This is a genomic window from Rhodocista pekingensis, from assembly GCF_042665545.1.
In the GTDB taxonomy this organism is placed as follows: Bacteria; Pseudomonadota; Alphaproteobacteria; order Azospirillales; family Azospirillaceae; genus Rhodocista; species Rhodocista pekingensis.
This window is the reverse complement of sequence record NZ_JBHTCM010000010.1, coordinates 111,667-167,238: the sequence shown is the minus strand read 5'-3', so window position 1 is coordinate 167,238 and position 55,572 is coordinate 111,667. Positions and strand designations below refer to the sequence as shown.

Below are 55,572 nucleotides of genomic sequence, written 5' to 3'. Positions count from 1 at the left end.
GCCGTGTCTACTACGAGGACACGGACGCCGGCGGCATCGTCTACCATGCAACCTATCTTCGCTACTGCGAAAGAGCCCGTACCGAGATGATGCGCCTGCTGGGCGTGCCGCATGCGGCCATGGTCGCGGAGTCCGGTGTTGCGTTCGCGGTACGGCGCTGCGAAATCGACTATCTGCGCCCGGCGCGGCTGGACGATGCGCTTGAAGTGCATACGGAGATTTCCGATATCGGCGGCGCGACACTGGACGCGGTGCAGATCATCCGCCGCACTTTCGCCACCGGCGCGGATTACGCGGACGGCAGTGCGGGACCCGCGGCGGACGGTGACGTGCTTGTCCATGTGCGCCTGCGGCTGGCCTGCATTAACCAGAATGGAAGGCCCGCCCGGTTACCCAATGCCGTGCGGACGGCACTGAAGACCCTGTTCGCGAGGCCCGCCCCTTGAGGCAAAGTCAGGACTGATCCCCCATGCCGCCCATCGAGTTGCAAGCCGCCGCCATGGCCGGCGCCGTGGCCCCTGCCCATGAGCTGTCGATCCTCGGCCTGTTCCTGGCCGCCGACTGGATCGTGAAGATCGTGATGCTGGCGCTGGTCGGCGCCTCCGTCTGGTGCTGGGCCATCATCTTCGACAAGGCCGTGAAGCTGCGCCGCATGAAGGCCGCGGCGACCGAGTTCGAGGAGCAGTTCTGGTCCGGCGGCTCGCTCGACCAGCTCTACGACGAGGTCGGGGCCAACCCCGGCGACCCGCTGTCGGCGACCTTCGCCGCCGGCATGCGGGAATGGCGCCATGCCTCCGAGCGCGGGCTGCTGGCGACCGGCGCCATGCGCGCCAACCTCGCCCAGCGCATCGAGCGGGTCATGTCCGTGACCATCGGGCGCGAGATGGCGGGGGCAGAGCGCTACATGACGGTGCTGGCCTCGGTCGGCTCGACCGCGCCCTTCATCGGCCTGTTCGGCACGGTCTGGGGCATCATGAACGCCTTCACCTCGATCGCGGCGCAGCAGAACACCTCGCTCGCCGTGGTCGCCCCCGGCATCGCCGAGGCGCTGTTCGCCACGGCGCTGGGCCTTGTCGCGGCCATCCCCGCCGTCATCGCCTACAACAAGTTCTCGACGGATATCGGCCGCTTCGGCGACCGTCTCGACTCATTTACGACAGAATTTTCCGCGATCCTGCAACGCCATCTGGAAGAGCGGGGTTGACGAAATGGGGGCGTCCCTTTCCGGCAAGCAGCCCGGACGCGGCGGCAGGCGCCGTACCTACCGTCCCTTGGCAGAGATCAACGTGACGCCCTTCGTGGACGTCATGCTGGTTCTTCTGATCGTCTTCATGGTCGCCGCCCCGCTGCTGACCGCGGGCATTCCCGTGAACCTGCCGAAGGGCGCCGCGCAGGCGCTGGAGACGCAGGAGGACCCGCTCTGGCTGACGGTCACGTCGGACGGCCGCATCTCGCTCAAGGACAAGGCGGTGTTCGACAATGACGACTACACGCTGGAGGAGCTTCAGCCCCGCCTGATCGCGGTCGCGGAAAAGACCCCGGACCGCAAGGTCCTGGTCCGCGGCGACCGCAAGGCGCAGTACGCCCTCATCATCGACGTGCTGAGCGAGGCCCGGCGCGCCGGGCTGACCGAGGCGAAGCTTGTCATCGAGTCGGATGGGCGTAGCCGCTGATCCGCGCCTGCACGGTCATTCCGGGGTGAAACCGACACCATCATGCGTAGGGCCCTTGTCCTCTCGGGTGTGCTGCACGTCGCGCTCTTCCTGATCGCGCTGTTCGGCCTGCCCGCCCTGAAGAGCCAGGACGTCCTGATGCTTCAGGAGATTCCGGTGGACGTGGTCGAGGTCGGGCCCATGACCATCGCCCGCCTGCAACAGGACGCGCCCAAGCCGCGCGCCCAGCCGAAACCGCAACCGCCCAAGCCCGAACCGCCGAAGCCCGAGCCTCCGAAGCAGGAGCCGCCGCCGCCCCCCAAGGCCCAGGCGCTGCCGCCGCCGCCCGTGCCGGAGCCGACGCCGAAGCCCGAACCGCCCAAGCCCCCGGCCAAGCCCGAGCCCGCGCCGCCGAAACCCGAGCCCGAGCCCGAGCCCGAGCCGAAACCGGAACCGAAACCGGAGCCGAAGAAAGAGGAACCGAAGAAGCCGGAGCCTCCCAAGCCGGAACCGAAGAAGGAACAGCCGAAGCCGGAGCCCAAGAAGGAAGAGCCCAAGCCGAAGCCGGAACCCAAGAAGGAAGAGCCGAAGCCCAAGCCTGAGCCGAAGAAGGAAGAACCGAAGCCCAGGCCGGAGCGGACCATGTCCGATCTGCTGAACAGCCTGGAGAAGGAGAAGCCCGCCCCTCCGGCCAAGGAGAAGCCGCAGGAGCGCCCCGTGGAGTCCGGCAGCCCGCCTGCCGCCGCCGGGGAGCGCCTGAGCATCAGCGAGGAGGACGCCCTGCGCCGGCAGATCGGCCAGTGCTGGAACGTCCCCGCCGGTGCGCGCGGGGTGGAGAGCATGCAGGCCGAGATCCGGGTGCTGTTCGATCCGAACATGCGCGTCACCGGCGTGCAGTTCATCCGCGGCAACGGCAGCCTGAGCGATCCGCACTTCCGTGCGTTCGTGGAAAGCGCCCTGCGCGCGCCGCAGCTTCCGGCCTGCGCTACTCTGAACCTTCCGCGGGACAAGTACGGTAACCGCGGCAGCATCGTGATGAATTTCAGCCCGAGGGACATGTTCTGATGATCCGCACCTTCCTCACGATCGGTCGCCGTCTCGCGGCGGCCCTGCTGGTCGCGTTAGCCGCTGCCCTGCCGGCCGGCGCCGCGTCGGCGCAGGAACTCCGGCTCGACATCACCAAGGGCGTCAGCGAGCCGATGCCGATCGCGATCACGACGTTCCTCGGGGGCACCCCGCAGGAGCAGACGGTCGCGCGCCAGATCAGCTCGGTGATCACGGCCAATCTGGAGCGGTCGGGCCTGTTCCAGCCGCTCGACCCGGCCCGATTCATCCAGACGCCGGAGCAGCTCGCCTCCGCGCCGCCGCGGTTTGCCGACTGGCGTCTCATCGGGGCCCAGGCGCTGGTCGCCGGCGGCGTGCAGGCCCAGCCGGACGGTCGGCTGCGAGTGCAGTTCCGTCTGTTCGACGTGGTCTACGGCAAGCAGCTCACCGGGCTGGCCTACTTCACCCAGGCGGAAGGGTGGCGCCGAGTCGCGCACATCATCTCCGATGCCATCTACAAGCGGCTGACGGGCGAGGAGGGCTACTTCGATACCCGCGTCGTCTACATCGCCGAGTCCGGCCCTGCGAACCAGCGCGTGAAGCGGCTCGCCATCATGGATCAGGACGGGGAGAACAACCGCTTCCTGACCGACGGCCGCGTCCTGGTGCTGACGCCGCGCTTCTCCCCGACCGCCCAGGAAATCACATACCTGAGTTACTTCAACAACAAGCCTCGGGTGTACCTGTTCAACATCGACACCGGCCGGCAGGAGCTGCTGGGTGATTTTCCGGGCATGACCTTCGCCCCCCGGTTCTCGCCCGACGGCAACCAGGTCATCATGAGTCTCGCGCAGTCCGGGAACACGGACATCTATACGCTCGACCTCCGGACGCGGCGCCAGACCCGGCTGACCGACCATCCCGGCATCGACACGGCTCCGTCCTACTCACCGGACGGCAAGCAGATCGTGTTCGAGTCCGACCGTGGTGGTACGCAGCAGCTGTATACGATGAATGCCGACGGTTCGAACGTGAAGCGGATTACTTTCGGCCAGGGCCGATATGCTACGCCGGTCTGGTCGCCCCGCGGCGACCTGATCGCCTTCACGCGGCTCAACGGAGGTCGCTTCTATATCGGCGTAATCCGTCCGGACGGAACCGGCGAGCGCCTCCTGACCGAAGCGTTCCATGTCGAGGGGCCGACCTGGGCCCCGAACGGCCGCGTCCTCATGTACTTCAAGGAGAAGCCGGTGGGGGCGGGCGCCCGGCAGCGCCAGAGCCGTCTGTTCACGATCGATCTGACGGGCGTGAACGAACGGCAGATGGTGACTGCCACCGATGCGTCGGACCCGGCTTGGTCGCCCTTGATTCCCTGAGGTGGTCACATTATTTTCGCATCGCAAGAACGGCGCTAAGACTTAACAGTCTAAAGATCGGAAGACATCGGCGACTGGATGTTAGTTAGCGTCGCTCGTGGGGCAACATCCGATCATAAAGCAACAGTGTCGAAGTTAGGGGGTCTCTCAAATGCGCTTCAAGTTCCTGAGCCTGTTCGCAGCGCTCATGCTGGTTTCCGCCTGCCAGTCCGCGCCGGAAACCACCGCCACCACCACGACGGGCGGCACCACGACTGCGGCTCCGGCTACGCCGACCGGCCCGGTCCCGGGTTCTGCTGAGGATTTCGCCAACGTCGGTGACCGCGTCTTCTTCGGCTTCGATCGCTTCGATCTGACGCCGGAGGCGACCGCCACCCTCGACCGTCAGGCCGCTTGGCTGAAGCAGTACCCGAACGTCACCGTGACCGTCGAAGGTCACGCCGACGAGCGCGGTACCCGCGAGTACAACCTGGCCCTCGGCGAGCGCCGCGCCACCGCGGTGAAGAACTACCTGACCGCGCTGGGCGTCGACACCGCTCGCGTCCAGACGATCAGCTACGGCAAGGAGCGCCCGGCCGTTCTCGGTTCCGACGAGTCCGCCTGGGCCCAGAACCGTCGTGGCGTGACGGTGATCAACTGATCTCGGTCGGTTGATCCCGCGGACCGCCAAGGTCCAAGCCTACGGAGCGCCGCCCGGGAAACCGGGCGGCGTTTCTGCGTTCGGGCGGGCCCGTGCCGTCCGCTCTTCCTGCCCGGCGCCGGAGACGCTACCTTGCCGGTCGCGTTCCAGTCCGGACCCGTCCACCGCCAGCCCTGCGCGAGACCATGATCCGTTCCGAGCCATCCCTGCGTCGTCGCCCGCTTCTGCCGACCGTCCTGCTGCTGACGGCGTCGCTGCTGGGAACGGCCGCCCCGGCCGCCGCCCAGAGCGGTGACCTGCGGGAGCTGATCAACCGGGTCAACCGGCTGGAGACGGAGCTTCAGACGCTGTCCCGCGATGTCTACCGTGGCGGCGGGCGCCCGTCGGCACCGGCGTCCGGCGGGATGGAGACGGCCCCGCCCAGCGTCGCCGCCAGCCTGGAGGCGCGGCTGACGCGGATGGAGAACGACATGCTGACCCTGAACGGCCGCTATGAGGAGGCGGCGTTCCAGATCGGCCAGCTCCGCGACCAGCTCTCCAAGCTTTCGGCCGACATCGATTTCCGCCTGTCGCGGCTGGAGCAGGGGGCCGGCGGCGGCCTGCCGCCCGCGGGTCCGGCGCCGCTGGCGGGTCCCGCCGCCGAGCCCTCGCCGGCCCCGTCCTCCCCGGCATCATCTTCTCCGGTCCGCTCCGAAGCCCCGTCGGCGTCCGAGCCGGCGACGGGCAACCTGCCTACGGGCAGCGCGCAGGAGCAGTACGACTACGCCTTCAACCTGACCCGTCAGGGCGACTATGCCGGCGCCGAGCGGGCCTTCACCCAGTTCCTCGCGCAGCACCCGACGCACCAGCTCGCGCCGAATGCGCAGTACTGGCTGGGTGAGACGCTCTATGTCCGCAACAAGTACAAGGAATCGGCCCGCGCCTTCGCCGAGGGCTACAAGAAGTACCCGAAGAGCAACAAGGCCCCCGACAGCCTGCTGAAGCTGGCCATGGCGCTCGGCAACCTGAACCAGCGCGAGGATGCCTGCATCGCCCTCGACCAGCTCCGCACCGACTTCAAGGACGCGCCGGGTACCATCCAGCGCCGGGCCGAGCAGGAACGAAACCGCCTGCGGTGCGGCTGACGGAGCCACAGCAGGGCGCGCCGGTCGCCGCCGACGAGTTCGCCGCCCGCATGGCGGCCCTGGGGCCGTTCGAGGCCCGGCCGGCCCTGGCCGTCGCCGTCTCCGGCGGTCGTGACAGTCTGGCGCTCGTGCTGCTGGCCGACGCCTGGGCGCGGGCGCGGGGCGGCCGCGTTCTTGCCCTCACCGTGGACCATGCCCTGCGGCCGGAATCGGCCGCCGAGGCCGCGCAGGTCGGCGCCTGGATGGCGGCCCGCGGCATCCGCCACGCCGTCCTGCGCTGGGAGGGGCAGAAGCCGTCCGGCGGGGTGCAGCAGGCGGCGCGGTCGGCGCGCTACGCCCTGCTGGAGGCGCGCTGCCGGGCGGAGGGGGTGCTGCACCTGCTGCTGGGCCACCAGCGCGAGGATCAGGCGGAGACGGTGCTGCTGCGGGCCGGACGGTCCAGCGGCCCCGACGGGCTGGCCGGCATGGCCGCCGTGCGCGAGCTGCCCGGGCTGCGGCTGCTGCGGCCCCTGCTGGACCTGCCGCGGGCGCGGCTGGCGGCCACCTGTGCCGCTTACGGCCAGCCCTGGCTGGACGATCCCTCCAACCTGTCCGACCGCTTCGCCCGCGGCCGGCTGCGCCAGGCCGGTGCCGGCGGGACGGAGGAGCCCTGGCAGCGGGCGCTGGCGGCGGGACAGATCCGCGCAGCGCTCGACGATGCCGCCGCCGCGGTGCTGGCCGGGCAGGCCGTGCTCTATCCTGAAGGATGGGGTGAGGTTGCCGCGGCGGCCCTCCGTGACCCGCCGGAGGCGGTCGCCCGGCGGGTTCTGCTGCGCCTCTTGCAGGCCGTGGGCGGGGCCGCCCTGCCGCCCCGCGGCGAGCGGCTGGACCGGCTGCTGGCCGTGCTCCGCCGGGGCGACCCGGCGGGTTCCGGGATCGGCGGTGACAAAGATGGGGCCGGGCGGTTCCGGGGCGCCACGCTGCACGGCTGTCTCGTGGTTCCGACCCGCGCCGGCTGGCGCATCCTGCGCGAGCCGCGGGCCGTGGCCGGACCAATGGAGGTGCCGCCTGGCGGGAGTGTCCTCTGGGACGGGCGCTTCCGGATCGCCTGGAACGGCGCAGAATCCGTGACCGTCGCGGCGCTTGGCGGGGAGACGGCGGCGTTGCCCCGCGGCGAAGCCCCCGGAGTGCCTGCCCCCGGACTGCCCGGCCTTGTCCGCCGGACCCTGCCGGCGCTGCGGCGGGACGGGCGGGTGCTCTGCGTACCCCATCTGTGGGGTATCGGTCCGGACGCCGATTCCGTACCCTGTCGGGTGCGTTTCCTGCCCCCCGAAGCAGCGTCGGGACCACGCTTCTCTGTTGTCTGGGCGGACACGAGGATTATCTAATGGGAAGCTCCCCCTGCATCGCAGGGTCTGTCGCGCACCGGTGCCCAGCTCACCCGGTTCAGCGGTGCGTCGGCCCGCGGGGCGGTCTTTGAAAGGTTACGACGTGAACAACTTCGGCAAGAACCTGGCGCTCTGGATCATCATCGGCCTCCTGCTGGTGGCCCTGTTCAACCTGTTCCAGACGTCGTCCACCCGCATGGCGCCGAACAGCATCGCCTTCAGCCAGCTTCTGGATGAGGTGGAGCGCGGCTCCGTTTCGGACGTCACCATCAAGGGCAACCAGGTGACGGGCCATCTCAGCAACGGCCAGCCGTTCTCGACCTACGTGCCGCCCGATGCCAATCTGGTCCAGCGTCTGGCCGACCGCGACGTCCGCATCACCGCCGTGCCGGACGACAGCAACGTCCCCAGCCTGTTCAGCATCCTGCTGAGCTGGTTCCCGATGCTCCTGCTGATCGGCGTCTGGATCTTCTTCATGCGCCAGATGCAGGGCGGCGGCGGCAAGGCCATGGGCTTCGGCAAGTCCCGCGCCCGCCTGCTGACGGAGAAGGTCGGCCGCGTCACCTTCGATGACGTTGCCGGCATCGACGAGGCCAAGCAGGAGCTGGAGGAGGTCGTCGAGTTCCTGAAGGACCCGCAGAAGTTCCAGCGTCTGGGCGGCAAGATCCCGAAGGGTGTGCTGCTGGTCGGTCCGCCGGGCACCGGCAAGACCCTGACCGCGCGCGCCGTGGCGGGTGAGGCCAACGTGCCCTTCTTCACCATCTCCGGGTCCGACTTCGTGGAGATGTTCGTCGGCGTCGGCGCCTCCCGCGTCCGCGACATGTTCGAGCAGGGCAAGAAGAACGCCCCCTGCATCATCTTCATCGACGAGATCGACGCCGTCGGCCGCCACCGTGGCGCCGGCCTGGGCGGCGGCAACGACGAGCGCGAGCAGACCCTCAACCAGCTCCTGGTGGAGATGGACGGCTTCGAGGCCAATGAGGGCGTGATCCTGATCGCCGCCACCAACCGGCCGGACGTGCTGGACCCGGCGCTCCTGCGTCCGGGCCGCTTCGACCGTCAGGTCGTCGTGCCGAACCCCGACGTGCTGGGCCGCGAGAAGATCCTGAAGGTCCACATGCGCAAGGTGCCGCTGTCGCCGGACGTGGACGCCCGGATCATCGCCCGCGGCACCCCGGGCTTCTCCGGTGCGGACCTTGCCAATCTGGTGAACGAGGCGGCCCTGCTGGCGGCCCGCGCGGGCAAGCGCGTGGTCGGCATGGCCGAGTTCGAGGCCGCCAAGGACAAGGTCATGATGGGGGCGGAGCGCCGCTCCATGGTCATGACCGAGCGGGAGAAGAAGCTTACCGCCTACCATGAGGCGGGCCACGCCCTGGTCGGCCTCTACATGCCGGAGAGCGACCCCCTGCACAAGGTGACCATCATCCCCCGCGGTCGCGCCCTGGGCGTGACCATGAACCTGCCGGAACGGGACAAGTACACCTACTCCAAGATCGAGCTGGAGAGCCGTCTCGCCATGATGTTCGGCGGGCGCGTGGCGGAAGAGCTGATCTTCGGGCCGGAATACGTGACCACGGGTGCCGGCAACGACATCCAGCAGGCCACCAACATGGCCCGCCGCATGGTCACCGAGTTCGGCATGTCCGACAGGCTGGGGCGCGTGCGCTACAGCGCCAATGAGCAGGAGGTGTTCCTGGGCCACAGCGTGACCCAGCAGCAGAACATGTCCGAGGCGACGGCCCAGCTCATCGACGAGGAGGTCCGGCGCATCATCGAGACGGCGGAGGGCCATGCCCGCCGCATCCTGACCGAGCGCCATGACGAGCTGGAGCGGGTCACCCAGGCGCTGCTGGAGTACGAGACCCTGTCCGGCGACGAGGTGCGCGCCCTGATCCGCGGCGAGAACATCGTGCGGCCGGAGCCGCCGGTGACCCCGCCGCAGGCCAAGCCCGAGCCGCCCAAGGGCGGTGGGCGCCGCGCCTCCGTCCCGACCACCGGCAAGGATACCGGGGGTCTGGAGCCGGAGCCGCAGCCCGGCGTCTGAGCCGGACCGGAGCACAGGTGAGTGACTGAAGGGCTCCCGGAGCGATCCGGGGGCCCTTCTTCTTTGTGCGGTTTCTTCGGGCGCGGTGGGGCATCGGCCGGCGATGATGCTTCCGGTGAACCGTTGTCCCGCGCTACCTTGCCCGACCGTTCCGCAGCCGCGAGCCGCCATGACCTCCGCCGTGCCGATCACCGTCCCGGGTGCCGTGCCGACCCTTGCCCTGCTTCCTCCGCCGGCCCGTCCGGCCGACCTCTATCTCCGCCCCACGGCCTTCCTCTCCGGGGCGGAGGCGGACCGCGCCGTCGCGGCGGGGCAGGCGCTGCGGCTGGCCGGCAGCGGCTTCGCCTTCGCCCTGCTGGAGGTGGCGGTGCGGACCCCGGCCGGCAGTGTCCGCGCCATCGCCCCGGCCGATGCCGTGCGCGGCTGGATGGCGGGGCTGGAACAGCCGGCGGCGCGGCGTGCCGCCGTGCTGCTGGCGGCGCTCACCACGCCGCCCCTGACCGTGGGCGAGCCGGCCTGGGCCGGACTGGGGCTGGGCCGGCCGCTGATCCAGGGCATCGTCAACGTCACCCCGGACAGCTTCTCCGACGGGGGCGATCATGCCGATCCCGCCGCCGCGGTCGCGCACGGCCGGGCGCTGCTGGAGGCGGGGGCGGACATCCTGGACGTGGGCGGCGAGTCGACCCGGCCGGGGGCGCAGCCGGTGGAACCGGCCGAGGAGGCGGCCCGCGTCGTCCCCGTGATCCGGGCGCTGGCGGAGGCCGGGGCCGTCGTCTCCGTGGACACCCGCCGGGCGTCGGTGATGCGGGCGGCGCTGGAGGCGGGGGCGCGGATCGTCAACGATGTCACGGCCCTGGCCGGCGATCCGGACAGCCTGTCCGTCGCCGCGGCCGCGGGCTGCCCTGTCGTGCTGATGCACATGCAGGGCGAGCCGGGCACCATGCAGCAGGACCCGCAGTACCGCGACGTGGTGCTGGACGTCTTCGACGGGCTGGAGGAGCGGCTGCTGGCGGCGGAGGCGGCGGGCATCCCCCGCCACCGTGTCGCCGTGGACCCCGGCATCGGCTTCGGCAAGACGGTGGAGCACAATCTCGCCCTGCTGCGGCAGGTGGGGATCTTCCACGCGCTGGGCTGCCCGGTGCTGGTCGGGCTCAGCCGCAAGCGCTTCATCGCCAGCCTGTCGCGTGGGGAGGCGCCGAAGCAGCGCCTCCCCGGGTCCTTGGCCGCCGGTCTGGCTACCCTCTCTCAGGGGGTGCAGATCCTGCGCGTCCATGACGTGGCGGAAACCTGGCAGGCCCGGGCGGTCTGGGGGAGCATCGGGCTGTAACCCGGTGCCGGGCATGGCCGGGCCGGCCCGATCTGCTATAAGGCGGGCCGGTTCCTGACAGGCAGGGGGGAGACGGGGGAATGACGCGCAGGCTGTTCGGCACGGACGGAATCCGCGGCACGGCCAACACGGACCCGATGACGGCGGAGATGGCGCTGAAGGTCGCCATGGCCACGGCGGCGCAGTTCCGCCGCGGCAGCCACCGCCATGTCGTGGTGATCGCCAAGGATACGCGGCTGTCGGGCTACATGCTGGAACCGGCGCTGACGGCGGGTTTCGTCTCCATGGGCATGGACGTGGTGCTGGTCGGGCCGCTGCCGACCCCGGCGGTGGCGATGCTGACGCGCTCGCTCCGGGCCGATCTGGGCGTCATGGTCTCCGCCTCGCACAACCCCTTCCACGACAACGGGATCAAGCTGTTCGGCCCGGACGGCTACAAGCTGTCGGACGAGATGGAGGCGGTGATCGAGGCCCGGATCGCCGCGGACGGGGCCGCCGACGGTCCCGCGGCGGACCTTGCCGGTCCGCGCGACCTGGGCCGCGCCTCCCGCCTGGAGGATGCGCCGGGCCGCTACATCGAGCAGGTGAAGGCCAGCTTCCCCCGCGGGCTGCGGCTGGACGGGCTGAAGATCGTCGTGGACTGCGCCAACGGTGCCGCCTACCGGGTGGCGCCGAAGGTGCTGTGGGAGCTGGGGGCGGAGGTGGTGCCGCTGGCCGTGGGGCCGGACGGCTTCAACATCAACCGCGACTGCGGCGCCACGGCACCGGCGGCGATGCGCGCCGCGGTGGTGGCGCACAAGGCCCATCTGGGCATCGCCCTGGACGGCGACGCCGACCGGCTGATCCTGGCGGACGAGAGCGGCACGCAGATCGACGGCGACCAGATCATGGCCCTGATCGGCCGGAGCTGGGCCGAGGACGGCCGGCTGAAAGGTGGCGGCGTCGTCGCCACCGTCATGTCCAACCTCGGCCTGGAGCTGTTCCTGCGCGACCGCGGCCTGACCCTGGCGCGCACGCCGGTGGGCGACCGCTACGTCGTCGAGCACATGCGCGAGCACGGCTTCAACGTGGGCGGCGAGCAGTCCGGCCACATCGTCCTGTCCGACTTCGCCACCACGGGCGACGGGCTGCTGGCGGCGTTGCAGGTCCTGGCGGAGATCCAGCGGACGGGCCGCCCCGCGTCGGAGGTGCTGCGGGTCTTCCAGCCGCTGCCGCAGCTCCTGCGCAACGTGCGCTTCGATCCCGCGGGCGGCGTCCGCCCGCTGGAGGAGGCCGGCGTCCAGGCCGCCATCCGGGCGGGGGAAGGGCGGCTGGGCGCCCGCGGCCGGGTGCTGATCCGCAAGTCGGGCACCGAACCCCTGATCCGCGTCATGGCGGAGGGGGAGGACGAAGGGCTGGTGACCGCCGTCGTGACGGACATCGTCGCCGCCGTGGAGGCGGCCACCGTATCCCAGCCCCAGCCCGCGGAATAGCGTTCCCGCGTTGACCCGGCCCGCCGTTGCGGTAAGGCTTCGCACCGGGCCGGGCGCGCGATCCTGCCGCCCGGCGACCCAGCCATTCTGACAACGGATCGGGCATGAACGGACGCATCCTCATCGTCGCCGGCTCGGATTCGGGCGGCGGCGCCGGCATCCAGGCGGACATCAAGGCGGTCACGGCCCTGGACGGCTATGCCATGACCGCCATCACCGCGCTCACCGCGCAGGACACCCGCGGCGTGCATGGCGTGCATGCGGTGCCGATCCCCTTCATCCGGCAGCAGATCCGGGTGGTGCTGGACGATCTCGGCGCCGACGCGGTGAAGACGGGCATGCTCGCCACGGCGGAGATCATCGACGCCGTGGCGGACGAGATCGCGCCCCTGGCCGGCCGCGTCCCTGTCGTGATCGACCCGGTGATGGTGTCCAAGGGCGGGCAGCGCCTGCTGGACGAAGGCGCCACGGCGGCGCTGGTCGCCCGCCTGCTGCCGCTGGCCGACCTGCTGACGCCCAACGTGCCGGAGGCGGAGGCCCTGACCGGGCTGGAGATCCGGGATCTGGACGGCCAGCGCGAGGCCGCGGCCCGGCTGCTCGCCATGGGGGCCCGGGCCGTGCTGATGAAGGGCGGCCACCTGCCGGGGCCGGAGGTGACGGACCTGCTGGTGACCCCGGCCGGGGAAACCTACTTCACCGGCGAGCGGGTGGACACGCCGCACACCCACGGCACCGGCTGCACGCTCGCCTCCGCCATCGCCACCGGGCTGGGGCAGGGGCTGCCGCTGGCCCAGGCGGTCGCCCGCGCCTCGGCCTATGTCGATCTGGCGATCCAGACGGCCCCCGGCTACGGCCACGGCCACGGGCCGCTGAACCACAGCCATACCGTCAGGCCCTTCCCATGACCACGTCCGGCCCCGCCGGGGATGCCGGCATCGTCTATGCCGTGGAGGCGGATCTGGCGCCGACCGAGTTCGTGGACGTGCTGCGCCGCTCCGGTCTGGCCGAGCGGCGGCCGGTGGACGATCCGGCGCGCATCGCCGCGATGCTGCGCCATGCCGGCCTGACCGTGACGGCGCGGGCGCCGGACGGGCGGCTGGTCGGCGTCGCCCGCTCCGTCACCGACTTCTCCTTCTGCTGCTACCTGTCCGATCTGGCGGTGGACCGGGACTGGCAGGGTCACGGCATCGGCCGCGCGCTGATGCGGCGGACCCGCGACGAGGCGGTCCGCCTGCTGGATCCCGCCGCGGGCGGCCCGCCGCTGCGTTGCCTGCTGCTGGCCGCACCCAAGGCGCGCAGCTACTACCCGCATCTGGGGCTGGCGGCGCTGGACAACGCCTTCGACTTCACCGACCTCTGAAGGACCGGCCATGCGCCTGAACAGCTACACCGTCGATGCTTTCGCCACCGGGGTGTTCGCCGGCAATCCGGCGGCCGTGGTGCCGCTCCGGGAGTGGCTGCCGGACGCGACGATGCAGGCCATCGCCGCCGAGAACAACCTCTCCGAAACCGCGTTCTGCGTGCCGGAGGGGGAGGGGACCTGGGCCATCCGCTGGTTCACGCCGGGCACGGAGGTGGATCTCTGCGGCCATGCCACCCTCGCCACCGCCTACGTGCTGTCCCGCTTCGTCGATCCCGGGCGGGAGCGCTTCGCCTTCCGCACGCGCAAGGCGGGGGACCTGTCCGTCAGCCGCGACGGCGAGGTCTTCACCCTGGACTTCCCGGCCCGGCCGCCCGTGCCGGTCGAGGCCCCGGCGGACCTGCTGGAGGGGCTGGGCGGTCCGCCGCCGGCCGCCATCCTGACCGCCCGGGACTTCCTGGTGGTCTATCCGACGGCGGAGCAGGTCCGCGCCCTGAGCCCGCGCATGGACCGGCTGGCGGCCCTGGACCGCATGACCATCGTCACCGCGCCCGGCGACGCACCGGGCATCGACTTCGTCTCCCGCTTCTTCGCGCCGGCCAAGGGCGTGCCGGAGGACCCGGTCACCGGTTCCGCCCACTGCACCCTGATCCCCTACTGGGCCGGCCGGCTGGGCCGCACCCGGCTGGAGGCGGAGCAGGTGTCCCGCCGCGGCGGCCGGCTGCACTGTGCGCTGGAGGGCGACCGGGTGCGGATCGGCGGCCGTGCCGCGCTCTATCTGGAAGGGATGATCCACATCTGAACCACGGAACGACGCGCCCGGCATCCGGTCTTTTCCGGATGCCGTCCCGCCAGACAAACAGGTTTACCCTGGGGGCGTAATCCAGCAAGATAGGCCCGAACGATCACAACTGCCGGACACGGGCCTGCGGACGATACCGCGGGCGCGATCCGGTTTTAGCTGAACGTGGCGGACCGTGTTGGACCAGGCGTTGAACAAGGCGCAGCTCGTCGGCCGGGTACGCCATTCCTTCGAGCTGCACAGCTTCCATGGCGACCAGTGGCTGGTCGTCAAGGATGCCGCCGACCTGCGCCAGATCGAGCCGGCGGCCGCCCTGCTGGTGCAGCGCAACGAGGTGGAGGGCGTGCGCGTCGTCCGCCGCACCGACTATGTGGACCACGGCTTCTCCACCACGGTCACCATCGTCAAGCGCATGCGCGCGGGCGTGCAGGAGACCGATCCCCTGCTGCGCGCCAATCCCGGCCGTGACGCCTCCTGGTGCGACAGTCCCGACGATCTCGCCGGCGATCCGCAGCGGCAGGTGTTCCGTGGCCTGCTCGCCAAGTATCTGGACGAGCGCCGCCTGACCCCGCTGGAAATCCTCTACTACGAGGTCCACGCCAAGGCGCTGGACCAGGCCGGCACGACGGTGCAGGGCGCCCTGCAACGCCTTGCCAGCACCCAGGTGCGCGGCACCAAGCAGACTGCCGTCGCCCGGGTGAAGGAACTGCTGGCGATCGTGGAGGAGGGGCTCGGACGGTTGCAGAAGGAGGCGAAGGCCGGGCCGCCGCTCCGGCTGGGGCCGCCGACGCTGGCGGAGGTCGGCCGGCAGCTCCGCGGCCAGCCGGGCGATCCGCATCCGCCGCTCTACCGCGCCGTGGCGGCCCATCTGGCCGAGTCGAAGTCGTGGGTGGAGAAGCTGGACCGGCTGTTCCGCCTCTGGACCCCCGACCTGACGGTCGTGGAGATGCGGGTCGTCGACTCGCTCGCGGCGGAAATCCTCGCCTCGCCCCTGGCCCTGCGCGAACTGGCGGGGGCCGAGCGGCCGCGCTTCGAGCTGGTGCTGAACGCCGTCGATCTCTATGTCGGCAACCTCGCCATCGCGGCGTCCACCTCGCTGCCGCCGGGGGTGCAGGCCCTGTCCAGGCTGCTGGCCCAGGGGGCGCTGCCGCGCACCCTGGCCGAGCTGCGGGTCGGGCTGCTGCGCCACCTGCACGCGCGCCAGCCGCTGCGCGCCGGCATCGGCATCCGCGACGAGATCGCGGCCAGTGTCGAGATCCTGGAGTACATCCGGCGCAAGGCGCCGACCCTGGCCCGTGACGAGGAGGTGCTGGAGGCGCTGGCGACCCGCGTGGACCGGCTGATCCAGCCCGAGGCGATGGCCGACCTGCTGGGCCAGTCGCGCACCTGCACCGGCCGTATCGAGCTTGTGCTCGGGCTGATGGAGCAGGCGCCGGGGGAGGCGCCGAAGGCCAAGCTCGCGCCCTATCTGCGCTCGCTGCTGGTGCCGGAGGACATCATCCGGGAGACGGGTGGCCTGCACAACCGGGGCGAGGCGATGAAGCCCCTGGCGACCATCGCCTCCCGGGTGGCCGGGATCGGCCTGCCGGCCGGGCCGCGGCGGGAGCTGCTGGAGCTGATCGACACGGCGCTGCACGACCTGATCCGGAAGGAAGTGATCGGCAACTCCTCCGTCCCCTATGCCGACCGCATCCTCAGCCTGATCCGGCTCGGCCCCTGCCTGCCGGCGGAAGGCAAGGCCCGGCAGGTCGCTTCGGAGCTGCTGACCCAGGCCCTGCACCGGCCGGAGTTCATCCTGCGCTACCTGGAGCGCTTTCCCGGCCCGCAGGAGCGCAAGGACGCGCTCCAGAAGCTGTGCGCCCTGCTGACCGAGTCGGGGCTGGTCCCCGCCGCGCTGATCCCCAACGCCCTCGCCTGAACGCCCGCCGGAAGCGCTTCCGCGCCGGCCCCCCCGGACTGTCAGGCCCCGCAAGGAAGTTTCGCCTGCGCGCCCGGCATGGCCGCAATGTGTCCGCCCGCGTTGGTGGCGATTGACCGACCTTGCGGCGCCCCCTACTTTCCGCGGCGGGACACGCCCCCCCAACGGGGCGCTCTATTCTGTAAGGAATAGTCTATGACGGCTCTGCCGAAGCCGGATTCGCGCCCTGCGAACCCGCAGTTCTCGTCCGGCCCCTGCGCCAAGCGCCCCGGCTGGACCATCGAGGCCCTCAAGGGTGCCCTCGTCGGTCGCTCCCACCGCTCCAAGCCCGGCAAGGCCAAGCTTGAGCAGGTGATCACCCTCAGCAAGGAAATCCTGGGCATCCCCGCCGACTACCGGCTGGGCATCGTGCCCGCCTCCGACACCGGCGCCGTGGAGATGGCGCTCTGGTCGCTGCTCGGCGCCCGCGGCGTCGACATGCTGGCCTGGGAGAGCTTCGGCAAGGACTGGGTCACCGACGTGGTCAAGCAGCTCCGGCTGACCGACGTGCGGGAATTCAAGGCTCCCTACGGCGCGCTGCCCGACCTGACCCAGGTCGATTTCGGCCGCGACGTGGTCTTCACCTGGAACGGCACCACCTCCGGCGTGCGCGTGCCGGACGGCGACTGGATCCCGGACGACCGGCAGGGCCTGACCATCTGCGACGCGACCTCGGCCACCTTCGCCATGGACCTGCCCTGGTCCAAGCTCGACGTGGTCACCTGGTCCTGGCAGAAGGTGCTGGGCGGTGAGGCGGCGCACGGCATGCTGGTGCTCAGCCCCCGCGCCGTGGAACGGCTGGAGAGCTACAAGCCCGCATGGCCGATGCCGAAGATCTTCCGCATGACCAAGGACGGGAAGATCGTCGAAGGCATCTTCAAGGGTGAGACGATCAACACCCCCTCCATGATCGCGGTGGAGGATGCGCTGGACGGCCTGACCTGGGCGAAGTCCATCGGCGGCCTGCCGGCCCTGATCGGCCGGTCGGAGGCGAACCTGACGGCGGTCGCCGACTGGGTGGCGCGCACCGACTGGGTTGATTTCCTGCCGCAGCGGGCGGAAACCCGTTCCTGCACCTCCATCTGCCTGAAGATCGTCGATCCCTGGGCCACCGGCCAGTCGGCCGAGGCGCAGGCGGACATCGCCAAGAAGGTCGCCGCCCTGCTGGAGAAGGAGGGCGTCGCGCTTGACGCCGGCGCCTACCGCGACGCCCCGCCGGGGCTGCGCATCTGGGGCGGCGCCACGGTGGAGACGGCCGACATCCAGGCGCTGCTGCCCTGGCTCGACTGGGCCTATGCCACGGTGAAGGCGGGCTGATCCCTTTCCCGTCGGGAATACCGGCCGGAAGGTGGCGGGGGCCGGCTGCGGCCGGCCCTGCCGCCATCGCCCGCACCGGACCCGGACCCGACCGGCCAACGCGGCAGTTCCCATGCCCCTGTCCGCCTATCTCGTCCCCGTCCTGCTGCTGGTCGCCAGCAATGTCTTCATGACGCTGGCCTGGTACGGGCACCTGAAGTTCAAGGCCGCGCCCCTGACGCTCGTCATCCTGGCGAGCTGGGGCATCGCCTTCTTCGAATACTGTCTCCAGGTGCCGGCGAACCGGATGGGACACGCCGTCTATACCGCCCCCCAGCTCAAGATGATCCAGGAGGCGATCACGCTCCTGGTCTTCGCCGGCTTCTCCACCCTCTATCTGGGGGAATCGCTGCGCTGGAACGACTGGGTGGCGTTCGTGCTGATCTTCGTCGCCGTTTTCTTCTCGGTCCACGACTGGAGCTGACCCGCGCGGGTCGCCAGCCATCTCCCAAGGAGCAGTGCCATGCCCAAGGTTCTCATCTCCGACAGCCTGAGCCCCCGCGCGGTCGAAATCTTCAAGGAGCGGGGCATCGAGGTCGATGTGAAGACCGGCCTGAAGCCGGACGAGCTGAAGGCCATCATCGGCGGCTATGACGGTCTGGCCATCCGGTCTTCGACCAAAGTGACCAAGGACGTGCTGGCCGTCGCCACCAACCTGCGCGTCGTCGGCCGCGCCGGCATCGGCGTGGACAATGTGGACGTGCCGGCCGCCACCGCCCGCGGCGTGGTCGTGATGAACACGCCCTTCGGCAACTCCATCACCACGGCCGAGCACGCCATCGCCATGATGATGGCGCTGGCCCGCGACATCCCGGAGGCGAACGCCTCCACCCACGCCGGCAAGTGGGAGAAGAACCGCTTCATGGGCGTCGAGCTGTACGGCAAGACGCTCGGCGTGATCGGCTGCGGCAACATCGGCTCCATCGTCGCCGACCGCGCCCTGGGCCTGAAGATGAAGGTCGTCGCCTTCGACCCCTTCCTGTCGCCCGAACGCGCCCAGGACCTGGGCGTGGAGAAGGTGGAGCTGGACGAGCTGCTGCGCCGGGCCGACTTCATCACCCTGCACACGCCGCTGACGAACGAGACCCGCGCCATCCTGAACCGCGACAGCCTCGCCCGGACGAAGAAGGGCGTGCGCATCATCAACTGCGCCCGCGGCGGTCTGATCGTCGAGGAGGACCTGAAGGCGGCGATCGAGAGCGGCCATGTCGCCGGCGCCGCCCTGGACGTCTTCGCCGAGGAACCGGCAAAGCAGAACGGCCTGTTCGGCATGGACCGCGTCATCTGCACCCCGCACCTGGGGGCCAGCACGACCGAGGCGCAGGAGAACGTCGCCCTCCAGGTCGCCGAGCAGATGGCCGACTATCTGGTCAGCGGCGCCGTGGTGAACGCGCTGAACATGCCGTCCGTCTCGGCCGAGGATGCGCCGAAGCTGCGCCCCTACATGAAGCTGGCCGAGCAGCTCGGCAGCTTCGCCGGCCAGATCACCGAGACGGGGCTGAAGGCCGTCACGGTGGAGTTCGAGGGCCAGGTGGCGGAGCTGAACACCCGGCCGCTGACCGCCGTCGTGCTGAAGGGCCTGCTGGCCCCGCTGATGGAGTCGGTGAACATGGTCAACGCCCCCGTCATCGCGCGGGAGCGGGAGATCAAGGTGTCGGAGACCAAGCGGCAGGATGCGGGCGATTACCAGACGCTGATCCGCGTCATCGTCTCCACCGAGGCGCGGACGCGCACCCTCGCCGGCACCCTGTTCGGCGGCGACAAGCCCCGGCTGGTGGAGATCGAGGACGTGCCGATCGAGGCCGAGGTCACGCCCAACATGCTGTTCATCCGCAACGAGGACAAGCCGGGCTTCATCGGCAAGCTGGGCACCGCGCTGGGTGATGCGGGCGTGAACATCGCCACCTTCCACCTGGGCCGCACCGCCGCGGGCGAGACGGCCATCGCGCTGGTCTGCGTGGACCAGCCGTTGGGCGACGACCTGGTCGAGCGCATCCGCGCCCTGCCCAGCGTGGTGCGGGCCAAGGCACTCACCTTCTGATCAGGTGTCCCGACACCTTTTGCAGCGTTTTGTAACGATCGCGGCCCCCTCGACGTGGTAAAAAGAGGGGGTCGCACGATCCTGTGCGGCGTCCGGTTTCCCTCCAGCCTCCAGGGTCGCCCCATGAAGTACGGCACAGGAACGCCCACCGGCGTCAGTACGTCCGACCTCGCCAGTGCCCTACAGGAGATCAGCCGCGAGCTGGAGGGACTGCGGGCCGAGATCGAGAAGGTGGGGACCGTGGCCCAGCAGATCGACGCCATCGCCAAGCAGACCAACCTGCTGGCGCTGAACGCCACCATCGAGGCCGCCCGCGCCGGGGAGGCGGGCAAGGGCTTCGCCGTCGTGGCGGGCGAGGTGAAGAACCTCTCCGGCCAGACGGCGGCGGCCACCGCCGAGATTTCCAGCGTGTTGCAGAGCCTGACCAAGCGGACCCAGCATCTGGGCCAGCTCGTCGAGCGGGCGATCACCACCGCCTGAGGGCACCACCGCCTGACGGGAGCCGGCCGGCCTGTCGACGGGGTCTTGCCCCGGCCGCTCCGGCGTGCTCCCTTGCCGGCCATGACCGACCGTCCAGAGAGCGTCCCATCCGTTGTCGTCATCGGCGCCGGTCCCGCAGGGCTGATGGCGGCCGAAACCCTGTCGGCTGCCGGCGTGGCGGTGGATGTCTACGACGCCATGCCGTCGCCCGGCCGCAAGCTCCTGATGGCCGGCCGCGGCGGCCTGAACATCACCCATTCGGAGCCGCTGGACCGCTTCGTCGGGCGCTACGGCCCGGCCCGCGAGCTGTTCCGCCGGCTGCTCGCCCGCTTCTCCCCCGCCGATCTGCGCGCCTGGTGCGCCGCCCTGGGCGTGCCGACCTTCGTCGGCAGTTCCGGCCGCGTCTTTCCGGAGACGTTCAAGGCCAGCGTGCTGCTGCGCGCCTGGCTGCGCCGGCTGGACGGGCAGGGGGTGCGGCTGCACCTGCGCCACCGCTGGACCGGCTGGACGCCGGACGGTGCCCTGGCGCTGACGGCGCCGGACGGTCCGTTGACACTGCGCCCGGCGGTCACGGTCCTGGCGCTCGGCGGGGCGAGCTGGCCACGCCTGGGGTCGGACGGTGCCTGGGCTGGCTGGCTCGCGGCGCGCGCCGTCGGGCTGGCACCCTTCCGCCCGTCCAACAGCGGCTTCGACCGGCCCTGGAGCCCCGGATTCCTGGAGCGGGCGGAAGGCCAGCCGCTGAAGCGCATCGCCGTCAGCTTCGCCGGCCGCACCGTGCCGGGGGAACTGGTCGTCACCCGCGCGGGCCTGGAGGGCGGGGCGCTCTATGCCCTGTCCGCTCCCGTCCGGGAGGCGATCGAGCGCGACGGCCGCGCCGTCGTCACCCTGGACCTGAAGCCCGACCTGACCCTGGCGCAGGTGCAGAACAAGCTGGCGCGGGTGCCGGCGGCGGACAGCCTCGCCAACCGGCTGCGCAAGGCCCTGTCGTTGGCGCCGCCGGTGCCGGCCCTGCTGCGCGAACTGGCGCCGGAAGGGGCGCTGGCCGGTGCCGGCCGGCTGGCCGCCGCGGTCAAGGCCCTGCCGGTGGAGCTGACCGGCCTGCGCGGGCTGGAGCGGGCCATCTCCACCGCCGGCGGGGTCCGGCTGGACGAGCTGGACGAGGCCCTGATGCTGCGCCGGCTGCCGGGTGTCTTCTGCTGCGGCGAGATGCTGGACTGGGAGGCGCCGACCGGCGGCTACCTGTTGCAAGGATGCTTCGCCAGCGGCGTCGCGGCGGGGGAGGGCGCATTGCGCTTCTTGTCTTCCCATCCGCCTTCGGATATGTCTCCGCCCATCCTTTCCGGTCCGTAAGGGCTTCATGTCTGGGATTGTCACCGTCCGCTGACCCGTGTCCGCGCCCCTGGCGCCACGGATCAGCCTGCGTAAGTCCGAGCCGCCGTCCGCCGAGCGGGCGCCGGTTTCCTCGGCTGCCTCAGCCTGTCCGCTGACTGACGACATATCCCGGAAAAATGAACATCTCCAAGCCGGAGCAGCGCACCCTGCATGCGCTCGCCCGTGGCGGCCGTATCGACATCGAAAAGGACGACGACCGCCGTATCATCGAGGTTGACTGCATCACCCGCGAGGGGTGGCGCCTGCTCGACTGCGACATGACCACCTTCAGGAAACTCCGCTCCAAGCGCCTGATCGCGTCGGAGAACGGCGGTCCCTACCGCATCACGCGCAAGGGACTGGCTGCCGTCCGGCCGCAGCCGGACAACCGATCGTGATCCGGCCCCAGCCGGACAACCGATCATGATCCGGCCGTAATCGGGAGCAAGCCCGATCCGGTCCCCGGCGATGCCCGTCGGGGACCGGGGACGGTGGAGCCTACCGCGGCACGGGGATGGCGTGGGTCGCCTTGACCTCTTCCATCACCATGTAGGTGTGGGTCTGCGCCACGCCGGGGATGATGGAGAGCTTGTCGCCCAGGAACGCCCGGTAGGCAGCCATGTCCGCCACCCGCACCTTGATCAGATAGTCGAATCCGCCGGCCACCATGTGGCACTCCAGGATCTCCTCCAGCTTCGACACCGCCTCGGCGAAGATGCGGAAGACATCGCCCGAGGTGCGCTCCAGCCGCACCTCCACGAAGGCCAGCAGACCCCGGTCCAGCCGGTCAGGGTCCAGCAGCGCCATGTAGCCCTGGATATAGCCGTCACGCTCCAGCCGGCGCACCCGCTCCAGGCAGGGGGTGGGCGAGAGGTGCACCCGGCGGGCCAGCTCCACATTCGCAATGCGGCCGTTCTGTTGCAGGATGCGCAGGATGTTCAGGTCGATGCGATCCAGGCGCGGCGCCGTCTGATCCCCTGCCATAGATTCTCCCGTCGATCCGCCATACCCTGGTGGATCATACTGCGAATCTGTATAAGTCGGCGGAAAATCCGCAGATTGATCGGCTAGATTGCCGGACGATCCACCCCTGGCCCATGCAGCAAGGTGTCGCCGCCATGCCCTCTCCGCTCGCCGTCCCGCCGCCCAGCGACCCCGCCGTCATCCGCGACGCCCTGCGCGCGCTCAAGCATCTGTGCGAGGACAAGGCCATCGCCCATCTGGCCGGTGCGCACGGCCTGACGCCGGACGAGCGCGCGCTCATCCATGAGCTGGCGGTGAAGGTGGTGGACGGCGCCCGTGGTCGCCGCCGGGAGCTGGGGCCGCTGGACGCGCTGTTGCAGGAATTCGGGCTGACCAACCACGAAGGCATCGCGCTGATGTGCATCGCCGAGTGCCTGCTCCGGGTCGCCGACCCGGAGACGGCCGACCGGCTGATCGCGGAGAAGCTGAGCCAGGGGCAGTGGGACAATCATCTGGGCCACAGCGACAGCGCCTTCGTGAACGCCACGGCCTGGGCGCTGGCGCTGTCCGGGCGGCTGGTCGAGCTTGACCCGGCGGAGATCGGCGGCAATGCGCCGGGCTTCCTGAAGCGGGTGGCGCAGCGGGCCGGCGAGCCGGTGATCCGCGCCGCCATGGCGAAGGCCATGCGCCTGATGGGCGAGCACTTCGTCATGGGCGGCAGCATCGACGCGGCCCTTGCCGCCGCCCGCTCGGCCAGGCCGGCCAGCACCGTCTTCAGCTTCGACATGCTGGGGGAGGGTGCTCGCAATCCCGAGCAGGCGGAGCGCTACTTCGAGGCCTACCGGCAGGCCATCGACACGGTCGGCGCCCAGGCCGGCGGCCGCGGGCCGCAGGAATCGTCCGGCGTCTCCATCAAGCTGTCCGCCCTGCATCCGCGCTATGAGTTCGCCCAGCAGGCGCGGGTGATGACGGAGCTGGTGCCGCGGGTGAAGACCCTGGCGCTCGCGGCGAAGCGCTGGAACATCAACTTCACCGTCGATGCCGAGGAGGCGGACCGGCTGGACCTGTCGCTGGACGTGGTCGAGGCACTGGCGACCGACCCCGATCTGGCCGGCTGGAACGGGCTGGGCGTCGCCGTGCAGGCCTACCAGAAGCGGGCGCCGCGGGTGATCGACTGGCTGGCCGCCACGGCGCGGCGCGCCGGCCGCCGTTTCATGGTCCGCCTCGTCAAGGGCGCCTACTGGGATTCGGAGATCAAGCACAGCCAGCAGGCCGGACATGAGGACTATCCGGTCTACACCCGCAAGGCGGCGACCGACCTGTCCTACCTGGTCTGCGCCCGGCGGATGCTGGCCGCGTCCGACGCCATCTTCCCCCAGTTCGCCACGCACAACGCCTTCACCATCGCCGCCATCCTGCACATCGCGGGGGACAACCGCGACCTGGAGTTCCAGCGCCTGTTCGGCATGGGCGAGCTGCTCTACACCGCCGCGCGGGAGACGCTGACGGCGATGCCGCGGGTGCGCGTCTACGCGCCCGTCGGCACGCATGAGGACCTGCTGCCCTATCTGATCCGGCGCCTGCTGGAGAACGGGGCCAGCAGCAGCTTCGTCAACACCTACATGGACCCCGACGTGCCGGTCGGCCGGGTCGTGGCCGATCCCGTCACGGCCATGACGGAGGAGGCGGCGACGCGGCACCCGCACATCCCGGTACCGGCCGACATCTATGGCGGCGAGCGGCGCAACTCCCGCGGCTACGACCTCTCGGCGCCGGAGAAGGTGGAGCCGCTGCTGCGCCGGATCGACAAGGCGATGGCCGGCGGCGGCTGGACGGCCGCCCCCATCGTCGGCGGGCGTCAGCTCTCCGGCCAGGGGCGGCCGGTGTCCAACCCCGCCGACCGCGGCCGGACGGTCGGGACGGCGGTCGAGGCCACGGCCGCGCAGGTCGAGGAGGCGGTGGGGCTGGCCGCCGCGGCGCAACCGGGCTGGGACCGCCTGGGCGGCAAGCGCCGGGCGGACATTCTGAACCGCATGGCCGACGCGCTGGAGGCCGATGACGCGCCGTTGCTGGGGCTGCTGGTCCACGAGGCCGGCAAGATCCTGCCCGACGCCACGTCGGAGCTGCGCGAGGCGGTGGATTTCTGCCGCTACTACGCGGCCCGCGCCCGCGACCAGTTCGGTGCCCCGGTCCGGCTGCCCGGCCCGACGGGGGAGAGCAACGACCTCTTCCTCGCCGGCCGCGGGGTCTTCGCCTGCATCAGCCCCTGGAACTTCCCGCTCGCCATCTTCGTCGGGCAGATGGCGGCGGCGCTGGCCGCGGGCAACACCGTCGTCGCCAAGCCGGCGGAACAGACGCCCCTGATCGCGGCCGAGGTGGTCCGGCGCTTCCACCGGGCCGGCGTGCCGGGGGAGGTGCTGCACCTGCTGCCGGGCACGGGCGAGACGGTGGGGGCGCGGCTGGTGGCCGACCCGCGCGTGGCCGGGGTCGCCTTCACCGGCTCGACCGAGACGGCCCGCGCCATCAACCGGACGCTCGCCGACCGCGACGGCCCGATCGTGCCGCTGATCGCGGAGACGGGCGGCCAGAACGCCATGATCGTGGACAGCACGGCGCTGCTGGAACAGGTGGTCGACGACTGCATCCAGTCCGCCTTCCTCTCCGCCGGGCAGCGCTGCTCCGCCCTGCGCGTCCTCTACGCGCAGGAGGAGATCGCCGACCGGCTGGCGGCGATGCTGTCCGGCGCCATGGACATGCTGACCCTGGGCGATCCGCGCCACCTTGCCACCGATGTCGGCCCGATCATCGACGATCCCGCCCGGCAGGTGCTGGAGGAGCATGTCCGGCGCATGGACCGGGAGGCGAGGCTGATCAAGGCCGTGCCGGTCCCGGAGTCGCTCTCCGCCGGGACCTTCTTCGGACCGCGCTTCTACGAGATCGACGGCATCGCGCGGCTGCCGCGGGAGGTGTTCGGGCCGGTGCTGCACATGGTCCGGTTCCGCTCGGGTGAGATCGACGGCGTCGTGCGCGGATTGCAGTCCACCGGCTACGGTCTGACCTTCGGCATCCACAGCCGGCTGGAGACCCGGGCCTTCGAGCTGTTCCGGACGATGGGAGTCGGCAACACCTACATCAACCGCAACATGGTCGGGGCCGTCGTCGGGGTACAACCTTTCGGAGGTCAGGGCCTGTCGGGCACCGGCCCCAAGGCCGGCGGACCCCACTACCTGTTGCGTTTTGCAACGGAGAAGACCCTGACCGTGAATACGACCGCCTTCGGCGGGAATACGGCGCTTCTCGCCCTGGGCGGCTGACCGGAGCGGTGGATCGAGCCATCCGCCCCTACCCCGATCGGGGAAGTGCGGATGGCTGTCCCACCCCTTTCGAAGTGACTTGGCAGGTACCCTCCCTTTCGTATAGGCATTGAAGCAATAGGTCCGATCGATGGAAGGTGGCGGCCGTAGCGCATGCCAGAAATTGCTGACGCGCCCTTGGTGCTGATCGTCGAGGATGAGCCCGCGACGCGGGCCCTCCTCGCCGCTTATTTCCACGAGGCGGGATTCCTCATCGCCGAGGCCGAGAACGGCCGACAGACCCGGGAGGCGCTGCTGCGGCAGCCACCCGATCTGGTGCTGCTCGACATCGAGCTGCCGGACGAGGACGGATTCTCCATCGCCCGCAGCATCCGCGAGATCTCCAATGTGGGGATCATCATCGTCACCAACCGGGCGAACGAGGACGACCGTGTCTTCGGTCTGGAGACGGGCGGCGACGACTATGTGACGAAGCCCCCCAACCCGCGGGAACTGCTGGCACGGGCGCGCAACCTGCTGCGCCGCACGCACCCCAGCAAGATGCGTCGGGCGGAGGGCACGGTGCGCCGCTTCGGCGGCTGGACCATGGATCTGGCGCGCCGCCGCCTGATCGACCCCGAGGGGCAGGAGATCCGCGTCACCCGCGGCGAGTTCGAACTGCTGGCGCTGCTGGTCCGCTCCGGCGGGCGGGTGGTGACCCGCGACCAGCTCATCGACGCGGTCAGCGGCACCGACCGCAACCCCAACGACCGCACCATCGACGTGCTGGTCAGCCGGCTGCGCCGGAAGATGTGCGACACTGGCGTCTCGCCGCGCCTGATCCTGACGGAGAAGGGGCTCGGCTACCGGCTCGGCGTGGACGTGACCGATCCGATCTGACCGGGTCTGCGGGCCACTGCCGGCGTCTTCTCAGTCCGCCAGCCGCCGGCGATAGGCGTTCAGCTCGTCCGCCCCGGCGCGGAACAGGGTGTCCAGCCGTTCGGCCCCGGCACGGGCCTCACTCTCCTCGCCCTTCTCGGCCTGTGCCTCGATCCGCCGGGCCAGATCCGCCAGCGGCCGCAGCCCCACGGTCAGGGCGCCGCTGCCCAGCTTGTGCGCCGCTTTCGCCAGGGCCGGCATGTCGCCGTCGCTGCCGGCGCTGACGGCCGCGCCGAGCGTCTCGGGGGCCGCATCCAGGAAGCGGTCGATCACCAGGGCGATGCGCGACTCGCCCAGCACCGCCCGGTGTCCGTCCAGGACGCTGTGGTCGAGATGCTCGGCGGCATGCTCTGCCGCCGATGCCGGTGCGGGAACGGCCTCCGGCCCGGCCGGGGCGTCGGAAGGGGCCGGCAGCGCGCAGACCGCAGCCCCCGCGATCTCCGCCAGCAGCAGGCGCAGCGGTTCGCGCTCGACCGGCTTGGGCAGGACCCGGTCCATGCCCGAGGCGCGGTAGCGCGCCAGATGGGCCGGCGCCATGCTGGACGTCATGGCCACGATGGGGACGCGGCTGGCCGCATCGTCGGGCAGCGCGCGGATCGCCCGCGCTGCCGCCGGTCCGCCCAGGCCCGGCAACCGGATGTCCATCAGCACCACGTCGAAGCCACCGGCCGCGGCGCTGGTGACCGCCTCGTTGCCGGTGACCGCCTCGGTCACCCGGTGGCCGTCCTGTTCCAGCAGGGTCCGCGCCAGGATGCGGCTGACATCGTCATCCTCCACCAGCAGGACGGAAAGGGTCCGGCCCGGCCGGGGCGGGCTCCTTCCGGCGGCGGGCGTCTGCCGGGCGGCTTCCTGGGTCAGGGCTTCCGTCTCCAGCCGACGCAGCTTCGTCACGTCCGCCAGCACCACCACGAGCAGAGGCGCCCCTTCGATGGAGACGGGGCGGCTGGAGGCCATCAGGATGCGGGCGGCGCCGCCGCCGGTCTGGAAATGCGCCTCACGGCACTGGCCGGCAGGGCAGGTGAGCAGGGCCTTGAACCAGGACTGCACCTTCTCCGGCGACAGGTCCGCCAGAAGATCCTCCGCCATGCGGCTGTGGACGGTGGGGGCGCCGTCGGTGTCCAGCAGCAGCAAAGGGATCGGCACGCTCTGGAGAAAGGCGGCCCGCTCGGCACGGGCGATGGCGCGGGCACGCTCCCAGCCCTCGCGTTCGGCCGCCAGCATCAGTTCGGCGCCGCGCCGCCGCTCCTCCTCTTCCCGCAGGGCGCCGAGAACGCGGGCCTGCATCTGCTGGCGCTGGATGGAGAGGATGCCGATGAAGTTGGCGGCCGCCGCGGCCAGCAGCACCGCCGGTTCCGGCGGAGAGCCGGTCGGCGACAGGACCCAGGCGAGGCCGAGATGCCCCAGCGTCAGGACCGTCCCCAACCCGATGGCGACCGCCAGCGGGTTCGGCAGCAGCATGTAGACCGCCAGCAGGAAGACCAGTGCCGCCACGTCGGCCGGCAGGCCCGGCGGCCATACGGTCACGGTGGCGAACTGGAGCAGGATCAGCATCGCCTGCCAGAGCGCCAGCGCCATTCCCAGCCGCTTCGGCGCGGGGGGTAGGAAGGTCAGCCGCAGCACGGCCAGCGACACCGCCACCAGGGCGAGGCGGCCCGCGATCAGCGCGGTCACGTCTCCCCCGGACCCCGCCAGGGTCAGGTCGGCGACGATGGTGAGCAGGCAGACAAGCCCGATGACCGCCAGGGCGGTCTGAGTCTGTCTGGTCAGCAGACGCCACGCGGGCAGCGCATCCGGGGCGGTCGGTGCAGCGGGGGGTGGCGCAGCGGGTGATGACATGGCACGAGCGGCATTTTGCTGCCACTTTATAGTATCAGTGATTATGGTTGGTCCATCCGCCGTGCCGGTTCAAGCGTATAGGTACAGGCGCACGGAACCCGGCGCACAGGAACCCGTGCCCGCCGCCCTGACCGGGCGGCCATCCATCCCCTTTCCAGACGTACCCGGGCCGCGCCTGTCCGGGGGAGCATCGACGTCCATGAGCAGCGTTTCCGGCCCTTCCGGCCCCGCCCGTCCGTTCCGCAGCCCTGCCTGGGTCCGCCGCAGCCGCGGCCGCGGCCCCGCCCTCGGCCTTCTGCTCGCGCTGGCGGCGCTCACCGCGGGCCCCCCGGCCCCCCGGGCGGAGGATGCGCCGAACGGTGCCACCATCCAGTGGGCGCAGCAGATCCTGGACCAGAAGGGCTTCTACCAGGGTCGCGCCCACGGCCGTCTGGACGCGGCCACCACGGCGGCCGTGAAGGCCTATCAGAAATCCGTGGGGTTGAAGGTCACCGGGACGCTCGACAAGGCCACGGTGGACCGCCTGCTGGAGGACCGCTCCACGGTCGAGAAGCCGACCGTCGGCAATCTGGCCGATCCCAACAGCCGGGCGCGCTCCTCCAGCCCCATGGTCAAGGAGCGCGATGTCCGCCCCACCGCGGCGCCTTCGGCGCCCGGCGTCTCCGCCGTGGAGGGTGGGGAGACCGGCAGCATCATCGAACCCGGCGCCGTGTCGCCGGTCACGCCCCGCGGGCCGGCGCCTGCCGCCACCGCTCCGGCGGCCTCCCGGGACACGACGGCGTCCCCGGCCTATCCGACCACATCCTCGGCCCCGGCCCCGGCCTCGGCCCCGCGCGCCGGCGTGGAGACGGTCGGCGCGGAGGAGGGGGAAGGGACCGGCTTCGACCTGCGTTCCGTCATCGACCCCGGCTACATCAGCTACGGTCTGATGGGGCTGGTCGGGCTGATCGTCGCCTATCTCGGCTTCTCCTGGTGGTCCAGCGGCCGCACCCGTGCCGCTGCCCGGCGCCGGCCCCCTGCGGGTCGCGCACCGTCGGGAGCCGGTCCCGTCCGGCGCGAGCCGACCCTGGGCGCCCCCCCGCCGGCGCCCGACGGCCGCCGCGAACCGCGCTTCGATCCGCCGCCGCGCCAGCCCGGCGCGGGCGGTGCGCGCGGCTCCGCCGGCCTGCGCTCCCGCACGCCCTGATCTCCGCCGCCCCGGCCGGTACCGCCCCAGGGACACGAACGGTCCCGGAGGCGGCCATGGGCTGGGCCATTCGTGCGAATCGGCGGGCGGAAACGAAATCGACCCCGTCATCGCTCCGGAAATAGGATGGATGCGGCGGGCTGCCGCACGGCGGCGCCCTTGACCCTTGTTCCCCGCGGCCTTCGGCGGACCCGGCGCCGCCGCGGGACCTCTGATCTGGCAGGAGACCCCCCGGATGGTTTTCGACGCCCCGGATTTCGACAATCACGAGACGATTCTGTTCGGCAGCGACCCGGAGACGGGCCTTCGCGCCATCATCGCGGTGCATGACACCGCCCTCGGCCCGGCCTGCGGCGGCTGCCGCATGTGGCCCTATGCCAGCGAGGCCGAGGCGGTGCGCGACGTGCTGCGCCTGTCGCGCGGCATGAGCTACAAGAACGCCATGGCCGGACTGCCGCTGGGCGGCGGCAAGGCGGTCGTCATCGGCGACAGCCGCAAGGACAAGACCGAGGCGATGATGCGGGCCTTCGGCCGCGTCGTGGAGCAGCTCGGCGGCCGCTACATCACGGCCGAGGATGTCGGCACCACCGTCGCCGACATGCAGGCCATGGGCCAGTCCACCCGCCATGTCGCCGGTCTGTCGAAGGGCAGTGCCGCCAGCGGCGACCCGTCCCCCTTCACCGCCTATGGCGTCTTCCTGGGCCTGAAGGCGGCGGTGCGGCACCGGCTCGGCACCGACAGCCTGACGGGGCTGCGCGTGGCGGTGCAGGGGCTGGGCAATGTCGGCGGCAACCTTGCCCGCCAGCTTGCCGAGGCGGGCGCCACGCTGGTGGTCAGCGACATCCACGCCGACGCCGTCGCGCGCGCGGTGGAAGCCTACGGCGCCACGGCCCTGCCGCCGGAGCGCATCCACGCCGCCGAGGTGGACGTCTTCGCCCCCTGCGCCCTGGGGGCCGTGCTGCACGAGCGCAGCGTGGCCGAGCTGAAGGCCAGCGTCGTGGCCGGTGCGGCCAACAACCAGCTCGCCACCGACCCGGTGGGCGAGTTGCTGCGCCAGCGCGGCATCCTCTACGCACCGGACTATGTCATCAACGCCGGCGGCATCATCAATGTCGCCGCCGAGGTGATGCACGCCTACGACCGCGACGCCGTGCTGCGTCAGGTCGAGCGCATCCCCACCACGCTGGCGGAGATCTTCCGCCGCGCCGACGCGGACGGCCGCCCGACCAGCGAGGTCGCCGACCGCATGGCGCGGGAGCGGCTGGCCGCGGCCCGGGGCAGCAAGACCGCCGCCCCGTTCGCCCGCGTGGCCGAGTAGCCGGAACCGGCGGCGGCTAGACCACCGTTTCGATCAGGAACGGGCCCGGCTCGGCCAGGGCCCGTTCCAGGATGCGGGTGAACTCCCCGGCCTCGTCGGCGCGGGCGGCCAGGATGCCGAAGCCCCGCGCCAGACTGACGAAGTCCAGATCCGGGGTGTCCAGCCGCATCAGGTCCTGCGCCGCCGGTGCCGGACTGCCCAGCCCCATGTTGGCGTATTCCAGTTGCAGGATGCGGTAGGCGCGGTTGGCGAAGACCACGACCACCACGTCGGCCCCGGTGCGGGCAAGGCTCCAGAGCGCCTGGTTGGTGTAGAGGGCGGAGCCGTCCCCGACCAGCGCCAGCACCTTGCGGCCCGGTGCCGCCACCGCCGCCCCCAGGGCCGCCGGCAGGCCGAAGCCCAGCGAGCCGCCCGTCAGCGACAGCCAGTCGTGCGCCGGCGCCTGCACCGTGAAGCGGTAGCACGGCGCGCCGGAGGTGATCGCCTCGTCCACCACGATGGCGTTCTCCGGCAGCAGGGACCCGATCGCCTGTCCGACCGCATCCACCGTCAGCCGCCCCTCCGGCCGCAGCGGCCGCTGTTCCGGCAGCAGCACCGGATCGGCGCTCCCCGCCCCCAGCAGCCCGGCCAGCGCCTCCAGGGCGGCGTGGCCGTCCTCGCCGGGGCCGCACAGCCGGTCCACGCCGCAGCCCTCGGGCACCAGCCGGTCCGGCCTGCCGGGATAGCCGAAGAAGGCCACCGGCTCCCGCGCGCCGGCCAGGACCAGGGAACGGACCCCGTCCAGGGTCTGCAACACCTCGGCCGGGAAGTAGGGCAGCCGCTCAAGATAGGGCAGGCCGGCACCGCGGCGCTGCGCCGTGGGGAAGGTCTCGCTCAGCACGCGGCAGCCGGTCGCCGCCGCGATGCGCCCGGCCAGCAGGCTGCCGCGCCCGTCCAGCAGGGTTCCCCCCAGCAGCAGGGCCGCGGCATGGCCGCCGGTGCGCAGCATGTCGGCCATCAGCTCGATGCGCGCGTCGGGCACCGGATCGACCCGCGGCGCCAGGGGGCCGCCGCCCGTGTCCGGCAGTCCCGCCTCACCCCAGGCGACGTCGGCGGGAACGATCAGCACGGCATGCCGGGCCGGGGTTCCCAGTGCTGCGGCCACGGCGGCCCGCGCCGCTTCCGCCGCCTCCTCCGGCCGCTCCAGCCGCCGGATCCAGCCGGCATAGGGCCGCGCGATGGCCTCGATGTCCGATGCCAGCGGCGGGTCAAACGGCAACAGGCTGGAGCGGTGCTCGCCGACGATGCTGACGACGGGGCTGCCGGCGCGGCTGGCGTTGTGCAGGTTGGCCGTCGCGTTGGCGAGGCCGGGGCCGAGATGCAGCAGCAGGCCGGCGGGCCTGCCGGTCAGGCGGGCATGGCCGTCCGCCGCGCCCGACAGCACCCCCTCGAACAGGCCAGGCACGAGGCGCATCCCCGGCACCGCGGCCAAGGCCCCGACCAGATGCATTTCCGAGGTGCCGGGGTTGGCGAACACGGTGTCCAGACCTGCCGACCGCAGTCCCTGGGCCAGGGCTTCGGCTCCGTTCATGCACATCTCCTCCGTATTTCGTTGCCGGACCTGCCGCTGTCGCGGCCACAGCCGGTTGCTCCACCGGCGGCATCCTAGGGTGCAACGCCGCCGGCGGCCAGTTCGGCCGCCGGGGCGGCCCATCGAGATCAATCGCCGGCCCGCCGGTTTGCATCCGGCACCTCGGCCGCCGGGCAGGACAGTGGACAACGACCGCGCCATGGATGTGGAGACGGCGAAGGCCGCCGCCCTCCGCTACGTGAACGACGACGAACCCGGTCTCCGCCGCCGTCGCTGCGGCCGCGGCTTCCGCTATGTCGGCCCCGACGGCCGGCCGGTGCGCGATGCGGCGACCCTGGCCCGCATCCGGTCGCTGGCCATCCCGCCGGCCTATACCGACGTCTGGATCTGCGCCGACCCGGACGGCCATGTCCAGGCCACCGGCCGCGATGGCCGCGGGCGCAAGCAGTACCGCTACCACCCCCGCTGGGTGGAGGCGCGCGACAGCGACAAGTACGGCCGCGTGCTCGCCTTCTCGCGGGCGCTGCCGCGCATCCGGACGCGCGTCGAGGCCGACCTGGGTCGGCGCGGCCTGCCGCGGGAACGGGTGCTGGCCTGTGTGGTCCGGCTGCTCGACGCCACCCTGATCCGGGTCGGGAACGACAGCTACGCCCGCGAGAACCGCTCCTACGGCCTGACCACGCTGCGCGACCGCCATGTCGAGGTGGCGGGCAGCGAGATACGCTTCGGCTTCCGCGGCAAGAGCGGCAAGGTCTGGCAGCTCACCCTGCGCGACCGCCGGCTGGCGCGGCTGGTCAAGGCTTGCCAGGATGTGCCCGGCCAGCGCCTGTTCCAGTATCTCGACGATGACGGGCAGCGCCACACCGTCACCTCGGGCGACGTCAACGCCTATATCCACGAGATCGCGGGAGAGGATTTCAGCGCCAAGGACTTCCGCACCTGGGCCGGGACGGTGCTGGCCGCCTTCGCGCTGGACGAGGTCGAGCAGGCGATGAGCGAGGCCGCGCGCAAACGCACCTTGTCGCGGGCGATCCGCACCGTCGCGGCGCGGCTGGGCAACACCCCGGCCGTCTGCCGCCGCTGCTACGTCCACCCCGAGGTCGTCAGCGCCTGGCTGGAGGGCAGTCTGCTGGAGCAGATGCGGGCGGAAGCCGAGCGCACCCTGCGCGAGGACCTGCCCGGCCTCTCCCCGGAGGAGGCGGCCGTGCTGGCCTTCCTGGAGACGCGCCTGAGCCGCGAAGTGGCGGCCGTGAAGAAGGGGCCGGTGAAGAAGGGAGCCGGCCGCCGCCCTCGGGAAGAGGTCCGGCCGGCGCGGGCGGCGGAGTAGGTCCGGTATGCCTGGGTCGCGCCGCAAGACCCGGCGGCCCATGTGGAAATCACCCCCGGAACAGGTATGATGCCGCCCCCTCCGCCGGCCTCGGAATCCTTCTCGGAGCCCTCCATGCGCGAGATGCGCGCCATCAGCTTCACGGACCGCGAGTTGACCAGCGCCCTCGTCCAGTTCGCCGGACGCCTGCGCCGCCAGCTTCCCTCCGGCACCCTGGAGGACACCCGCATCGATCTGGGCCCGCCGGTCCGCATCACGCTGCCGGTCCGCGACGATTACGGCGAGGTACGCTCGATCTCCTTCGAGGAGACGGAGGTCGCGGCAGCCCTGGTGCAGTTCTGCATGGACCGCAAGGTCAGGCTGCCGGCGCGGGGAGAGAAGGTGCTGAAGATCATCGCCGGGCAGCCGACCCTGGTGATCTGGTTGCCTGACGTCGTGCCACCGCCGCGGAAGACCTTGCAGCGTCCCGTGCGCCGCCCCTGAGGGCGCCCCGCCCTCCGGGGTAGCCGTGCCGCGCCGGCGGCGACAAAGCGTAGCCCGTCGGACGAGCATTGTTGACACGTCTGCCGCGATTGTGCAGGTGGAGCCGATCTATCCGGCCGGGTGGGTCGGACCGGAATGCGATGAGGCGAGGGACGAGTCATGAGCGAAGCGACGGGCGCGCCGGCAGGGATGCCGCTGTTCTACAAGGCGCCGGTACCCGTGGCGATCGAGCGCCACAAGGACTGGAAGGTGAAGCAGCGCCGCAGCTTCGCCTATGCGTCGGGGACGAATGCGATCCCGGTGGTGCTGGAGGAATTTCCGGTGCTCCAGGGGCACTATCCGCTGGTCTTCACCAACGGGGACCAGCCGTCCGTCGTCGCGCTGATGGGCCTGCGCCCGCAGGAGAACCTGTTCCTGGAGGAGGACGGCACCTGGAAGCGCGGCAAGCCGATCCCGGCCTATGTCCGGCGCTACCCGTTCATCCTGATGGAGACGCCGGACCGCGAGCGCCTGATCCTCTGCATGGAAGAGGACACGGCGGTGGTCGGTCCCGACGGGGAGTTCGCCCTGTTCGACGGCGATCAGCCCGGGGCGGCGGGCCAGGACGCGCTGAACTTCTGCGGCACCTTCAACCAGTCGGCCTTCCAGACCCAGGCCTTCTGCCAGGAGCTGAAGTCCCGCGGGCTGCTGACGGAGCAGCGGGCCGACATGGTGACGCCGGAGAACAAGCGCATCTCCCTGTCCGGTTTCTGCGTCGTGGATGAGAAGAAGTTCAACGAGCTGCCCGATGAGGTGTTCATCGAGTGGCGCAAGCGGAACTGGATCGGGCTGGTCTACGCCCATCTGATGTCGCTGGGTCACTGGAATGAGCTGGTCGAGGCCACGGCCCGCCGCACCGCGGCGGCCTGATCCCTCCCGGACCGGTCTCCTGGACAGGGCGCCCACGCGGGCGCCCTGTTCTGTCTTAGCCGTCCCTTAATCTATCCGTGCGATACCCCGGCTGAACTGGGTAGATCGTGCGTTCGTCATCCCGAGGCCCTATACTGGCGCGGCCGGGAGACGGACCGCCCGGTCCTGCCCATCGGAGCGACGGAACCCGCTATGAGCCTGGACATCCGCACTTTCACCATCCGCGAAGAGTCCGCCCAGGACGACGAGGCGCGAGTCGCCTCCTTCCTTCGCAGCGTCGAGGCTGTGCGGATCGACACCGCCTATGCCGACGGGGCCTGGCGCCTGCTGGTCCAGTACCGCGACCTCCGCCGCAAGGAGGAGCAGGAGCAGATCGAAAGCGCCATCATGGAGGCGCTGAAGTCCTGGCGGGCGGATGTGTCCCGGGCCACCGGCCTGTCCCGCGAGGAGGTTCTGCCCAACGCGCTGCTGACGGAAATCTGCCGCTACGCGCCGACGACGGAGATCGAACTGTCGGTCATCGCCGGCTCGCTGGGCGTGGACACGCGCGAACGCGGTGCGGCCATCGTCCAGGTGGTCCGTCAGACCATGGAGGAGCTGACGGCCGACGAGTGAGTCTCCCCGGCCGTCCCACCCTTCCATTCCGTCAGCCCGGCGCCCGCTCCACCCGGAGCAGGGCGCCGTCGACACCGATCACCCGCACCGCCGTATCCTGCGGCAGGTCTTCCTCCCCCGCCACGGTCCACAGGCTGTCGCCGACATAGGCGCGGCCGCGGCCGTTCACGATGGCCGTTTCCAGCCGCAGCGTGCGGCCGAGATACTGCTCCGCCCGCCGGTTCAGCGTCGGTTGGTCGGTCTCCTCCAGCCGGCGTGTCGGCACGAAGCGCGAGGCTGCCACGGCGGCGATGGCGATCACGGCGAAGCCGCCGAACTGCACCTGCCAGGACAGGTCCGGCAGGGCCAGCAGCGCCAGCCCGACGACGCCGGCAGCAAGCCCCAGCCAGATCAGGGCGGCGCCGGGCACGAACATCTCCAGCAGGCCCAGCAGGACGGCCGCCACCCACCAGTGCCAGAAGACGATGCGGACTCCCTCCATGGCCGTGCTCCGTCAGCTCTCGCCGGCCGGAGCGCCGGAGGTCGCCCAGGGGCTGCGCGGTGCGGCGGCCGGTCGGTTCCCGCCGGGGCCGTCCCCGGTCCCGCCGCCGCTGCGCGGCGGGAAGGCGTCGCGGGCGATCTCGGCGATGCCGCCGATGGACCCGATGACGCTCGCCGCCTCCACCGGCATGAACAGGATCTTCTGGTTCGGGCTGGTGGCGAACTCCTTCAGCGTATCGACGTAGCGCTGCGCCACGAAGTAGTTGATGGCATGGACATTACCGCTGGCGATGGCCTCGGAGACCATGCGGGTGGCAGCGGCTTCGGCCTCGGCCGCGCGTTCGCGCGCCTCGGCGTCGCGGAAGGCGGCCTCGCGCCGGCCCTCCGCCTCCAGGATGGCGGCCTGCTTCTCGCCTTCGGCGCGCAGGATGGCGGCCTGACGGGCGCCCTCCGCCTCCAGGATGACGGCGCGGCGGTCGCGCTCGGCCTTCATCTGGCGGGCCATGCTGTCCACCAGATCGCGCGGCGGCTGGATGTCCCGGATCTCGATGCGGGTGACCTTGACGCCCCAGGGCTGCGTCGCCTCGTCCACCACATGCAGGAGCTGGGCGTTGATGCGGTCGCGCTGTGACAGCAGTTCGTCCAGGTCCATGGACCCCATGACCGTGCGGATGTTGGTCATGGTCAGGTTCAGGATGGCGAGTTGCAGGTTGTTGACCTCGTAGGCGGCGCGGGCGGCGTCCAGTACCTGGAAGAAGACGACGCCGTCCACCGTCACCATGGCGTTGTCCTTGGTGATGACCTCCTGGCTGGGGACGTCCAGCACCGTCTCCATCATGTTCTGCTTGGAGCCGATCCGGTCCACGACCGGCACGATGAAGCTCAGCCCCGGTGACAGGGTGCGGGTGTAGCGGCCGAACCGCTCGACCGTGTATTCGCGGCCCTGCGGCACGGTCTTCACGCTCAAGAGGACGAGGACGACCGCGAACACCACGATCGCCACCACGAACAGGCTGACGCCTTCCATCTCCACCATGGCCTTTCTGATTCCAGCGGTTGCGCAATCCCTCCTTAGATGCGTCTCATTGGGGAATTCCGCAATGCCGCATGCAGGGATCAGCCGCCGATCAGCGCGCCCAGGGTGCGCAGCGGCGGGGTGGCATCGCACAGGATCTTGAAGACGGCCAGGATCGGCACCGCCAGCAGCGCCCCGGGCATGCCCCACAGCCAGCCCCAGAACAGCACGGTGGCAAAGACGAAGATCGGATTCAGCGTCAGCCGCCGGCCGACGATGGTGGGCGTGACGAAGTTGCCCTCCAGGGCGGTCAGCATGATGAAGCAGGCGGGCGGCAGCAGCACGGCCCACCAGGTGTCGAAACTCAGCAGCGCCACGACCGCCAGAATGATGGTCGTGCAGGCCGACCCGATGTAGGGGATGAAGTTCAGCAGGCCGGCGATGCCGCCGAACAGGATCGGATTCGGCATTCCCAGCGCCCACAGCAGGGTCGCGGTGACGAAGGCCAGCGCCGAGTTGATCAGCGTGATCGTCATCAGATAGGCCGAGATGTTGATCTGCACCGTATTGACGATATCGACCAGGTGCAGCCGGTCGGCGACGCGCGGCAGGGAGCGCAGCACGCTTTCCAGCGTGTGCCGGCCGAACGCCAGGAAGAAGAAGGTCAGCGCCAGGGTCACGGCGGCCTGCGCCATCACGATCTGGGTCTGCGACAGGATCTCGGCGGCGAGCGAGGGGCCGCGCACCACCACTTCGGGCGGGGCGTCGCCGGCGCCCGTCATCTGTTGCAGCCGTTCCGTGGCCAGGCGGGCCTGTTCGATCTGGGCCTGGATGTCCCCGAATTTCTCCCGGACCTCGGAGACGATGACGGGAAGCCGGCGGACCCAGGCCGTCGCCGGCTCCGACAGCATGTAGGCCAGCCCGCCCACGGTCGCCAGCAGCGCCAGCGTCACCAGGGCGGCGCCCAGCGGCTCGGGCAGATGCAGGCGGCGCAGGGTCTTGACCGGCCCGCGCAGCAGCAGGCTCAGCAGGAAGGCCAGGAACACCGGCAGCAACACCTCGCGGGTGAAGTGGAGCGTGTACATCACCGCCAGCGCCAGCAGCACCAGGATCGCCACCGTCTGTACCCGGGCAGGGTCAAGGGGGGCCGGGTCGAGGGGGGCCGGGTCGAGGGGGTCGGACAGGCCCGTCCGCTCGGCCTTCGCCTCCGCGAAGGTGTGCTCCACCGCGGTCTGTTCAGGCATGCCGCCCAACGCTCCTGTACTCCGGGGAAGGTCCGCCGGCGATGGGCCGGGATGCAGGCTAGAACACCGCTGGCGGCGGTTGGTTCAGCGCCGTCGCGCGGGGTGCCGTCGGCCGGCGATTGCGCAGGACCGTCCGCCACCGTTAGGCTTGCTCCGGCTGATCCGCTCCGAACCGATGGAACCCGACCATGCGCCTGCCGATCCGTTTCCTGCGCCTCATTGCCCCCTCCGCGGCCCTGGGCGCCCTTCTCCTTGCAGCCGGCCCCGCCGCTGCCGAGAAGGTCGGGGAATTCTCCAACGACTGGACGGGCAACGGCATCGTCGTCGAGGCCGTGGCCGATCCCGGCATCCAGGGAGTGACCTGCCACATCGCCCATTTCGACCGCTCGGTGATCGACCGTCTGGCCCAGGGCAACTGGTTCGAGGACCCGTCCAACGCCTCCATCTCGTGCCGGCAGACGGGCCCCATCGTGATCGGTAAGATCGACACCTCGAAGAGCGGCGAGGAGGTCTTCTCCGAGCGCAAGAGCCTGGTCTTCAAGTCCATCGCCGTGCGCCGCATCTATGATCGGGCGAACGACACACTGATCTATGTCGTCTACAGCCGGGAGGTGAAGGAGGCCTCGGCCAAGATGGCGATCTCCACGGTGCCGCTGTTCGCCGCCAATGCCACCTGGTCCCGAGGCAAGCCGAAGGACTGAGGGAGGCTCCGGTCAGTCTTCGTCGAACTGGTCCGGTCGCTTTCGTTCGACGTAAATCCGTTCATTGACATTCGGCGCATTTACTTCAAAATCGTCAGCAATTTTGCTGCGTCCCGGGGGGCGCCGCCATTCGGCGGGCCGGGGTGCGCCGGGGGCAAAAAGCCATGCGGCAGGCGGTGGATGTGGGGGGGACGGGGCTCATCGCACCGATCATCAGCTTCGAGGTCCAGATCTTCAGGACCGACCACTGGGTATTGGAGCGGATATGCCGTTCCGAGCAGGAAGCGCGTGAATTCGCCGTCCACATCCTGCCCAGGCACGATGGCGTCCGCATCGTGCGGGAGTTCAACCGTCCCGGCGGGCAGGGGACGGTGGAGACGGTGATCTTCACCGAGATGCGTCTGCGCAGCCGCAGGCCCATCGCCATCTCCCCGATCGAGGAGGCGCCGGTCTGCACGGCGGCACAGCAGTATCTCGGTCCCGACAGCCGCCAGACGATCTCCCGCCTGTTGCGCCAGTATCTGGAGGAGAAGGGCCTCACCGCGTCGGAGCTTCTGCACAACGCGGGAGAGATGAAGCGGGTGATGAACTTCGAGGCGCTGCTGCCCAACGCCGTCAGCCGGGTCGCGTCGATCCAGTCCAAGGCCACGGGGGAGGATGTCCGCAACCGCCGTGACGACATCTATGCCCGGATCGAGGAACTGCGGACCCGGGCCGAGCGCGCCGTAGCCGGCCGCACGCTGCCCTACCCGAAGGAAGCCGGCCTGCCCGCCACCATGGCGCAGGTGGAGCGGTACGCCAACGGCGACCCGGAAGAGACGGACTACCTTGCCAAGGTCGTGCTCTGCCGCGATCTGGTGAACATCCGCAACCTGCTGGGCAAGGTCGAGTGGATCCTCTCCCTGGGCGGGGAGGACGGGACCGCCGGAAACCACGCGGCCCAGTACATCCGGGTCCTCGACTCCCTGGTGGCGGACGCCGTCATCAACCCGGCGGTGGTTCAGGACCTGCTGGGCCGCCAGCCCGATCTGTCCACCGCGCTCAACCGGCTGGTGGACATCGTCGAGGGGAGCTACGAGCCGCTGGAGCGGGAGAAGGCGCCGGCGGTCACGGTCGTACTCAGCCGCTGGGTCGCCTCCGGTCAGGCGCCGGAGACCCGCGGAATCCTGCTGGAATCGCTGGTCCGGAGCCTGCGCTCCACGCAGCCCCTGGCCGGCGACCCGCACCGCCAGCGCGAGGCCTTCCAGGCTCTGGTCGCCCGGCTGGTGAAGCCGACCGGCGTATTCGGCGGCCCGCGCGTGGCGGAGGCGCTCACCCTGGGCCATTTCCGCTTCATCGAGCAGGGCGGCGGGGAGGGGCGGCGCATCTCCATGGACGGGGTGCTGTCGCTGCTGCCCACGGGGGCCGACCGTCTGGCCTACCTGATCGCCCTGGCGGACAGCCCCGCTGGTCAGGCGGAACAGGCGGCGGTGCTTGACCGGCTTCAGGGCACCCTGGGCCATCCTGGCGGAATCCAGGGCCTGATGCCGCCGGCGACGCCGCTGAAACCGAAGATGCAGGCACTGGCCGCCGTCTACAGCGGCCTGATCGGCTGCCGGCTGAAGGAGACGGACAAGGAGCCGCTGGCCGACCGGCTGGACCGGATGGTGGCGGACTACATCGTCCAGGCCCGCATCGTCGAGAAGCTGGACGATCCCTCCGCCCATCTGCGGGTGCGCGCAACCCGTCTGGTGCAGTTCGCCGCCACCGACGTGCTGTCCAGCCCCAGGGCCCGCCGGATCGTCCGCGACCAGATCATCGGCCACCTGCGCCAGCCGAACTTCGACGGCAAGTTCATCGAGGGTCTGACCTCGCCCGAGGAGAAGGCCCAGGCCCTGCGCACCTTCTACGACCTGCTGAACCGGGCCCGGTTCACCTGACGGCGGCGCGCTGCCGGCGGGCCTGCCACAGCCGCCAGGCCAGCGGCGCGAAGATGACGATCAGCACGATCCGGGCGATGTGGTGCGTCGCCACGAAGGCCGCGTCCACATGCAGCGACAGGGCCACCAGACTCATCTCCGCCAGCCCGCCGGGGGCGTAGGCCAGGATCAGCGCCGCCAGATCCAGGCCCGTCAGCAGGTGGACGGACAGCGCCATCAGCACCGTCACCGCCAGCAGCGCCACCGTCAGCCCCAGGGCCGCGGCGGCCACCGTGGCGATCGTGCGCAGCGGCACGCCCGCGAAGCGGCAGCCGATGCCGGCACCGATCACCACCTGCGCCGCCGCGACCAGCAGGCCGGGGGGCTTGCCTGCGGTCAGCCCGCTCAGGTGGACGGCGGCGCTCAGCAGCATCGGCCCCACCAGCATGCCGGCGGGGATGCGCAGCCGCTGGGCGACCGGCGCCCCCAGGGCGCAGGCCGCCAGCAGCGCCACGTCGCGCAGCGGCAGGTCGATCAGCCCCGGTCCCAGGCCGCCCAGCGACCAGTCCCGCGCCGCCGGGGCGAAGCCGGGCAGGAGCTGGAAGGCGAAGGGCACCGTCAGCACGGTCAGCATGATCCGCATGCTGTGGGCCAGTGCGATGGTGCGGTCGTCACCGCCCATCGCCGACCCCATCAGCACCATCTCCTGGAAGCCGCCGGGCATCGCCGTGAAGTAGGCGGTGACCCCGTCGTAACGGGCGACCCGGCGCAGATAGAGCAGACCCGCCAGCGCCGCGGCGACGGTGTAGAGCACCAGCCCGCCCAGGCTGACCGCCCACTCGGACAGGTGCTCCAGCATGGCCGGGCGGAAGGCGCTGCCCAGCATGATGCCCAGAACGACCACCATCGCGGTGCGCAGCCGCCGCGGCACCGACACCCGCACGCCCGCCATCGCCGCCGCCGTGACGGACACCAGGGCGCCGATCATGAAGGCCAGCGGTACATGCAGCAGGAAGAACAGGCTGCCCCCCACGGCTCCCAGCCCCAGCGCGGCGGCGAAGCCGCGCCAGTCGGTGCCCGCCGGCGCCGCGGCGACCTCCGGCGCCTGCTGCCGCTCCGTCTCCTCCGCCGCCGTCACGGGCGCAGCCGCCCCAGCCGGACGGCCGTCTGTCCCCGGGAGAGGCGGCGGGACGGCATGATCAGGATGCAGTCGTCATAGGGGGTGCGGACCGGGCGGCCGCCGTCGCTGGCGATGACCGTGCCGGCCGCGGGGATGATCTCCATGCCCAGATAGGGTTCGCTGAAGGTGAAGGCATCGGACCCGACGGTGACAGCCTCCGTCACCTCGACGAGGCAGGGCTCGGGCCGGGGACCGCCGGGCAGCCAGGGGGCGGCGTCCGCCCTGTCGATGCAGCCGGTGGCCAGCAGGAAGCGCAGGGTCGTCTCCACCGCCACCGGGCCGGTGTCCCTGCGCCAGTGCTGACCGCATTCCGCCAGCAGGGCGACGGCATGCCCGTCGGGGTCGGCGAAGCGGCCATGGTCGATCAGGCGGCGGCCGGCGGCGTGGCCCGCATCCGCCACGATCCAGGCGGGGAAGCCGACTGCCCGCGCCAGCCGCTCGGCCCGGGCGGTGCGGCCGCACAGCATCAGCGGCGCCGTCGGGTTCTGCATGGAATGCAGGTCCAGCAGGAAGTCGGCGCTCTCGAACAGCGGCCGGAGCTGGCGGGCCCGCCGCAGCTCGACGCTGTCCCGCGGTCCGTCCAGCACGACGGGCGACCAGACGCGGTTCATGTCCTCGTCCACGTAGCGCGAGGCGACGGGCGCGCGGGGATCGAACGTGGCATAGGCCGCGACATTGCAGAAGGACAGGGTCAGCCGGCCGCGGCGGGGGCGGATGCCGTGCCGGAACAGGAAATCCAGCGCCACCGCCCCGCACAGCTCGTTGCCGTGCATCAGGGCGTTGACCAGCACATGCGGTCCCGGTTCGTCCGCCGTGATGCTGCTAACATGCTCGATGTCCGTGTTGCCGTGCCGGTAGGGCGCGATGTCCGGCGCCACCAGTTCGATCGGGTCGATCACCGTGACCACGCTCTCCTCCCTGTCGTCCCGCCGTTGGCCGCGGGTGCCCGATCGTGACAACCCTGTTCGAAGGGCGATGTCCGCCATGGTTCTTGTCGACGGCCGGATTGGGCCCCTGTATACGGAATTATGATGGTTGAATAAACGGTCGGTGACGGCTGTGTGTCCGCCGGCGGGCTGCGGGGCCGTGCAAGAGGCCGGGGCCGCGGGGCCTGCGTGTGCGGAGCCGGAAGCCGGTCCTGGCGCCGGCCGGGAGCAGGCGGCCGGGGCGGCGTATCCGGGCCCGGGGGGGGCAGGGGAGCAGGGGCGGGGGCAAGGGGGAGCGCAAGCATGAGTCTGGTGATCCACGACGTCCTGGTCCGCCAGGACCCGGTCGGCAAACGGGTGCCCGTCGTGTTCGACAGTCCCCACAGCGGGACCAGCTACCCCGTGGATTTCCAGTTCATCTGTCCCCTCGGCCTGCTGCGTCAGGCGGAAGATACCTATGTGGACGAGCTGTTCGCCGTGGTGCCGGAGATGGGGGCGACTCTGCTCTGCGCCCTGTTCCCGCGCAGCTACATCGACGTCAACCGTGCCTTCGACGACATCGACCCCGGCATCCTGTCCGGCTCCTGGCCCGGCCCCCTGAACCCGTCGGAGAAGAGCGCTCTGGGCATGGGGCTGGTGCGCACGCTCTGCCGGCCCGGCATGCCGCTCTATGACGGGCGGCTGTCGCCGGCCCAGGTGCTGGAGCGGATCGAACGCTACTGGCGCCCCTACCACGAACAGCTCGCCCAGGCGATGGACCTGCTGCACCGCCGCTTCGGTGCGGTCTGGCACGTCAACTGCCATTCCATGCCCTCCCTCGGCGGCGGGGCCGACGGCTATGACGAGCCGGTGGATTTCGTGCTGGGCGACCGCGACGGCACCACCTGCGACCCCGCCTTCACCCGCATGGTGGCCGACGCCCTGCGCGGCATGGGCTACCGGGTGCGGCTGAACGATCCCTACAAGGGCGTCGAACTGGTCCGCCGCTATTCCAGCCCGCAGCGCGGGCTGCACAGCCTTCAACTTGAGATCGACCGCCAGCTTTACATGAACGAGGAGACGTTGGAGCGGCATGCCGGGTTCGAGCGGCTGAAGCGCGACCTGGAGCGTCTGGTCGGCGTCATCTGCGACTATGCCGGCGAACGGACGCGGTCGCTGGCGGCGGAGTAGGGGCGCCCGCGCCGACCGGTCCGGGATCAGGGCTGGAACTGCTCCTTCAGGATGCGTTCCTCCAGGTTCATCTCCGGATCGAACAGCAGCGTCGAGGCGATGGAGCGGTCCTCGTAGACCTCCACCCGCAGCACGTCGCGCACCTCCGTGAAGTCGGCCACGGCGCTGACCGGGCGCTTGTCGCCCTCCATCACCTCGAAGGTGATGCGGGCGTCGTGCGGCAGCAGCGCGCCGCGCCAGCGGCGGGGGCGGAAGGCGCTGATCGGGGTCAGGGCCAGGATGCCGGCCCCCAGCGGCAGGATCGGCCCGTGGGCCGACAGGTTGTAGGCGGTGCTGCCCGCGGGCGTGCTGACCAGGGCTCCGTCGCAGGTCAGCTCCGGCAGCCGGACCACCCCGTCCACGCTGATCCGCAGCTTTGCCGCCTGCCGCGTCTCGCGCAGCAGCGACACCTCGTTGAAGGCCAGCCCCGACCGCTCGCCCGCGGCCGTCATCGCCCGCATCCGCAGGGGATGCAGCGCCACCCGCTGCGCCCGGCAGACCCGGTCGGACAGCCCGTCCTCCCCGAAGTCGTTCAGCAGGAACCCGACCGACCCGCGGTTCATGCCGTAGACCGGCACCCGCAGGGACAGGGTGTCGTGCAGCGTCTCCAGCAGGAAGCCGTCGCCGCCCAGGGCCACCACGATGTCCGCCTCTTCCAGGGCGACGCCGCGGTAGCGGGCGTGCAGGCGGTCGCGCGCGCTGCGGGCGTCGTCCGTCTCTGCCGCGACGAAGGCCAGCGCCGGCGCCCGCGGAAGGGGGGACAGCGCGGCGTCCGAAGCGTCCGGGAGCGGGGGCGTCTGGTCGGGCATGGCCGCGCACTCTAGTCCAAGCCGGGGGCCGCGGCCAGCACGCTCAGCCGCCCGTGACGCTCATGTGCCGCCCCACGGCGGGACCCCGGTGCCGGCGGTCGATGATGAAGTCGTGCCCCTTCGGCTTGCGCCCGATGGCCTCGCGGATGGCCGCGGTCAGGGCCGCGTCGTCGGGGGCGGCGCGTAGCGGCGTGCGCAGGTCCGCGCTGTCCTCCTGGCCCAGGCACATGAACAGGCGGCCCGTGCAGGTCACCCGCACCCGGTTGCAGCTTTCGCAGAAATTATGGGTCAGGGGCGTGATGAAGCCGATCCGCTGCCCCGTCTCCTCCACCCGCACATAGCGGGCGGGGCCGCCGGTGCGCCAGGCGATGTCGGTCAGGGTCCAGCGCCGCGCCAGCCGGGCGCGCAGCAGCGACAGGGGCAGGTACTGGGCCAGCCGCGTCTCGCCCCCGCCGGCCCCGTCGATGTCGCCCAGCGGCATCACCTCGATGAAGGAGAGATCGAAACCCTGCCCGGCGCACCAGTCGACCAGCGTCTCCGCCTCGTCCTCGTTTACGTCCTTCAGGGCCACGCAGTTGATCTTCACGGCCAGCCCCGCGGCCTTCGCCGCCGCCAGCCCCTCCATCACCCGGGACAGCCGGCCCCAGCGGGTGATGCGCTCGAACCGGGCGGGGTCCAGCGTGTCCAGGCTGACATTGACCCGCCGCACCCCGGCGTCGGCCAGCGCGTCCGCATAGCGGGCAAGCTGGCTGCCGTTGGTGGTCAGGGTCAGCTCGTCCAGCATGCCGGAGCGCAGGTGCCGGCCCAGGCTGCGGATCAGTCCCAGGATGTCCCGCCGCACCAGCGGCTCCCCGCCGGTCAGGCGCAGCCGGCGCGTGCCCAGCCGCACGAAGGCGGAGCACAGGCGGTCCAGCTCCTCCAGCGACAGCACCTCGGCCTTGGGCAGGAAGTGCATGTCCTCCGACATGCAGTAGACGCAGCGGAAGTCGCAGCGATCCGTGACGGAGACGCGGACATAGGTGATGGCGCGGCCGAAGGGATCGACCAGGGGCGGACGTTCCGCCGGAACCATGCCGTCCGCGCTCGCCATCCGCCGTGCGTTCCCCATCCCCGTTGCCGGCGCCTTCGGGCGCCCTTGCCGGCCGCGCGCGGCCTGAAGCGGAGATATAGCGACACCTTACCCCAAGACCAAGCGGCCGGCGTCGTGGCCGGGCCGCGCCGGCCTGGGCTACACTCCGCCGGAACTTTCACACCCGGCCCGGCCTTTCCGGACAGGGGCAATGGCCAGGGGCTGTGGCCAGGGGCAATGGCGAGGGGCAATGGCGAGGGAAAGACCATGCGCAGACTTCTGATCGGCATCGTCGTGCTGCTCGTCCTGCTGGGCGCGGCGGTGGTGGCGCTTCCCTTCCTGATCCCGACGGGGCCGCTGGTCGCCCGTCTGGAACAGGCGGTGGAGCAGCGGACCGGCCGCGACTTCACGGTGGCGGGTCCGGTTTCCGTCTCCGTCCTGCCCGTGCTGGCGGTGACGGCGGAGGATGTCCGCTTCGCCGGCTTCCAGGGCGGGGACGACCTGCTGCGGCTGGGCCGGCTGGACCTGCGCCTGCGCCTCTGGCCGCTCCTGTCCGGCGACATCCAGGTGGACCGCTTCGTCCTGGTCGAGCCCCGCATCGTGCTGGAGACGGACGCCCGGGGCCGGGCCAACTGGGACCTCGCCGCCCCGCAGGGCACCCCGGCACCGCAGGCGGCCGGGGATGCCGGTTCCCCCCGGTCCGGTTCCCCCCAGTCCGGAGCGACGGTGCAGGAACTGGCGCTGGGCGATGTGGAGGTCGTGGACGGGACCCTGATCTACCGTGACGCCGCCGCCGGCACGGAGCGGGTGGTGCAGGACCTGGACGCCAGCGTGACGCTGGCCGCCCTGGACGAGCCCCTGGCCGTGGAGGCCACTCTCAGCCTCGACGGCCGGCCGTTGCGGCTGAGCGCCAGCGCCGCCCCCGCCCGCGCCGTGGTGGCGGGCGGCAGCGCCGACATCCAGGCCTCGGTGGAGGCCGCGGGAACGGCGCTGACGCTGGGCGGTACGCTGGCGCGGCCGGCGGACGGCAGCGCGCCGCGGCTGGAGGGGCCGGTGCAGGTGACCGCGGAGTCCCTGCCGGACCTGCTGGCCTGGCTCGCGGGCGGGGCGCCCCCGGCGCTGCCGGTGCAGAGCCTGCGTCTGGCCGGGACGCTTCAGGCCACGCCGCAGCGCGTCGCCCTCGGCGGTTTCGACCTCGCGGCCGATGACATCGCCGCCAAGGGCGACATCGCCGTGGCCCTGGGCGGCGCCCGTCCGGCGGTGCGCGGCAGCGTCGCCGTCGCCCGGCTCGACCTAGACCGGCTGCTGCCGCCCCCGCCGGCGGCGGAGCCGACGCCCGTGCCCGCGACCCCGCCGGCCGGTCAGCCCCCGGCCGCCGGTGCGACCGCCGATCCGGGCTGGAGCCGGGAGCCGGTCGATCTGTCGGCGCTGCGGCTGGCCGATGCCGATCTGACGGTGCAGCTTGCCGGCGTACTCGTCTCCGGGGTGGAGGCGGGGCCGACCCGGCTCGGCCTGACGCTGGACAACGGCCGCCTTGCCGCGACGCTGGGGGAGACGGCCCTGTTCGGCGGCAGTGTCCGCGGCGCCGCCCGCATCGACGGCCGCGCCGCGACTCCCGGCTGGCAGGTGGACGCCACCGTCGCCGGCATGCAGGCCGAACCGGTGCTGACCCGCTTCGCCGGGTTCAAGCGCCTGACCGGGGCCAGCGACGTGGAGCTGGCACTGAAGGCCGCCGGGGCCAGCCCCCACGACATCATGGGCAGCCTGGACGGCCGGGCGTCGATGGTCTTCCGCGACGGTGCCATCAAGGGCATCAACATCGCCAACATGGTGCGCGCCGTCACCGGCGGCGCCGCGGAGGGACCGCAGCAGACGGACTTCGCGGAGCTGGGCGCCAGCTTCGCCATCGCCCGGGGCGTGGCCCGGACCGACGATCTGCGCCTGCTGGCCCCGCTGCTGCGGGTGCAGGGCGGCGGCACGGTGGCGCTCCAGGACCGGCAGGTGGACCTGCGCATCGTGCCGCGGCTGGTCGCCAGCATCGAGGGGCAGGGGGCGGGGCGGACCGACCCGTCCGGCCTGTCCGTGCCGATTCTCGTGCGCGGCAGCTTCACCGACCTCTCCTTCACCCCGGACCTCGCCGGCATCGCGCGGGAGACCCTGCGCGACCCCAAGGCCGCGAAGGAGGCGCTGAAGGATCTGAAGGGGACCCTGAAGGGGGCGACGGAAGGGGTGAAGCCGGAGGATGCGGTGCGCGGTGCGCTGGAAGGGCTGCTGGGCGGCCGCAAGCCGGAACAGGCGCCGCAGGCGAAGCCGCCCCAAGGCCAGTAGCCCGCAGGGGGGCCGGGCCGGCGACAGGGGAGGGGGTCAGCTTTCGCCCGGCGCGTCGGGATCGACCACCGTCAGTCCGACCGCCGCCGTGTTGATCAGGACCTTGCCGGCGTGCTCGAAATTCACCGTCACGCGGGTGCCGATGACCGACTGGATCTGTCCCAGGCCCCAGTCGGGCCGGCCGGGATGGCGCACATGGGCGCCGGGTACGAGCATGTCGTCCATCGGATCAGGTTTCCGTCACCGCCGTCCCGGCCTATCCTAGTCCCCGCCCATCCGGGACGCCAGGGGAGGCGGACCGGCCCGGGGGACGCGCAGGGGAGCGCGGGGAGGGGGAACCATGTCAACGGATTTCGAACCGCGCGCCGTGGAGCTGCTGGTCTCCCGCATCTGCCACGACCTCGTGAGCCCGGTCGGCGCCATCAACAACGGTGTCGAACTGATCGACGAGATGGGCCCCGGCGCCGGGCAGGAGGCCCTGACCCTGATCGCGGACAGCGCCGAGGCGGCGGCCCGCCGGCTGCGCCTGTTCCGCTTTGCCTTCGGCGCCGCCGGCGGCCATGACGGGCTGGACCCGGCGCAGGCGCGACTCACGGTCGAGGGCTGGTTCCGCGGCGGCCGCGTGCGCGTCGACTGGCAGGCCGATCTGCCGGCCCCGCCGCCCCGCGGCCTGCTGAAGCTTCTGCTCATCGCCGCGCTGCTGGCGGACGAGGCGCTGCCCGCCGGCGGCACGGTGCGCATCGTCGGCGAAGGTGCCGGACTGTCCCTCCTGTGCAGCGGCCGCAACGCCGGCCTGCGCGAGGAGACGCGCGCCGCCCTTGCGGGAGAGATCGCCCCCGCAGATCTGTCGGCGCGCTCTATCCTGGGGTATGCGGCCCTGCGGTTCGGGCACCTGCACGCCATCAGGATAGTGGCCACGACGGAAAATACGGACGATATCAGGATTTCACTTGTTCCCGCGGAAGTCTGACGCACCATACAGTCGGATAGTGCCTCTTGCGGAATTGCGGCCCCGGCTGCATCAATCGAAAGGGTAAGACAGATTTAACAACAATCTGTCAGATGTTGATCGGTCAGGGCTTGTCGGTGCGGGTCCGGGCTGGTGGGGTGTGCAACCCGACTGGGAACCGCACGCCCGGATGCCGCACTGCCGATAACCCGAGATGGGGTTTGGACATGGACGATCTGCTGAGTGAGTTCCTTACGGAAACCAACGAGAACCTTGCCGTTCTCGACGTCGAGCTTGTGCGGCTCGAACGCAATCCCAACGATCCGGGCCTTCTCAGCAACATCTTCCGGCTCGTCCACACGATCAAGGGCACCTGCGGCTTCCTCGGCCTGCCCCGTCTGGAGTCGGTGGCCCACGCCGCGGAGAACGTGCTCGGCAAGTTCCGCGACGGTGAGCTGAGCGTCACCCCCTACGCAGTGTCGCTGATCCTCGAATCCCTCGACACGATCAAGGGTATCCTCTCCGTCCTGGAGCAGACCGAGGCGGAGCCCGCCGGCTCCGACGAGGACCTGATCAACCGCCTGAACGCCATGGCCGAAGGGCGCGAGCTGCCGAAGGCCGGCGCCGCCCCCGCTGCCGAACCCCCGCCCGCGCCGGCCGCCGTCGCGGCCCCCGCCGGTCCCGCCGCCCCGGCGGAGGAGCCGGACGAGCACGGCTTCGTCCCGGTCCCGGCCAGCAAGGAGGTGCTCGCCGCCGCCACGGCCGCCGTTCCGGCGCCGACCGGCGCGCGCGCCGTCGCCCCCGCTGCCGAGCCGCACCCCCCTGCCGCCGAGCCGCCGCCGCCTGCCGCCCGGGCCGAGCCGGTGGACGATGTCCGTGGTGAGCCGAAGGAATCCGCCGTCGCCCAGCAGACCATCCGCGTCCATGTGGACCTGCTGGAAAACCTGATGACCATGGTTTCGGAGCTGGTGCTGACCCGCAACCAGCTCCTCCAGATTCTGCGCTCCCAGAAGGAGAGCGAGTTCGCCGCGCCCTTGCAGCGCCTCAACCACGTCACCTCCGAGCTTCAGGAGGGCGTGATGAAGACGCGCATGCAGCCGATCGGCAACGCCTGGGCCAAGCTGCCCCGGCTGGTGCGCGACCTCTCCCACGAACTGCACAAGAAGATCGAGCTTCAGATGCTCGGCGCCGAGACCGAGCTGGACCGGCAGGTGCTGGAGCTGATCAAGGACCCGCTGACCCACATGGTCCGCAACTCCGGCGACCACGGGCTGGAACTGCCGGCGGAGCGCGCCGCCAAGGGCAAGTCCGAGACCGGCCGGATCACGCTGAACGCCTTCCATGAGGGCGGCCACATCATCATCGAGATCTCCGACGACGGGCGCGGGCTGGCGATCGAGAAGATCAAGGCCAAGGCAGTCCAGAACGGGCTGGCGACGGAGGCCGAGCTGGCCGCCATGTCGGACCAGCAGATCCAGCAGTTCATCTTCAAGCCGGGCTTCTCGACCGCCGCCAAGGTGACCAGCGTCTCCGGCCGCGGCGTCGGCATGGACGTGGTGAAGACGAACATCGAGCGGATCGGCGGCACCATCGAGATGAAGTCGGTGGAGGGGAAGGGCACCACCTTCACCATCAAGATCCCGCTGACCCTCGCCATCGTCTCCGCCCTGATCGTGGAGTGCGCCACCGAGCGCTTCGCCATCCCGCAGATCAGCGTGATCGAGCTGGTCCGCGCCGCCACGGACAGCGAGCACAAGATCGAGCGCATCCACGGCACCCCGGTGCTGCGCCTGCGCAACCGCCTGCTGCCGCTGGTCAGCCTCCAGCGCCTGCTGAAGCTGGGCGCGGACGACGAGGACAAGCGCGAGACCTTCATCGTCGTCACCCAGGTCGGCAACTACGTCTTCGGCATCATCGTCGACAAGGTGTTCGACACCGAAGAGATCGTGGTGAAGCCGGTGGCCCCGATCCTGCGCCACATCGAGCTGTTCTCGGGCAACACCATCCTGGGCGACGGCTCGGTCATCATGATCCTCGATCCGAACGGCATCGCCGCCGTCACGGGGGAGATGGCCGTGCAGGACAGCGCGGCCGCGACCGACATCACCAGCAAGCAGTCCCGCCGGGAGGACGACAAGCTGGCCATGCTCCTGTTCACCGCCGGCAGCGGCGGTCCGAAGGCGGTGCCGCTCTCGCTGGTCGCCCGCCTGGAGGACATCGACCTCAACCAGGTGGAGCTGTCGAACGGCTCGCCGGTCGTGCAGTACCGCGGCAAGCTGATGCCGCTGGTGCCGATCGACCCGGCCTGGCAGATCGTCCGCGACAAGCGCCAGCCGGTCGTCGTCTTCGCCGACGGCGAGCGCTCCATGGGCCTCGTCGTGGACGAGATCGTGGACATCGTCGAGGACCGCCTGAACGTGGAGCTGGGCACCGAGCGGCCGGGCTTCCTGGGCAGCGCCATCATCGCCGGCAAGGCGACCGACGTGATCGACGCCGGCTTCTACCTGACCCAGGCCTTCAAGGACTGGTTCGGCTCCAGCCGGTCGGAGAACTTCGAGGATGTGCGGGCCCACCGCGTCCTTCTGGTGGACGACAGCCCGTTCTTCCGCAACCTCATCACCCCCACCCTGACCGTCCACGGCTATGACGTGGTGTCGGTGGAGAGTGCGGACGATGCGCTGGCCCTGTGCGAGGCGGGGGAGGAGTTCGATGTCATCGTCAGCGACATCGAGATGCCCGGCATGAACGGCCTGGACTTCGCCCAGGCGGTCCGCGCCAGCGGGCGCTGGTCGCAGGTGCCGATGGTGGCGCTGTCCAGCCACGCCAGCCCGCGCGACCTTGACCGCGGCCGGCAGGCCGGGTTCAACGACTATGTCGCCAAGTTCGACCGCGATGCGCTGATCTTCACCCTGCAACAGACCATCTCCGAGACGAAAGGTGCAGCATGAGCGCCCGCCTGCCCGTTCCCGCCAAGAAAGGCCAGCTCGCGGAGGCGGCCATCGCCACCCACGAGGATTTCGTGACGGCGACCATCGCCGACCAGCTCTTCGGCATCCCCGTGTTGCAGGTGCAGGACGTTCTCGGGCCGCAGCGGATCACCCGCATCCCGCTGTCCCCGCCGGAGGTGGCCGGCTCGCTGAACCTGCGCGGCCGCATCGTCACGGCCGTGGATGTGCGGCTGCGGCTGGGGCTGCCGCCGCGCGGCAAGGAGCATCCGGGCATGAGCATCGTGGTCGACCACCGCGGTGAGCTGTACTCCCTGATGGTCGACCATGTGGGGGAGGTGCTGAGCCTCTCCAGCACGGACTTCGAGCGCCATCCGGCGACGATGGACCAGCGCTGGCGGGACATCTCCACCGGCATCTACCGCCTGAAGGAGACGCTGCTCGTCGTTCTGGACGTGTCGCGCCTTCTCAATTTCGCTAGTATTGAAGCCGCTTGATATCGGCTGCTGCGATCGGGGTCCGCTCCATGAAGTCCTGCTTGGTCGTCGACGACAGCCGCGTCGTCCGCAAGGTCGCCCGTAAGATCCTGGAAGAACTCGGCTTCGCCTGCACCGAAGCCGAGGATGGCAAGCAGGCGATGGAGAAGTGTGCCGAGGCCATGCCGGACGCGGTCCTGCTGGACTGGAACATGCCGGTGATGACCGGGATCGAGTTCCTGCGCCGCCTGCGCAAGATGACGGGCGGTCAGGCGCCGAAGGTGGTCTTCTGCACCACCGAGAACGATCTGGCGCACATCCAGGAAGCCCTGTCCGCCGGTGCGAACGAGTACATCATGAAGCCGTTCGACAGCGATATCATCCAGACGAAGTTCCAGCAGGTCGGGCTCCTCTGAGAGCCCCCGGAAACTGATCGCAATGAACGATTCCCCCGGAAGATCCGCGGTTTCCGGACCGTCGGGCGGCTCCGATCCCTTCCGCGTCATGGTGGTGGACGACTCCGCCGTCATCCGCGGCCTGATCACCCGCGCGCTGGAGTCCGATCCCGAGATCAAGGTCGTCGCCTCCGTCGCCAACGGCCAGATGGCGATCAACACCCTCTCGCGCCAGCCCATCGACGTCATCGTCCTGGACATCGAGATGCCGGTGCTGGACGGCCTGTCGGCGCTGCCGCACCTGTTGCAGGCGGACCCGAACGTCAAGATCGTCATGGCCTCCACCCTGACGGCCAAGGGCGCGGACATCAGCCTGCGCGCCCTGCGCGCGGGGGCGGCGGATTACATCCCCAAGCCCTCCTCGACGCGGGAACTGACCGGGGCCGACGCCTTCAAGCGTGAGCTGACGGAGAAGGTGAAGGCCCTGGGGGCGGCCGCCCGCCGCTCCGGCTCGCGGCGCGAAGGGCCGGCGACCGCCCGACCGGCCGCCGCTCCGGGGGCCGCGGTGCAGCCGACCTCCGGCTACACGCTGCCCTCGCCGGTGCGGGCCAAGCCGGAGACCGGCCCCCTGACGGTGCGGCCGCTGCCCGCCGAGGGGCGCCCGGACGTCATCGCCATCGGCAGCTCGACCGGCGGGCCGCAGGCGCTGTTCGAGGTGCTGGGGCATCTGCGCGGGGCGACGCAGCCGATCCTGATCACGCAGCACATGCCGGCCACCTTCACCACCATCCTGGCCGACCACATCACCCGCCAGTGCGGCATCCAGTGCGCCGAGGCCAAGGACGGGGAGCCGATCGTCGGCGGCCGCGCCTATGTCGCGCCGGGCGACTTCCACTTCCTGGTGGCCAACCGCAACGGCGTACCGACGGTGCAGCTCACCAAGGATGCGCCGGAGAATTTCTGCCGCCCCGCCGTGGACCCGATGCTGCGCAGCATCGTGCGCCAGTGGGGCCGCCGGGTGCTGTCCGTGATCCTCACGGGCATGGGCCATGACGGCCAGAAGGGCTGCGAACAGGTCGTTCAGGCCGGTGGCGTGGTCATCGGTCAGGACGAGGCGACGAGCGTGGTCTGGGGCATGCCGGGCGCGGTGGCGACGGCGGGCCTGTGCAGCGCCATCCTGCCGCTGAAGGAAATCGGTCCCTTCATCCAGAAGATCGCAGCGAGGCGGGCAGCATGAAGGTCGAAGATTTCGATATGTTCTGCACGCTGCTGAAGCAGCGGTCGGGACTGGTGCTGACCAAGGACAAGGCCTACCTGCTCGAATCGCGGCTGATGCCGATCGCGCGCAAGTGGAGCGTCAAGGGTCTGGACGAGCTGGCGGCCATGGTCCGCACACGCAAGGACGAGGCCCTGCTGCGCGACATCACCGAGGCGATGACGACCAACGAGTCGTCCTTCTTCCGCGACCAGAAGCCGTTCGATCTGTTCAAGTCCGTCGTCCTGCCCTTGCAGATGCCCTCGCGGCAGGCGAAGAAATCCATCCGGATCTGGTCTGCCGCCTGCTCCTCGGGGCAGGAGGCCTATTCGCTGCTGATGACGCTGAACGACGAAGGCCACAAGGTGGCCGGCTGGAAGTTCGACATCGTCGGCACCGACATCTCCGCCGAGATGGTGGCCAAGGCCAAGGCCGGGCTCTACACCCAGTTCGAGGTGCAGCGCGGCCTGCCGATCACCCATCTGGTCAAGTACTTCAAGCAGGTCGGGGACAAGTGGCAGATCAGTGACGATCTGCGCGCGCGGGTGCAGTTCCGTGAGTACAACCTGCTGTCCGACCTCAGCCCGCTGGGCCAGTTCGACGTCATCTTCTGCCGCAACGTGCTGATCTATTTCGACCAGCCGACGAAGACGAAGGTGCTGGAGGCGATGGCCCGGATGCTGCCGCCCGACGGTGTGCTCTATCTCGGCGGCGCCGAGACGGTGCTGGGCATCACCGACAAGTTCAAGCCGATGGAAGGCCAGCGCGGCCTCTACCAGCTCGCCTCCGCGCCGGCGCCGAAGATCGGCTGATCCGGAACCGGCGGCGGTCAGTCCCCGGC

General features: G+C 70.8%; 51 protein-coding genes (2 of these 51 cut by a window edge). 39 read left to right on the top strand and 12 right to left on the bottom strand.

The annotated features are described in order from the left end of the window. The 21 genes from ACFQPS_RS09000 to ACFQPS_RS08900 all read left to right on the top strand — a co-directional run. On the top strand, window positions 1-446 hold the 3' portion of the coding sequence (locus ACFQPS_RS09000) for a YbgC/FadM family acyl-CoA thioesterase (RefSeq protein ID WP_377358294.1). It extends 73 nt beyond the left edge of the window; the window shows 446 of its 519 coding nt (coding positions 74-519); its start codon lies beyond the left edge, outside the window; its stop codon occupies window positions 444-446. A 23-nt stretch (window positions 447-469) separates the two neighbouring features. Then, entirely contained in the window at window positions 470-1,204 is a 735-nt protein-coding gene (gene tolQ / locus ACFQPS_RS08995; protein WP_377358293.1) for a protein TolQ, read from the top strand. Between the two features lie 4 nt (window positions 1,205-1,208). Then, the gene (locus ACFQPS_RS08990) at window positions 1,209-1,673 is read left to right on the top strand and encodes an ExbD/TolR family protein (protein WP_377358291.1); all 465 of its coding nucleotides are present in this window, start codon (window positions 1,209-1,211) and stop codon (window positions 1,671-1,673) included. Between the two features lie 42 nt (window positions 1,674-1,715). Beyond that, window positions 1,716-2,717, top strand: coding sequence for an energy transducer TonB (locus ACFQPS_RS08985; protein WP_377358289.1), 1,002 nt, complete (start codon window positions 1,716-1,718; stop codon window positions 2,715-2,717). Next, complete coding sequence (gene tolB / locus ACFQPS_RS08980) at window positions 2,717-4,072, top strand: Tol-Pal system beta propeller repeat protein TolB (protein WP_377358287.1); 1,356 nt, start codon at window positions 2,717-2,719, stop codon at window positions 4,070-4,072. The genes ACFQPS_RS08985 and tolB overlap by 1 nt, the downstream gene beginning before the upstream one ends. A 151-nt stretch (window positions 4,073-4,223) precedes the next feature. Further along, window positions 4,224-4,712, top strand: coding sequence for a peptidoglycan-associated lipoprotein Pal (pal, locus tag ACFQPS_RS08975; RefSeq protein ID WP_377358285.1), 489 nt, complete (start codon window positions 4,224-4,226; stop codon window positions 4,710-4,712). A 185-nt stretch (window positions 4,713-4,897) separates the two neighbouring features. Continuing rightward, a complete protein-coding gene (gene ybgF, locus ACFQPS_RS08970) occupies window positions 4,898-5,836 on the top strand; it encodes a tol-pal system protein YbgF (RefSeq protein ID WP_377358283.1) in 939 nt (312 codons plus the stop codon). Continuing rightward, window positions 5,827-7,203: a tRNA lysidine(34) synthetase TilS gene (gene tilS, locus ACFQPS_RS08965; protein ID WP_377358281.1), complete on the top strand. Its 1,377-nt coding sequence runs from the start codon at window positions 5,827-5,829 to the stop codon at window positions 7,201-7,203. Before ybgF ends, tilS begins: the two co-directional genes overlap by 10 nt. Before the next feature lie 103 nt (window positions 7,204-7,306). Next, entirely contained in the window at window positions 7,307-9,247 is a 1,941-nt protein-coding gene (ftsH, locus tag ACFQPS_RS08960; RefSeq protein WP_377358279.1) for an ATP-dependent zinc metalloprotease FtsH, read from the top strand. Window positions 9,248-9,416: 169 nt separating this feature from the next. After that, window positions 9,417-10,574, top strand: a complete 1,158-nt coding sequence (gene folP / locus ACFQPS_RS08955) for a dihydropteroate synthase (protein ID WP_377358277.1) — start codon at window positions 9,417-9,419, stop codon at window positions 10,572-10,574. A gap of 80 nt (window positions 10,575-10,654) precedes the next feature. Then, window positions 10,655-12,046: a phosphoglucosamine mutase gene (gene glmM / locus ACFQPS_RS08950; RefSeq protein ID WP_377358275.1), complete on the top strand. Its 1,392-nt coding sequence runs from the start codon at window positions 10,655-10,657 to the stop codon at window positions 12,044-12,046. A gap of 104 nt (window positions 12,047-12,150) precedes the next feature. Further along, on the top strand, window positions 12,151-12,951 hold the full coding sequence (thiD, locus tag ACFQPS_RS08945) for a bifunctional hydroxymethylpyrimidine kinase/phosphomethylpyrimidine kinase (protein WP_377358273.1): 801 nt from the start codon (window positions 12,151-12,153) through the stop codon (window positions 12,949-12,951). Beyond that, window positions 12,948-13,406: a GNAT family N-acetyltransferase gene (locus ACFQPS_RS08940; RefSeq protein WP_377358271.1), complete on the top strand. Its 459-nt coding sequence runs from the start codon at window positions 12,948-12,950 to the stop codon at window positions 13,404-13,406. The genes thiD and ACFQPS_RS08940 overlap by 4 nt, the downstream gene beginning before the upstream one ends. Window positions 13,407-13,416: 10 nt before the next feature. Beyond that, the gene (locus ACFQPS_RS08935) at window positions 13,417-14,208 is read left to right on the top strand and encodes a PhzF family phenazine biosynthesis protein (RefSeq protein WP_377358269.1); all 792 of its coding nucleotides are present in this window, start codon (window positions 13,417-13,419) and stop codon (window positions 14,206-14,208) included. A 175-nt stretch (window positions 14,209-14,383) separates the two neighbouring features. Further along, complete coding sequence (locus ACFQPS_RS08930) at window positions 14,384-16,126, top strand: hypothetical protein (protein WP_377358267.1); 1,743 nt, start codon at window positions 14,384-14,386, stop codon at window positions 16,124-16,126. 195 nt (window positions 16,127-16,321) lie between these two features. Beyond that, on the top strand, window positions 16,322-17,482 hold the full coding sequence (locus ACFQPS_RS08925; protein WP_377358265.1) for a phosphoserine transaminase: 1,161 nt from the start codon (window positions 16,322-16,324) through the stop codon (window positions 17,480-17,482). A gap of 112 nt (window positions 17,483-17,594) precedes the next feature. Then, complete coding sequence (locus tag ACFQPS_RS08920) at window positions 17,595-17,945, top strand: DMT family protein (RefSeq protein ID WP_377358263.1); 351 nt, start codon at window positions 17,595-17,597, stop codon at window positions 17,943-17,945. A 39-nt stretch (window positions 17,946-17,984) separates the two neighbouring features. Then, window positions 17,985-19,562: a phosphoglycerate dehydrogenase gene (gene serA, locus ACFQPS_RS08915; RefSeq protein ID WP_377358261.1), complete on the top strand. Its 1,578-nt coding sequence runs from the start codon at window positions 17,985-17,987 to the stop codon at window positions 19,560-19,562. A 123-nt stretch (window positions 19,563-19,685) separates the two neighbouring features. Then, entirely contained in the window at window positions 19,686-20,042 is a 357-nt protein-coding gene (locus ACFQPS_RS08910; protein ID WP_012566967.1) for a methyl-accepting chemotaxis protein, read from the top strand. Between the two features lie 81 nt (window positions 20,043-20,123). Then, entirely contained in the window at window positions 20,124-21,392 is a 1,269-nt protein-coding gene (locus ACFQPS_RS08905) for a TIGR03862 family flavoprotein (protein WP_377358258.1), read from the top strand. 158 nt (window positions 21,393-21,550) lie between these two features. Beyond that, window positions 21,551-21,811, top strand: coding sequence for a YjhX family toxin (locus ACFQPS_RS08900; RefSeq protein ID WP_012566965.1), 261 nt, complete (start codon window positions 21,551-21,553; stop codon window positions 21,809-21,811). Between the two features lie 100 nt (window positions 21,812-21,911). On the opposite strand, the gene ACFQPS_RS08895 is transcribed toward ACFQPS_RS08900, so the two are convergent. Beyond that, window positions 21,912-22,397 (bottom strand): Lrp/AsnC ligand binding domain-containing protein, encoded by a 486-nt coding sequence (locus tag ACFQPS_RS08895; protein ID WP_377358256.1) that lies wholly within the window; start codon window positions 22,395-22,397, stop codon window positions 21,912-21,914. Window positions 22,398-22,531: 134 nt separating this feature from the next. Here ACFQPS_RS08895 and putA point away from each other — a divergent pair, with 134 nt between their 5' ends. Together putA and ACFQPS_RS08885 are read left to right on the top strand one after the other, a co-directional pair. Continuing rightward, window positions 22,532-25,690: a bifunctional proline dehydrogenase/L-glutamate gamma-semialdehyde dehydrogenase PutA gene (gene putA / locus ACFQPS_RS08890; RefSeq protein ID WP_377358254.1), complete on the top strand. Its 3,159-nt coding sequence runs from the start codon at window positions 22,532-22,534 to the stop codon at window positions 25,688-25,690. A gap of 153 nt (window positions 25,691-25,843) precedes the next feature. Then, on the top strand, window positions 25,844-26,569 hold the full coding sequence (locus tag ACFQPS_RS08885; RefSeq protein ID WP_377358252.1) for a response regulator: 726 nt from the start codon (window positions 25,844-25,846) through the stop codon (window positions 26,567-26,569). Window positions 26,570-26,599: 30 nt separating this feature from the next. Here the strand turns inward: ACFQPS_RS08885 and ACFQPS_RS08880 are convergent, their stop codons facing one another. After that, window positions 26,600-28,444, bottom strand: coding sequence for a response regulator (locus tag ACFQPS_RS08880; protein ID WP_377358250.1), 1,845 nt, complete (start codon window positions 28,442-28,444; stop codon window positions 26,600-26,602). A 199-nt stretch (window positions 28,445-28,643) separates the two neighbouring features. Between ACFQPS_RS08880 and ACFQPS_RS08875 the strand changes: the two genes are divergently transcribed. Further along, window positions 28,644-29,630, top strand: a complete 987-nt coding sequence (locus ACFQPS_RS08875; protein WP_377358248.1) for a peptidoglycan-binding domain-containing protein — start codon at window positions 28,644-28,646, stop codon at window positions 29,628-29,630. A gap of 235 nt (window positions 29,631-29,865) precedes the next feature. Continuing rightward, window positions 29,866-30,948 (top strand): Glu/Leu/Phe/Val family dehydrogenase, encoded by a 1,083-nt coding sequence (locus tag ACFQPS_RS08870; RefSeq protein WP_377358246.1) that lies wholly within the window; start codon window positions 29,866-29,868, stop codon window positions 30,946-30,948. Window positions 30,949-30,964: 16 nt separating this feature from the next. Here the strand turns inward: ACFQPS_RS08870 and ACFQPS_RS08865 are convergent, their stop codons facing one another. Then, window positions 30,965-32,518: an acetolactate synthase large subunit gene (locus ACFQPS_RS08865; protein WP_377358245.1), complete on the bottom strand. Its 1,554-nt coding sequence runs from the start codon at window positions 32,516-32,518 to the stop codon at window positions 30,965-30,967. A 181-nt stretch (window positions 32,519-32,699) separates the two neighbouring features. On the opposite strand from ACFQPS_RS08865, the gene ACFQPS_RS08860 reads away from it, so the two are divergent. The 4 genes from ACFQPS_RS08860 to ACFQPS_RS08845 all read left to right on the top strand — a co-directional run bounded on the left by ACFQPS_RS08860 (window position 32,700) and on the right by ACFQPS_RS08845 (window position 35,852). Next, entirely contained in the window at window positions 32,700-33,845 is a 1,146-nt protein-coding gene (locus ACFQPS_RS08860) for a DNA topoisomerase IB (protein WP_377358243.1), read from the top strand. A 114-nt stretch (window positions 33,846-33,959) separates the two neighbouring features. Then, entirely contained in the window at window positions 33,960-34,328 is a 369-nt protein-coding gene (locus ACFQPS_RS08855) for a hypothetical protein (protein ID WP_377358241.1), read from the top strand. 159 nt (window positions 34,329-34,487) lie between these two features. Further along, window positions 34,488-35,237 carry a SapC family protein gene (locus tag ACFQPS_RS08850; protein WP_377358239.1) on the top strand — a complete coding sequence of 250 codons (750 nt, stop codon included), beginning with the start codon at window positions 34,488-34,490 and terminating at the stop codon, window positions 35,235-35,237. Window positions 35,238-35,429: 192 nt separating this feature from the next. Continuing rightward, window positions 35,430-35,852: an HRDC domain-containing protein gene (locus ACFQPS_RS08845; RefSeq protein WP_377358237.1), complete on the top strand. Its 423-nt coding sequence runs from the start codon at window positions 35,430-35,432 to the stop codon at window positions 35,850-35,852. Between the two features lie 31 nt (window positions 35,853-35,883). Here the strand turns inward: ACFQPS_RS08845 and ACFQPS_RS08840 are convergent, their stop codons facing one another. From ACFQPS_RS08840 to ACFQPS_RS08830, 3 genes are all read right to left on the bottom strand, one after another. Then, window positions 35,884-36,333 carry an NfeD family protein gene (locus ACFQPS_RS08840; protein ID WP_377358235.1) on the bottom strand — a complete coding sequence of 150 codons (450 nt, stop codon included), beginning with the start codon at window positions 36,331-36,333 and terminating at the stop codon, window positions 35,884-35,886. Between the two features lie 12 nt (window positions 36,334-36,345). Beyond that, on the bottom strand, window positions 36,346-37,368 hold the full coding sequence (locus ACFQPS_RS08835) for an SPFH domain-containing protein (protein WP_377358233.1): 1,023 nt from the start codon (window positions 37,366-37,368) through the stop codon (window positions 36,346-36,348). An 80-nt stretch (window positions 37,369-37,448) separates the two neighbouring features. After that, window positions 37,449-38,591 carry an AI-2E family transporter gene (locus tag ACFQPS_RS08830; protein WP_377358231.1) on the bottom strand — a complete coding sequence of 381 codons (1,143 nt, stop codon included), beginning with the start codon at window positions 38,589-38,591 and terminating at the stop codon, window positions 37,449-37,451. Window positions 38,592-38,779: 188 nt separating this feature from the next. Here ACFQPS_RS08830 and ACFQPS_RS08825 point away from each other — a divergent pair, with 188 nt between their 5' ends. Together ACFQPS_RS08825 and ACFQPS_RS08820 are read left to right on the top strand one after the other, a co-directional pair. Then, window positions 38,780-39,292 carry a CreA family protein gene (locus ACFQPS_RS08825; RefSeq protein WP_377358229.1) on the top strand — a complete coding sequence of 171 codons (513 nt, stop codon included), beginning with the start codon at window positions 38,780-38,782 and terminating at the stop codon, window positions 39,290-39,292. 164 nt (window positions 39,293-39,456) lie between these two features. Further along, entirely contained in the window at window positions 39,457-41,211 is a 1,755-nt protein-coding gene (locus tag ACFQPS_RS08820; protein WP_377358227.1) for a hypothetical protein, read from the top strand. Here ACFQPS_RS08820 and ACFQPS_RS08815 read toward each other — a convergent pair. Together ACFQPS_RS08815 and ACFQPS_RS08810 are read right to left on the bottom strand one after the other, a co-directional pair. After that, on the bottom strand, window positions 41,204-42,328 hold the full coding sequence (locus ACFQPS_RS08815) for an AbrB family transcriptional regulator (protein ID WP_377358225.1): 1,125 nt from the start codon (window positions 42,326-42,328) through the stop codon (window positions 41,204-41,206). The genes ACFQPS_RS08820 and ACFQPS_RS08815 overlap by 8 nt on opposite strands. Then, the gene (locus ACFQPS_RS08810; protein ID WP_377358223.1) at window positions 42,325-43,356 is read right to left on the bottom strand and encodes a M14 family metallopeptidase; all 1,032 of its coding nucleotides are present in this window, start codon (window positions 43,354-43,356) and stop codon (window positions 42,325-42,327) included. Before ACFQPS_RS08810 ends, ACFQPS_RS08815 begins: the two co-directional genes overlap by 4 nt. A gap of 243 nt (window positions 43,357-43,599) precedes the next feature. Between ACFQPS_RS08810 and ACFQPS_RS08805 the strand changes: the two genes are divergently transcribed. After that, complete coding sequence (locus ACFQPS_RS08805) at window positions 43,600-44,466, top strand: N-formylglutamate amidohydrolase (RefSeq protein ID WP_377358221.1); 867 nt, start codon at window positions 43,600-43,602, stop codon at window positions 44,464-44,466. Between the two features lie 26 nt (window positions 44,467-44,492). Here ACFQPS_RS08805 and ACFQPS_RS08800 read toward each other — a convergent pair whose 3' ends face one another. Together ACFQPS_RS08800 and moaA are read right to left on the bottom strand one after the other, a co-directional pair. After that, complete coding sequence (locus ACFQPS_RS08800; RefSeq protein ID WP_377358220.1) at window positions 44,493-45,314, bottom strand: NAD kinase; 822 nt, start codon at window positions 45,312-45,314, stop codon at window positions 44,493-44,495. Window positions 45,315-45,357: 43 nt separating this feature from the next. Then, a complete protein-coding gene (gene moaA / locus ACFQPS_RS08795) occupies window positions 45,358-46,404 on the bottom strand; it encodes a GTP 3',8-cyclase MoaA (RefSeq protein WP_377358218.1) in 1,047 nt (348 codons plus the stop codon). A gap of 246 nt (window positions 46,405-46,650) precedes the next feature. On the opposite strand from moaA, the gene ACFQPS_RS08790 reads away from it, so the two are divergent. Next, window positions 46,651-48,711 carry an AsmA family protein gene (locus ACFQPS_RS08790; RefSeq protein ID WP_377358216.1) on the top strand — a complete coding sequence of 687 codons (2,061 nt, stop codon included), beginning with the start codon at window positions 46,651-46,653 and terminating at the stop codon, window positions 48,709-48,711. 36 nt (window positions 48,712-48,747) lie between these two features. Here ACFQPS_RS08790 and ACFQPS_RS08785 read toward each other — a convergent pair whose 3' ends face one another. Beyond that, window positions 48,748-48,936 carry a DUF3553 domain-containing protein gene (locus tag ACFQPS_RS08785; RefSeq protein ID WP_377358215.1) on the bottom strand — a complete coding sequence of 63 codons (189 nt, stop codon included), beginning with the start codon at window positions 48,934-48,936 and terminating at the stop codon, window positions 48,748-48,750. A gap of 115 nt (window positions 48,937-49,051) precedes the next feature. Here ACFQPS_RS08785 and ACFQPS_RS08780 point away from each other — a divergent pair, with 115 nt between their 5' ends. The 6 genes from ACFQPS_RS08780 (at window position 49,052) to ACFQPS_RS08755 (ending at window position 55,543) form a co-directional block, all read left to right on the top strand. Continuing rightward, window positions 49,052-49,681 (top strand): histidine phosphotransferase family protein, encoded by a 630-nt coding sequence (locus ACFQPS_RS08780; RefSeq protein ID WP_377358213.1) that lies wholly within the window; start codon window positions 49,052-49,054, stop codon window positions 49,679-49,681. A 206-nt stretch (window positions 49,682-49,887) separates the two neighbouring features. Then, window positions 49,888-52,608, top strand: coding sequence for a hybrid sensor histidine kinase/response regulator (locus ACFQPS_RS08775; RefSeq protein ID WP_377358212.1), 2,721 nt, complete (start codon window positions 49,888-49,890; stop codon window positions 52,606-52,608). Further along, window positions 52,605-53,102, top strand: a complete 498-nt coding sequence (locus ACFQPS_RS08770) for a chemotaxis protein CheW (RefSeq protein ID WP_377358210.1) — start codon at window positions 52,605-52,607, stop codon at window positions 53,100-53,102. Before ACFQPS_RS08775 ends, ACFQPS_RS08770 begins: the two co-directional genes overlap by 4 nt. A 29-nt stretch (window positions 53,103-53,131) precedes the next feature. After that, window positions 53,132-53,497: a response regulator gene (locus tag ACFQPS_RS08765; protein ID WP_377358208.1), complete on the top strand. Its 366-nt coding sequence runs from the start codon at window positions 53,132-53,134 to the stop codon at window positions 53,495-53,497. Window positions 53,498-53,519: 22 nt separating this feature from the next. Continuing rightward, a complete protein-coding gene (locus ACFQPS_RS08760; RefSeq protein ID WP_377358207.1) occupies window positions 53,520-54,713 on the top strand; it encodes a protein-glutamate methylesterase/protein-glutamine glutaminase in 1,194 nt (397 codons plus the stop codon). Next, entirely contained in the window at window positions 54,710-55,543 is an 834-nt protein-coding gene (locus ACFQPS_RS08755; protein WP_377358205.1) for a protein-glutamate O-methyltransferase, read from the top strand. Before ACFQPS_RS08760 ends, ACFQPS_RS08755 begins: the two co-directional genes overlap by 4 nt. Before the next feature lie 17 nt (window positions 55,544-55,560). Here the strand turns inward: ACFQPS_RS08755 and ACFQPS_RS08750 are convergent, their stop codons facing one another. Next, a protein-coding gene (locus tag ACFQPS_RS08750; RefSeq protein ID WP_377358204.1) for an NAD(P)/FAD-dependent oxidoreductase crosses the window boundary here: on the bottom strand, window positions 55,561-55,572 show its 3' portion. Its footprint extends 1,197 nt past the window's final position; the window shows 12 of its 1,209 coding nt (coding positions 1,198-1,209); its start codon lies off the right edge, out of view — the gene reads right to left on this strand; it ends in the stop codon at window positions 55,561-55,563.

Excerpts from the sequence above, each read along its gene's own strand:
- tolQ (WP_377358293.1), top strand. The coding sequence starts at position 470 with ATGCCGCCCATCGAGTTGCAAGCCGCCGCCATGGCCGGCGCCGTGGCC.
- ACFQPS_RS08990 (WP_377358291.1), top strand. The coding sequence starts at position 1,209 with ATGGGGGCGTCCCTTTCCGGCAAGCAGCCCGGACGCGGCGGCAGGCGC.
- ACFQPS_RS08985 (WP_377358289.1), top strand. The coding sequence starts at position 1,716 with ATGCGTAGGGCCCTTGTCCTCTCGGGTGTGCTGCACGTCGCGCTCTTC.
- tolB (WP_377358287.1), top strand. The coding sequence starts at position 2,717 with ATGATCCGCACCTTCCTCACGATCGGTCGCCGTCTCGCGGCGGCCCTG.
- pal (WP_377358285.1), top strand. The coding sequence starts at position 4,224 with ATGCGCTTCAAGTTCCTGAGCCTGTTCGCAGCGCTCATGCTGGTTTCC.
- ybgF (WP_377358283.1), top strand. The coding sequence starts at position 4,898 with ATGATCCGTTCCGAGCCATCCCTGCGTCGTCGCCCGCTTCTGCCGACC.
- folP (WP_377358277.1), top strand. The coding sequence starts at position 9,417 with ATGACCTCCGCCGTGCCGATCACCGTCCCGGGTGCCGTGCCGACCCTT.
- glmM (WP_377358275.1), top strand. The coding sequence starts at position 10,655 with ATGACGCGCAGGCTGTTCGGCACGGACGGAATCCGCGGCACGGCCAAC.
- thiD (WP_377358273.1), top strand. The coding sequence starts at position 12,151 with ATGAACGGACGCATCCTCATCGTCGCCGGCTCGGATTCGGGCGGCGGC.
- ACFQPS_RS08940 (WP_377358271.1), top strand. The coding sequence starts at position 12,948 with ATGACCACGTCCGGCCCCGCCGGGGATGCCGGCATCGTCTATGCCGTG.
- ACFQPS_RS08935 (WP_377358269.1), top strand. The coding sequence starts at position 13,417 with ATGCGCCTGAACAGCTACACCGTCGATGCTTTCGCCACCGGGGTGTTC.
- ACFQPS_RS08925 (WP_377358265.1), top strand. The coding sequence starts at position 16,322 with ATGACGGCTCTGCCGAAGCCGGATTCGCGCCCTGCGAACCCGCAGTTC.
- ACFQPS_RS08920 (WP_377358263.1), top strand. The coding sequence starts at position 17,595 with ATGCCCCTGTCCGCCTATCTCGTCCCCGTCCTGCTGCTGGTCGCCAGC.
- serA (WP_377358261.1), top strand. The coding sequence starts at position 17,985 with ATGCCCAAGGTTCTCATCTCCGACAGCCTGAGCCCCCGCGCGGTCGAA.
- ACFQPS_RS08910 (WP_012566967.1), top strand. The coding sequence starts at position 19,686 with ATGAAGTACGGCACAGGAACGCCCACCGGCGTCAGTACGTCCGACCTC.
- ACFQPS_RS08905 (WP_377358258.1), top strand. The coding sequence starts at position 20,124 with ATGACCGACCGTCCAGAGAGCGTCCCATCCGTTGTCGTCATCGGCGCC.
- ACFQPS_RS08900 (WP_012566965.1), top strand. The coding sequence starts at position 21,551 with ATGAACATCTCCAAGCCGGAGCAGCGCACCCTGCATGCGCTCGCCCGT.
- ACFQPS_RS08895 (WP_377358256.1), bottom strand. The coding sequence starts at position 22,397 with ATGGCAGGGGATCAGACGGCGCCGCGCCTGGATCGCATCGACCTGAAC.
- putA (WP_377358254.1), top strand. The coding sequence starts at position 22,532 with ATGCCCTCTCCGCTCGCCGTCCCGCCGCCCAGCGACCCCGCCGTCATC.
- ACFQPS_RS08885 (WP_377358252.1), top strand. The coding sequence starts at position 25,844 with ATGCCAGAAATTGCTGACGCGCCCTTGGTGCTGATCGTCGAGGATGAG.
- ACFQPS_RS08880 (WP_377358250.1), bottom strand. The coding sequence starts at position 28,444 with ATGTCATCACCCGCTGCGCCACCCCCCGCTGCACCGACCGCCCCGGAT.
- ACFQPS_RS08875 (WP_377358248.1), top strand. The coding sequence starts at position 28,644 with ATGAGCAGCGTTTCCGGCCCTTCCGGCCCCGCCCGTCCGTTCCGCAGC.
- ACFQPS_RS08870 (WP_377358246.1), top strand. The coding sequence starts at position 29,866 with ATGGTTTTCGACGCCCCGGATTTCGACAATCACGAGACGATTCTGTTC.
- ACFQPS_RS08865 (WP_377358245.1), bottom strand. The coding sequence starts at position 32,518 with ATGAACGGAGCCGAAGCCCTGGCCCAGGGACTGCGGTCGGCAGGTCTG.
- ACFQPS_RS08855 (WP_377358241.1), top strand. The coding sequence starts at position 33,960 with ATGCGCGAGATGCGCGCCATCAGCTTCACGGACCGCGAGTTGACCAGC.
- ACFQPS_RS08850 (WP_377358239.1), top strand. The coding sequence starts at position 34,488 with ATGAGCGAAGCGACGGGCGCGCCGGCAGGGATGCCGCTGTTCTACAAG.
- ACFQPS_RS08845 (WP_377358237.1), top strand. The coding sequence starts at position 35,430 with ATGAGCCTGGACATCCGCACTTTCACCATCCGCGAAGAGTCCGCCCAG.
- ACFQPS_RS08840 (WP_377358235.1), bottom strand. The coding sequence starts at position 36,333 with ATGGAGGGAGTCCGCATCGTCTTCTGGCACTGGTGGGTGGCGGCCGTC.
- ACFQPS_RS08835 (WP_377358233.1), bottom strand. The coding sequence starts at position 37,368 with ATGGTGGAGATGGAAGGCGTCAGCCTGTTCGTGGTGGCGATCGTGGTG.
- ACFQPS_RS08830 (WP_377358231.1), bottom strand. The coding sequence starts at position 38,591 with ATGCCTGAACAGACCGCGGTGGAGCACACCTTCGCGGAGGCGAAGGCC.
- ACFQPS_RS08825 (WP_377358229.1), top strand. The coding sequence starts at position 38,780 with ATGCGCCTGCCGATCCGTTTCCTGCGCCTCATTGCCCCCTCCGCGGCC.
- ACFQPS_RS08820 (WP_377358227.1), top strand. The coding sequence starts at position 39,457 with ATGCGGCAGGCGGTGGATGTGGGGGGGACGGGGCTCATCGCACCGATC.
- ACFQPS_RS08810 (WP_377358223.1), bottom strand. The coding sequence starts at position 43,356 with ATGGCGGACATCGCCCTTCGAACAGGGTTGTCACGATCGGGCACCCGC.
- ACFQPS_RS08805 (WP_377358221.1), top strand. The coding sequence starts at position 43,600 with ATGAGTCTGGTGATCCACGACGTCCTGGTCCGCCAGGACCCGGTCGGC.
- ACFQPS_RS08800 (WP_377358220.1), bottom strand. The coding sequence starts at position 45,314 with ATGCCCGACCAGACGCCCCCGCTCCCGGACGCTTCGGACGCCGCGCTG.
- moaA (WP_377358218.1), bottom strand. The coding sequence starts at position 46,404 with ATGGCGAGCGCGGACGGCATGGTTCCGGCGGAACGTCCGCCCCTGGTC.
- ACFQPS_RS08790 (WP_377358216.1), top strand. The coding sequence starts at position 46,651 with ATGCGCAGACTTCTGATCGGCATCGTCGTGCTGCTCGTCCTGCTGGGC.
- ACFQPS_RS08785 (WP_377358215.1), bottom strand. The coding sequence starts at position 48,936 with ATGGACGACATGCTCGTACCCGGCGCCCATGTGCGCCATCCCGGCCGG.
- ACFQPS_RS08780 (WP_377358213.1), top strand. The coding sequence starts at position 49,052 with ATGTCAACGGATTTCGAACCGCGCGCCGTGGAGCTGCTGGTCTCCCGC.
- ACFQPS_RS08775 (WP_377358212.1), top strand. The coding sequence starts at position 49,888 with ATGGACGATCTGCTGAGTGAGTTCCTTACGGAAACCAACGAGAACCTT.
- ACFQPS_RS08770 (WP_377358210.1), top strand. The coding sequence starts at position 52,605 with ATGAGCGCCCGCCTGCCCGTTCCCGCCAAGAAAGGCCAGCTCGCGGAG.
- ACFQPS_RS08765 (WP_377358208.1), top strand. The coding sequence starts at position 53,132 with ATGAAGTCCTGCTTGGTCGTCGACGACAGCCGCGTCGTCCGCAAGGTC.
- ACFQPS_RS08760 (WP_377358207.1), top strand. The coding sequence starts at position 53,520 with ATGAACGATTCCCCCGGAAGATCCGCGGTTTCCGGACCGTCGGGCGGC.
- ACFQPS_RS08755 (WP_377358205.1), top strand. The coding sequence starts at position 54,710 with ATGAAGGTCGAAGATTTCGATATGTTCTGCACGCTGCTGAAGCAGCGG.